The sequence below is a fragment of the Cloacibacillus evryensis DSM 19522 genome (genome assembly GCF_000585335.1).
GTDB classification, from domain to species: domain Bacteria; phylum Synergistota; class Synergistia; order Synergistales; family Synergistaceae; genus Cloacibacillus; species Cloacibacillus evryensis.
Genome location: NZ_KK073872.1, coordinates 1,293,283 through 1,350,953 on the forward strand (window position 1 = coordinate 1,293,283; position 57,671 = coordinate 1,350,953).

Genomic DNA, 57,671 nt, shown 5'->3' on the forward strand with positions numbered 1-57,671 from the left:
CCTCGGAGAGGGAGCCAAAGATCTTTGATAAATCGCTATTTATCTTTTCCCCGCAATCGCGTAAATCGGCGTTTAGACGTGCCGGATGCTAAATAACTTTGGGGTCTGCGCCCGGAGCCGTATATTAATACGGCGAGGACCGCAGACCCCGAAGTTATGACGCAGACGGCGCGTATAAACGCCGATTTACCGATGCACCTGCCCTGTGGCAAAATACTATTGATGTTTGCGTTTTTTCAAAAAAGTGTTACAATTTAAGAGCTAATTCAGGAGAAATGACTGGAAGAGTGGGGCGTGCCCACTCTTCTTTTGTTACGGGAGGTGCCTTTTTTGAATCGGGAAAAATACAGCGAAATACACAATGCCCTCTACCAACGCGCGGAATCGCTTGGATACGAATGCGCCGGCTTTGAAATCGTCTCGGAGGATGGGATGAATATTTTGCGCCTGTATCTCGAAATGCCGGGAGGTATCGATATAGAGGATTGCGAAAGGGTTTCGCGGGAGGTCAGCGACTACCTTGACACGATAGAGGAGGACCTGCCGGAAGGGTACTTCCTGGAGATAAGTTCTCCCGGCCTTGAGCGGCCTCTCTTTGTCGCCGAGGATTACCGGCGTTTTACGGGCAAAGAGGCTCAAATCTATTTGAAGAAGGGCAGCCGCGCGCTGAAGGGCGTGCTGGCGGGAGTGACGCCGGCCGAGGAGATAGTAATAAGGAACTCCGAGGGAGAACGGCAAGTTCCCCTCGATGATATAAAACGGGCGCATCTCATTTACGTTCCGCAGACGGGACAGAAAAAAACATTTAAAAAGATACCAAAGAAGAAAAAATAAATCGTTACCACGAAGGGAGTCGAAGGGAAAAAATGCAACTTGGAAAAGATTTCAAAAGAGTTCTCAGGCAGATAGAGGAGGAAAAGGGGCTCTCGGAAGAGACGATAATCTCGAGCCTTGAGGCCGCGATGATCTCCGCCTATAAAAAGTTCAAGGGCGGCAATCAGCATACCGAGGTCTATATCGATATAGAAAACGGGGAGTTCTCGCTCTACGAGGTCTACGAGATCGTGGAGGACCCGACTAATCCAGACGCGGAGATGACTCTGGAGGAGGCGGAGCGCCGGGGGTACAAGGAGCTGGAAGTCGGCGACATTATCCGCACCGAGGTGCTGCCGGAGGATTTCGGGCGCATCGCGGCGCAGACCGCCCGCCAGGTCATCATACAGAAGCTTAAGGACGCCGAGCGCCAGGTGGTCTACGAGCAGTTCTCGGACAAGATCGGAAATATCGTCACCGGTTCGATATTCAAGGCTGAGGGCGATCAGATACTGGTCCGTCTCAACGACAAGACGGAGGCGATCATGCCGAAGGAGGAGCGTATTCTCGGAGAGAAGTACATTCCCGGCAGCCGGATGAAGTTTTATCTTCTGGATGTTCGGCAGACGACGCGCGGACCGCGCATCATCGTTTCGCGCACACACCCGGGACTCCTGCGCCGACTGCTCGAGCTTGAGGTCCCGGAGATACAGGACGGCGTCGTCGAGATACGCAATATCGTCCGTGAGGCGGGTACCCGCGCGAAGATCGCCGTCGCCAGCCTCGACGTCAATGTCGAGCCTCTCGGCGCCTGCGTCGGAAAACAGGGCAGCCGCATCAAGTCTATAAGCAGCGAACTCAACGGAGAGAGGATCGATATTATAGTCTTCAACAACGACCCGCTCAAGTATATAGTGAACGCACTTTCTCCCGCGAAGGTCGTGAGGATAGAGCCGCTTCTCGATCAGGACCGTTCCGTCCTCGCCTACGTCCGTTCCGACCAGCTCTCGCTTGCCATCGGCAAGGCGGGGCAGAACGTGCGTCTCGCGGCGCGCCTGACGGGCTGGAAGATAGACATAAAGGTCAAGGAAGAGGAGAAGCTGCCGACGATGAAGGACCTCTTCATGGATATCTCCGAGATAATCGACGAAGGAAAGAATTAGGAGCGTCTCGATGGTGAAGCAGAGCTCTCAGCCGGTGCTGAAGAAACAGAGGCCGCGGACCTGCGTCGGCTGCGGGGAGGAGTCCCCGAAGCGTACCCTGCTGCGCGTGATAAAAGCGCCGGACGGCGAGGTACGCTATGATCCGACCGGGAAGGCAAACGGCCGTGGGGCCTATGTCTGCGCCCGCCGCTCATGCGTGGAGGCTGCGAAGAAGAAAAGATCTTTCTCCCGGGCGCTGAAGACCGAGGCTCCGGAAGAGCTTTACGCCGTGCTCCTTGAAAAATGCGGCGAAGAGGAGTGCTAAAATGGGCGTGGGTGAGCAAAAGGCGCTCAATATGCTCAGCCTCGCGCGGCGCGCGGGGGATTTGCTGATCGGTCAGGATAATATATTCGACGCGCTGCGCGGCGGAAAGAGGCTCGCGGTGTTCGCGGCGGAAGACTGTTCCGCTAACGTGCTGCGCAAGCTTCATTCGGCCGGCGAACGCGGGGAATTGGAGATTTTTATATTGAAGAATACGGACAGGGCGCTTATGGGAAAACATCTGGGGATAGGGTCCGCGCAGGCCGCGGCGCTTCCCCGGGAGAGCGGCTTTGCCGAAAAAATAATTTCATTAATGAATGAAGACAGGAGTGATGCCGATGAGTAAAATCAGAGTATATGATCTGGCGAAGATGCTCGAAAAAAGCAATACGGAGATGGTAGAGATACTGACCGGGCTCGGAGTCAAAATCAAATCGCATATGAGTTCAATAGACGAGGAGCTCGTCCCGATGGTCAGGGAGTCTCTCAAAGAGGCTAAGGCGGCCGCCACACAGCAGGCCATAGAGGAGATCTCAACATATCCGACGGTGATCGTGGCAGAGGGGGCCTCCGTCTCCGATGTCGCGGCGCGGATCGGTGAAAAGGCCGGCAGCGCGGTCAAAGCCCTGATGATGGAGGGGCTCATGATGCCGGCGACGACGAAAGCCGATGAAAAGGTGCTGCAGCTTTTAGGCAAAGCCTTCAAGCGGAACTTTGTTTTCGGCAAGGAGCCGGAAAAGGCGGAACCCGAAGCGGCGCCAGCGGCGGCTGCGGAGATATCCGCCCCGCCCGCGGCGCATACGCCCCGCCCGCAGCAGAGCGTTAAAAAAGCCAAGGGCAAGGACAAATCAAAGAAAAAACACGGCGGCGGCGAGGCTGAGACGCGCCCGCCGATCATCACCGTCATGGGCCACGTCGACCACGGAAAGACGACGCTGCTCGACAATATCAGGAAGACGCACGTTACCGAAAAAGAGGCCGGAGGCATCACTCAGCACATCGGAGCCTCCCGCGTCGACTACAACGGCAACACCCTTGTATTCCTGGACACGCCGGGGCACGAGGCGTTTACCTCGATGCGCGCGCGCGGCGCTCAGGTGACGGACATCGCGATCCTAGTGGTGGCCGCCGACGACGGGATCAAACCGCAGACGATAGAGGCGCTCAACCACGCTAAGGCGGCGGGCGTTCCCATCGTCGTCGCCGTCAACAAGATGGACAAGCCGGAGGCGAAGCCGGAGAGGGTGCGCCAGCAGCTTTCCGATTACGGCCTCGTTCCCGAAGAGTGGGGCGGCGATACGATAATGGTCGATGTGGCGGCCAAACAGGGGCTCCACGTCGACGAACTTCTTGAGATGCTGCTTATCGTCGCCGAGATGCAGGAGCTCAAGGCCGATCCCAAGGCCGCGCCGACCGGCACCGTCATCGAGGCTAACCTTGACAAAGGCAAGGGCCCTGTGGCGACGGTCATCGTCCAGGAGGGCACTCTCCATCGCGGCGACATCATCCACACCGGTACGGCGTGGGGCAAGATACGCGCGATGATAGACGACAAGGGGAACAACGTGAATTCAGCCGGCCCCAGTATGCCGGTCGAGATACTCGGCCTTGAGAACGTGCCGCAGCCGGGAGAGAAGTTCACCACGCTCTCTTCGGAGCGGGAGGCGCGCGACCTCATCTCGCAGAGCGAGTTTGAGCGCCGTGAGACGGACCAGAGCAAAACCAAGCGTCTGACGCTCGAAGAGCTGTACGAAAAAATGCAGACGGAAGAGATACCGCAGCTCCGCATAGTCCTCAAGACGGACGTGCAGGGCTCGCTGGAAGCCTTCCACTCTTCGCTGATGAAGATGAGCACCGATGCTGTCTCGGTCAATATCGTGCATGAGGGCGTCGGCCGCATCTCCGAATCCGACGTCATGCTTGCCTCGGCCTCCAACGCCATCGTGATCGGCTTTAACGTCCGCCCCGACAGCAACGCGAAGAAGATCGCCGAAAACGAGGGAGTCCAGATCCGCCTTTACCAGGTAATTTACGATATGCTGGACGATGTCAAGGCGGCTATGGAAGGTATGCTCGCGCCCGAACTGCGCGAACATACGCTCGGCACGGCGGAAATACGCGAGATATTCCGTGTGCCGAAGATCGGCAGTATCGCGGGCTGCCGCGTTACCGAGGGGCTTCTCCGCAGAAGCGCCAAGGTGCGCCTCATCCGCGACGGCGTAGTCTTCTGGAACGGAGAACTCTCAAGCCTCAAGCACTTCAAGGACGACGTGCGCGAGATCAAAGCCGGCAACGAGTGCGGGCTAAGTTTTGAGAAGTTCCAGGACTTCAAGGTCGGCGACGTTATAGAGGCTTACGAGATACTAAAAGAGAAAAAGACTCTGGATTAGTTCGGCACGGCCGGTCGCCGCGTATGCCTGACCGGCACGGGCTCCGCCATGACCCTTACGGTTTATGACCGGGATATACCGGCGGCGGCCGGCGCGATATACGTTTTAGAACCGCCGGAGTCATGCTGTAATTGGAGTGAAGACGATATGTCCTTTTGGATAGCCGCGGCCCGGCTTTCGCTGAGGCTCCCGTTCGCGGGGAGCCTCAAAGACCGCAGACATGTGGTGCGCTCTCTCACAGACGGGGTGCGCAGCCGTTTTGCCATCTCAGTCTCCGATTTGGGGCCGGACGGATGCCATAACGCCGCCGAGCTTGGATTCGCGGCGGCCGGCTCCTCTTCCGCGGAGCTGGATGAGAGAATGGGCAACTTGGAAAAGTATCTGTATCAGAGGGAAGAAGAGGGAGAATTCGAGATAAGCGGATTTTCGCTGGAGGTGTTCAATTATGGCGACCTATCGAATTGACAGGATAAATAAAGAATTTCTGCGTCTCATATCCGAGATGCTGCAGACGCGGATAAAAAGGGCGGAGGCGGCGGAGGCCGTGCTCACCAGGGTCTCCGTATCGCGCGACCTGAGCTACGCGAAGGTCTTTTACACCCTTATAGATCAGGATGGCCGCGAAAAGGTCCAGGCCGTGCTTGATTCGGCGGCCGGCCCGCTCCGTTCGATGCTTGGCAAGGAGATGCACCTGCGCACGATACCGGAACTTCATTTCTGCTACGACGATTCGGAAAACAAAGCGCGGGCGATGGACGAACTGCTTGACAGAGTCGCGGAGCTTGACGCCCGGCAGAAAGCCGAAAGGGACGCGCGGCAGTGACGGGTGTGAACGCCCTCTTCGACGAGGTGCTCGAAAAACTTAAAAAATATGGTTCGTGGGTGATCCTCTGTCACGAAAACCCGGACGGAGACACGCTTGGATGCGCCTTTGCCCTTTATTCCTTCGGCAAAAGAGAGGGCAAACGGGTCTCTATCGTTTCGAAAGATACGCTGCCGGAAGTGTTCTCGTTCTTCCCGTTTGCGGATGAGCTGCTCGTGACGAAGAGGCTCGCTCCCGACGAGGTGAAAGAGGCGCTGCTGATATCGGTCGACATCAGCACGGAGAAGCGCGCCCTCGCGAACATGCCGGAACTGCTATCCGCCTGCGCGGACTCCGTCAATATAGACCATCACGGCGACAACACGAGATTCGCGAAGACGAATCTCATCGTGCCGGAGGCCTCGGCTACCGCCGAGGTGATCACGGCGCTGCTTGAGGCGTATGGGAAAGGTATCTCCGAGAGAGAGGCCTCGGCGCTTTACACGGCGCTGGTGACCGACAACGGCAACTTCCGCTATAACTCGACGTCGATCGAGAGCCATCGGTGCGCCCAGATCCTGCTCAAGTCGGGAGCCAAACCGGCGGAGATAGACGACCGCATCAACGAAAACATGACGGATAAGATATTGCGCCTCTGGGGACTCGCGCTGTCCCGCGCGGAGCTCTTCGCCGGAGGAAGGTGCGCCCTGTTCTGGCTCCGCGGTCACGAGATCGACGGGGCGGACGCGGACTCGAGCGCCCTCGACGGCCTGGTCAACATGCTGATGCGCGTCAAGGGCGTGAAGATCGCGCTTTTCCTCGCGGAGAAAAACGGCGGCTGCAAACTTAGTGTGAGGAGCCGCGCTCCCTACAGCGCCCGCGAACTTGCCGCGGTGTTTGGCGGCGGCGGCCACGTGAACGCTGCCGGCGCAAAAATACCCGGCGACCTCGATGGAACGCTTGCGTCGGTGAAAAAAGAGGCTGAGAAGTATGTCGCTTTCGGGAATCCTTCCGCTCAATAAACCGGCGGGACTCAGAAGTACCTACTGTGTGCAGAAGATACGCGGCATCCTCGGCCGAAGTGTAAAGACCGGGCACGGGGGCACTCTTGATTCTACGGCCTCCGGCCTTTTGCTGGTGCTTGCCGGACAGGCCACGCGCCTCTCCAACTTCGTCATGGAGCTGCCCAAGCGGTACGAGGCCGAGGTCACCTTCGGCGCCGCCACCTCTACGGACGACGCCGAAGGCGAGGTCACGGCGCGCGCGCCCTGGAAGCATATAACCGACGAACTTATCGACACGGAACTCTGCGGTTTCATGGGCTGGCGCATGCAGTCCCCTCCGGCTGTCTCCGCCGTCCATATCGACGGCGAGAGGGCGCACGCCCTGGCGCGCGACGGACGGGCCGTCATCCCGGAGGCGAAGCCGGTCTGTTTTGTGAAGATATCGCGCCTCTCTTCGCTTGACGGGAACGGGCGCGTCACGTTACGCGTGGATTGCCGCAAAGGGACCTATATCCGCAGCTTCGCCCGGGACCTTGGCGAACGGCTCGGTTCGCTGGCTCACGTAAGCCGTCTTACGAGAATATCCAGCGGTCCGTTCTCCGTCGATAGGGCGAGGGGCGCGGAGGAGCTGTTTGCGATGCCGCGCGGAGAGATCGAGGCGGAGATGATCCCGATGAGCGGGTTATGCGGGCTGTTTCCCGGCTATGAGGCGGACGAGGGCTCGTATGAAAGGCTTCGCAACGGGCAGAGGATCATGCTTAAAGGGCTGGGACGCCGTCCCGCCGCGCAGGGAGTATCATTTTCGGGCAAGCTTATAGTCGCCTCGGAAAAGATATTTTCCCTCTGCTCGCCATCGCCCTGCCGCGGGACCTTTGAGCTCGCGCCGGAGGTCAACATCATAATCCGGGGAGGCGGCGCCGAATGATATACGCGCTTGGAGCCTTTGACGGTTTCCATTTAGGCCATCGACGGCTTCTTGAAAGGGCAAGGAAGGAAGCGGAGCATAGGGGGACCGACTGGGGCGTCATCACCTTCGAAGGCCATCCGCGAATGCTTTTAAACCGGGACAAGTTCAAACTGCTCTTCACTCCCCCCGAAAGAGACCTGATCGCCCGCTACCTTGGCATACCGCGCATGGAAAAGATACATTTCACTCATGAATTCGCGGCGCTGGGACCGAGAGAATTTGCGGACTACATCGCTGACAGGTACAGCGTCGAAGGGTTAGTCATAGGCGAGAATTTCCGTTTCGGCAAAGGCCGTTCCGGAGATTTCGAAGTGCTTGCCGGGCTTGCCGGAGAGCGAGGGTGGTCGCTCGACGTCATTCCCTCTTACCGTGTCGACGGCCGCGTCGTCAGCAGCACCGAAACGAGAAAGGCCGTTATGGGGGGAGATATGGAGCTGGCATCGACGCTCCTCGGCTATCCCTTCATCATCAGCGGGACGGTGGTCAGGGGAGAGGCGCGCGGCCGGAGGCTGGGCTATCGCACCGCGAATATATCGGTCAAGGACGGCAAGATATACCCGCCGCACGGCGTTTACGCGGCTGTTTCATATATTGAGGGGGAGTGGCGCGGCGTCGCGCTCAACATCGGCAGCAACCCGACATTTGGCGCGGAGAGGGCTCCTCGCTGCGAGGCGCACGTGATAGGCTTCCGGGATGGGCTTTACGACAAACTTCTCGCACTTTTCATCATCGGGCGCATCCGCGGAGAGAAGAAATTTTCCGGCGCGGACGCGCTTGTCGGTCAGATAGAGGAGGATATCGAGGTCTGCGGCGCCAAATGCGTGAAATATATTGAGGAAAAGAGCGCGGAACTTGGTAATTTTGCCGCAGTTCTTTGACAGTATCAAGCCGCTGTCGTATCATAACTAGGTTATAAATAGAGTGTACGATTTTTGAGGAGGAAGATTTCCCTTGCTGAGAGCTATGCGCAACTACACCAAAATAATAATGATAATAGTAATACTCTTCTTTGTGGCTTCATGCTTCGCGGGATATGGGTTGTATGTACGCGGAAATAAGGGCGGCGCAGGAGACGGCATACGAGACTATCCGGTGGCCGAGGCCAACGGAAAGAACATCATGCGTTCAGATCTTGAGCGCGGCGCGGCGCGCATCTCCGAGCAGTACGGCAGCAGCGTCACCTCCGCGGATTCCCCCCAGATCAGACGGGCCGCTCTTGACGGGCTTGTTATCCAGTCGGAGTTGGAAAAGGAGATCGCCAACAGAAAAATAGACGTATCGGGCGACGAAATAAACGCGGCCTACGCAAAGGCGATGGACAGCTATCCCACGCGCGAGGAGTTCATGGAGTTTTTAAAGCGCAGCGGGATCACCGAGAAGCAGGTAAAGGAAGACATAAAGAAACAGCTTCAGATGCAGAAGCTCATGGAATCGCTTGAAAACGACGTAAAAGTGGACGATAAAGAGGTACGCGCTTTCTATGACACCGCGAAAAACTTCCTCTACAAGCAGCCGGCCGGCGTGATGGTCAATATCGCGACCTTCAAGGATAAGGCGGCAGCCGAGGCGGCGCGGAAGGCGATCGCCGGAGGCGCGAAATGGGACGCCGAGATGGACAAGTACAAGAAAGATATCGAGATGGCCACCTCCTATGACAAACCCATGCTGATGACCGAACAGATGATGCAGCAGAAGGAGCTTGCCGTTCTTAAAGATTACCCGATGGATAAGGTAACTCCCGTCGAGAGCGCCGGAGAGAACTACAGCTACATCGCCGTCAAGCGCAGCAAAGCGGTGGAGCGCGTCCTCCCCTTCAATGAGGTAAGCGGGGACGTCGCCGCGACGATAAAGAACCAGAAGATGCAGGAGGCCCAGCAGAAATTCTACGGAGAGCTGCTCTCCCGCGCCAACGTGAAGATACTCGACGCCTCGATCTTCCCCGAGGAGAAGAAGCCGGAAGCGGCCTCTGCCGACCAGACGGAGCCGGCCGCCTCGGAAGATAAGAAGAACTAGCGCAAATCTCCCAAGAGATATATAAAAAGAAGGACCGGGTGATGATCCCGGTCTTTTTTTATATCCTGCCGGAGGTTTTATGCTTTTGTCCGGCGTCCGTCCGTGCTATAGTTTTACATGCGGGAGCCGGAGGCGTTTATAGATTGCCGCCGGAAAATAGGGACAGGAGAGGGGAAAGATGATGGGGACCGGAAAAATTATCGACCTAAGCGGAAAAACGGCTCTAGTCACCGGAGCGGCGGCCGGGATAGGGAAGGCCTCGGCAAAGATATTGGCGGAGGCCGGAGCCTCCGTAGCGCTGCTTGATATAAATTACGACGCAGCCTCGCGTTCGGCGGTTGATATCTCCGCCTCTTGCGGAGTGCCGGCAAAGGCTTACCGCTGCGACGTCCTGTCCGAATCGGATAGCATGGCCGCCGTTGAAGAGGCGGCAAAAGACTTTGGCACGATAAACATACTTGTCAACAACACCGGCGGCGGGGGCGGCGGCAGGGAACGCTTCGATGGGCTCACGGGCGAATATATAGATAAAATATTCAGCCTCAACGTCTACAGCATATTCAGATTTTCGCGTTTTTGCCTTCCCTACATGAAAAGCTCGGGATATGGCTCCATCGTGAACATCAGCTCAATGGCAAGCGTTATGAGCAGTGTCAACATGTCCGTCTACAGCGCCTCTAAGGCCGCCGTCAACGCGCTGACACGCCAGATGGCGATAGACGTAGCCCCCGTCAGGGTGAACGCCGTCGCGCCCGGCGCTATAAAGACCGACGCGCTTGCCACCGTGCTCACCGATGAGATGGAAGAAAAGATGCTCTCCTCAACGCCGCTCAAAAGGCTTGGCGTCCCGGAAGATATCGCCTCGGCGGTGCTGTTCTTCGCCTCCCCGATGTCCTCCTGGGTCTCCGGCCAAACATTGATCGTATCCGGCGGCGGAACGCAGGTCCTGGAATAATATTTCCGGTGCGGGCGGCGCGTAATATTATGGAAATACGGGATGTCCTGCGGCGGTTTGAAGAGCTGCTGTCCTTGGGCCGCGCGGACGACGCCGGACGGTATCTGGAGGAGACGGCGGCGGAGAGAGAGGGCGCGGGAGACGGCCCGGCGGCAATATCATGTTGCAACGAGTTGACGGGATTCTGGCGTGTCCGCGGCCGGAAGGAAAAAAGTTACGCCGCGGCGGAGAGGGCCCTTGCCCTGCTCTCCGGTAACGGCCTTGAAAACAGCGTTGATTACGCCACAGTATTATTGAATTATGCCACCGCGAAATCCGCCTTTCGAGAGCTGACGGAGGCGCTGTCGCTCTATCGGCGCGCGGAGGCCGTCTACCGCGAACTGCTCCCCGCCTCGGACTATCGTTTCGCAAGCCTTTACAACAACATGGCGCAGGCCATGCTGAAGTCGAACGATGTAAAGGGGGCGGCGGATCATTTCGCGAAGTCGCTGTCTCTGCTGGAAAAGATGACAGATGTGGAGTCGGAGATCGCGACCTGCAATACGAATATGGCGTTCTGCCTGCTCGCGGAAAAAAGGCTTGATGAGGCGCGCGTACGCCTTGAACGCGCGGAAGCGATCTTTCGAGCTCTCCCGGGGGACGATCCCCACTGCGACAGTACGCTCTCCTGCCGTGGGCAGTTGGAATATTTGCTGGGGCGCTATGCCGAGTCCGCCGAAGCATACCGGGAGCTCGCCAGCAATATCGAGAGGCGCTTCGGCCGCAGCCCGAACTACGCCGCGGCCTGCCGGAACTGCGCGAAAGCCTGCGCCGCCGCGGGCCTTGATCCCGAGGCGGCGCGTTACCGCCGGCTGGCCGAATCCGTCAACAAATAACGGGGGTGAGGAAAAATAGAAATGCCGGGATTGGAATTATGCCGCCAATTTTACCTACAGTGCGGCGCGCCGCTGATCGAGCGGACTTTTGGCGAAAACGGCAGACGCTTCGCCGCGGGCCTCGCGGGGGCGGGGTCCGACTGCCTGGGGTTCGACGACGAGCTTTCGCGGGACCATGATTTTGGCCCCGGCTTCTGCCTCTGGCTGACGGACGAAGACGACGAAGCCTTCGGGGGAGAGCTGCGCCGGCTGTATTCCGAATTGCCGCGGCAGTTCGGCGGCTGTGTCCGCAACACGACGCCGCAGGGCGCCGACAGGGTCGGCGTAATGAGGATAGGAGATTTTTACAGACGCTACACCGGCAGCAGGGACATTCCGGAGGGAGACGCCGCTTGGCTGCGTATCCCTGAACACCTGCTGGCAGCCGCTGTCAGCGGAGAGATCTTTCGCGACGGCCTGGGGGAATTCAGCCGCATAAGATCGGGACTGCTCCCATGCTATCCCGAGGATGTGCGCCTGAAGAAGCTGGCCGCCAGGCTGTTCACGATGGCGCAGGCGGGACAGTATAATTACGGACGGATAATGAAGCGGCACGACGCCGCGGCCGCGGCGCTGGCTTTAAGCGAGTTTGCCAGGGCCGCTCTTTCCGCGGTACACCTGCTGAACCGGAGCTATATGCCCTATTATAAATGGGCCTTTCGCAGCGCGCGCCGCCTGCCTCTGCTTTCTGATGTCGTTACTGAGCTGGACGCGCTGTTTTTGCCGGAGACCGACCGCGAGGCGCTGATAGAAACGATCTGTTCCCGTGTGAGCGAGTTCCTGAAAAAAGAGGGGCTTTCGTCGGCGCGGGACACGTTTCTGGTCGCGCACGCCGAAGAGGTGACGCTGTGTATAAAGAGCGCCGCGTTAAGGAACATGGGAATTATGGTGGGATAAGAGATGGATAAACTGATCGACAAGATAATCGAACTCGAATGGATGTTTTTCGGCCTCGTGCGGAACGAGGGCGGACGGGCGTCATGCCAGGATGACTGGGAGACCTTCCGCGTCATGCGCCGCAGTCAGTTTATGGCATGGACGGTTCCCGTGCTCGAAAGCTGGCTGGACGACCTCTTGACGGCACGGGCCGAGGGGCGCAACCCGCTGACCGAGAAATATGGCTACATGATGTGTATCGCCGCCCCGCAGGAAAACCGTGAATTATCGGAACGCCTGCCGGCGGTGCCGGATGAGAAAAAAGTTATCAGCCGGAAGATCATCGACCGGCTTGCGGTCCAGAACGCCGCCTTTGCCGGGCGCTATCCGCTCATCGCCGGACAGGCCCGTCCGCTGCGGACGAAAGACGAGCGCGAAGACCGCATGACCTCGATCGAGACCTACCAGACTGGCGAACTGTGGACCTACTCGCAAAGGACGCTGGAGCTGCTTGACGCACATCTTAAAGACCTGGAAACGGGCGGCGTGAATTATCCCGAACTGGTGATAGGCAACAGCCTGCGTCAAAGAGGTTTTTCCAGCCTTGAAGAGGCGGAAGATTTCCTGGCGTCCAAAAGGAACGGGGGCGAAAGCCGTTAAGAGAGCGGCCGGAGGCTTCCCTGATTCAGAGCCGGCGCTGATGCTGGCGTCGGCAAATCTCCGCCATATACGGGCTCAAAATAAAACGCGGCATAAATCTTGACGCAAGCAATAAACATAAACAGGCGGGAGGGCAGCGTTTAAAATAGAGCTTATTCTTCCCGCGTCCTTAATACATGCTCTTCGCCGTCTGTCATCAGAAAGGCAGCCCAAAGCTCAAACGCCTCTTTTATATTCCTGGGATCGTGCCCCGTCAGCACCCTTATCTTTTTGAGCCGGTACTGAAGGCTGTTGCGGTGAAGGTGCATTTTTCCCGCCGTCTTTGAACAGTTAAAAGGCGATTCGCAGAAATTCATGAAGGTCTCGCGGAGTGTCTCAAAGTCGTTTCTTTCGGTAAGTTCCGCAAGGATATGCGCAGAGTAGTCTTCTTTAAAGGGCTCAGGAAGGCCCTTCAGCATTTCAGCTACTCCGGCCTGTTCCGCGTTTTCGGCATTGCCGATGAAATCCAGGCCGTCTATGTGCGTCAGTCTGTAAGCTTCCAAACTTTTTTCGTTGACTGCGGCGCTTTCCATCTTCAGCATTCTTTCTTCAATTGACGATAAGGCAGGCGTCTTCGTCGGGCACTTCTTCAAGAAGCGCGAGCGCCCTGTCAAATAGCCTTTTGCGCCATTCTGCCTCCTGCTCCGGCGGGATGTCGGGATTCCCGAATACATGGCTTATATTGCTGCCCTTTAGTATCCGGCTGCATCCGACACCTTCCGATATCTGCGTCAGGTTTGTTACATGCACCACTGGGATACCGGCAATTTCGATCTCGCACGCCATATAGGCGCCGCATCTTGTGCTAGTGCCGCAGGTTGAAGTAAGTATGACCCCGTCGACTCCGTTATGCCTGAGTGAACACGCGATGCCCTGCCCCATTTCCCGGCTTTTTTCGACAGACTGCATTACTCCGGCGGTCGAATAGAACGCCTCCAGCAGCGCGCCTATCCTTCCGCCGGCTTCGGCTGTTCGCGCGGCGTCAAGGGGAACGAGCCTGTTGGGGTCCTCAAGTACGAATTTATTGTAATACCCCTGGTGGCTCACTTCGTAATCTTCGGGCGACAGGCGCTTTTTCCCTTTGAACCGGTAGAGACGGAACTTGTCGGCGGCGACTGGGGGCTGGCAGTCGGGATTACCTGCCGGAACAAGCCCGCCGTCCGTAACGAGTGCGATCTTCGCCTCTTTCAGCGCTTTTGAAAGCTTTGCTACCGGTATTGACTGCGGCGGCGCGATACAAACTTCGCTCTTGAATCCCCGGCCGTGATATTTTGCCAGCAGCATATCGATACCTCTGACGGCCGCCGGAGTATTGTAATCTATCTCCGCGCCGGTCACGGCGGGCTTTGGAAGCCGACTGTCACGGCAACGCGGAGTCCATATAATATCGGGATATCGTTTAGGCATGCTTTTACCTCACAATCTTTGTCCGCCGGCGCTGCGCCGTCCGGCTTACTGCTTTTCTATTATTTTGACCTTTGGCGAAGAACCTCTCCGCTAACTGTATTCAACCGTTCAGGCAGCCTCGAGCGGGAATGCAAGGTTCGCCTTTATCTTTTTGAGCTTTTCAAAATAGATCATATAATTTGCCTGCATCCCCCCGCGCACCCATTCCATGATCACGCCGACATATGCGTAGGCTTCAAGGCGGCCCAGTATATAGAGTTCGTCTTCGGCAAGCTTGTATCCGACTTGAGTATATACGGTAAGGATATGTATCTTCATAAGTTCGAAATAAGATTCCACGAGCGAATCCGAAAGCGAATTCTGCCCGACATAATTAAAGACTTCCATATAAAAATCGCGGTTCTGAAGCATGTACTTGCAGAGATTAACAAACCCGTCCAGATATCTTTCAGGGTCTGAGAACGTATTTATGACCGGCAGCGTCTCAGAATAGAATATCCAGTGTACCAGGTCATATTTATCGCGGAAATGGTAGTAAAAAACGTTCCTGCTCACTCCGCACTGAGAGGTTATGTCTTTCACTGTTATCTGTCCGAGCCTTTTCTTCTTCATGAGCTCTTTCAGACATACGCCGAGAGCAGTCTTTGTAATATCAGTTTTCGGCATTTTCCCTTCCCCTCTCAGTATTCTTTTCCTGTTGTGCCGTCCGCCGCATAAGCTGCGGCGGGCGGCGTATTATCTTATTACCGCGCTTTCGGAAGGCTACTCTTTGATTATTGCGCGTTCCCCTTCCGCGGGCGTCTCTTCGAGCATATGGAGCGCCATCTCTACGCGCTTTTCTCTGTATGCCTTTTCACTGGGCAGAGGCAGCGTCGGATCTCCGAAAACATGCAGGACGCTGTTTCCGCGGAGTATCCTGTTCGAGCCGATGCCCTCCGCGATCTTTGTAAGATTTGTCACTTGGATGATGGGGATTCCTGCGCGCTGTATCTCTTTTGTGATCATGGACCCGCCACGACTGCTCGTTCCTCAGGTGGAGGTTTCGATCGCGGCGTCGCAGCGGTCGGCGATCAGCTCCTTGGCGATGCCTTCGCCGAATTCCTTGCATTTTTCCATAGGCGTCATGACGCCTGCCGTTGAGTAGATGACATCGTCGACGCTGCCGATGATCCCCTCATCCGCCAGCTTGCGCAGCGCGTCTACGGGGACGAGTCTGTTTGGATCCTGAAGCACGAAGGCGTTGTTGTACCCCTGATGGCTGACTTCCCAGTCTTTAGCGTTCAGCGCATCCATGTCCTTGATCGAATAGCGTTTGTAGGCTCTTGAGTTTGTCGGCACCTGATTGTCCGGATTGCCCAGCGGCACAAGCCCTCCGTCCGTCACAAGCCCTATCCTGCATTCCGAAAGAGGCTTTTTGAGGACGGGGATCGGTATCTCTTCATGGTTTGGCATAATGACTTCGGTGTGGTAGGCTTTGCCCTCATGTTTTGCCAGAAGCATATCAATGCCTCTCTGCGCTGCGGGGATCGTATAGTCTATTATCACCGCGGGGCCGCTTCCATGATAGCGCTCCGCTTTTCCATCGCGGATCGCGTCGCCTGCGATGAGGCGCTTCGCAAAGGCTGCGATCTCGCCGATGACTTTTACCAGGTTTCTTGCGTTGTTGTCGCTCTGCAGGATATAGCACCGATTCTTAAACAGGTCGGTTCCCGGGTTCTCCGCAAAGAGCGCAGTTACCGCCGGTATCCTCAGCTCTTCCGTAACGGCGGCCGTCGTTGAGCCGCAGCCGAGCCCGTAACGCCCCGCGTTGAACCCTGGGCCCGCTACAAACAGGTCGGCCCCGGCGCCGCGCACGATATCTATTATTTGCGGGATTATCTCCTCGGGATGCTCCGCTATCGTATTGTCGCCGCAGACGATAGTCTTTACGATCTCGTAATCCGGTCCCAGCGCTTTTGCCAGCGCCGCTCCGGGACCGGCCGCGCCCTCTTTTACCGAAAGGCCGACGCTTGCCGTATCTTCGCCGCCCATTCCGGCATAGAACTGGTTAATGTAATGAACTACCTTTTTCTTAGTCATTGTTAGTTCCCTCCCTCGGTATATCGCTGTCCGTCGTAACATAGCAGTCTCCGAGCTGCGACCAGATGCCCTGGTAGCAGAAGTTCGTCGTATGCTTGAACGGCCCCCGCGGGTCCAGTCCCAGCAGGCACGGGACGTTGGCCTTTTCGCCGACGAGCCGATCGACTTTAGGATGATCGAGGTCCCAGTTCCTGCCGCTGTTGATAACCGCGTCAACTTTCGGGTCCGCGATGACGAGCATGTCGCCCGGCTCATAATTGCTGACCGCAGACAAGTTCAGCGCCGCGGTCATGCCTAATTTCTGGCACCAGTTGAAGGCGAGAGCCGAGTCAAGCTGGCAGTGGCCCATCCCTGATTTATTCAGCATTACGCAGTCGGCTCCGAGCGTATCTTTGCAAAGCGTTGCTGAAATCATGCTCATAGTGTCTTTTCCGTCGATCTTCATAACGTTATTGTCAAAGACGACGCCGACAAACTCCAGGTCCTTGCCGTGGCGCTTCATCAGCTCTTTGATATAAACTTCGTTCTGAAGGAAATAATTCGGTTCCCAGTAACGCCATATCATCGCGCCGTCCAGTATCTCCGTAGGCTGGACGACGATGGGGAGGAAATTCAGCGCGCTCTGGCCGTAGTAGAGGAAATTCCACGTATCGTGGGAGGCCATGTGGGTAACGAGATAGGCGACCTTCGGCAGTTTCTTCTCCGCGGGGACAGGCTTGCGCTCGAATACTTCCGTTTCGTCGGGCTCAAGGCCTATTGTCAGCTTCGCAAGAAAAACGTTGACCGACAGCGACGCCCGTTTAAGAGCTTCGGCATAACTTGCGTCTGAAACGCCTTCTCCCGGCGTCGCGTCTATGCATACGTGGAAATGACGCGAGAAATTGCTGTATTTGGCGCATGGGCCGCCCATATCCATATAATATTTAACGTTGCACTTAGCGTAATAAATGTCTGAGACCACGACGCCTTTAAGCGCCACTGTGCGCCCTTCGCCCGCCGGGGCAAGCTTTCCCCAAATACCGGGATATGATTCCTCTGGGTGATCGGCTCTGCAGCGCGGCTGCATGACGTCATGGAGCCCGAGGATGCGGCAGTTTTCACCGGGGCGCACCAACTGTATGTCAAGCGAACCGAAAAGATCGCTTGCGGCCTCTTTGAGCAGGTCTTCCTTGTTTACTGTAAGGACGCCCTTATCAAGCGAAGTTTTTTCTCCGAATTTTACATCGCGGACTTTTATATAGTCTATCTGGAGTCTTTTAGTCATTTTAACACGCTTCCTTCCTTATCCTCTGCACGGAATGCCGTTCTGCTTGTATATCTCTCCGTCTTTCATGACAAAGCTGATATTTTCTGTGCTCAGATCGCCCATATCTTTTAACGGATCTCCGTTGATCGCTGTGATATCGGCAAGCTTTCCCGGTTCAATGGTGCCGAGGCGGTCGTCCCATTTCATAAACTCCGCGCAGTACCGAGTTGCGCCGAGCAGAGTATCTTCGGGCGAGATGCCTGCCTCCGTCATGCATTTGAACTCGCCGTGCTGTTTCCCGTGGACCATCAGCGGCGTGCCGGTATCTGTGCCGAAAAGGCAGCGGACTCCGCGCTCATATATTTTCTTGATATTCTTGGCATGCTGAGGCGAGAGAAACGCCGCCTTCGCAACCGTGGCGTCGCCCACTCCGCGCTCTTTGCCGTGCGTCATAACGCCGCGGAACGTAAGCAGCGTTGGCACCGCGCATACGTTGTTTTCAAGCATGTAGTCGATGCATTCGTCGTCGGCCAGCGTGCAGTGTTCGATCGAAGAGATGCCCGCGCGGGCTGCGTCTTTAATGCCGGAGGTGCCGTGCGCATGGCAGGAGATGACGACGTTGTGCATCTTTGCCACGTCGACGGCCGCTTTTATCTCGTCATAGTCCATATTCTGCCCGCCGATATCTCCGCTGTTGCTGTAGACGCCGCCGGTGACCATGATCTTGAGGAAATCGACGCCGAACTTGAGCATCGTTCTGCAGGCCGTCCGCACTTCGTAAGGCCCGTCGGCCGAATTGACCGGTTTGAAGTTCTGCTGCCCGAAAGAATCCTGGGGATAACTTGTCGACATATGCCCGCCGGTCTGCGTGATATACATTCCGCTTGTAAAGATGCGCGGGCCCCATGTTATTCCTTTGTTGACCGCGTCGCGGATGCACTGGCTGCCGCGGACTGAAGTGAAGCCGAGGTCGCGGACGGTGGTGAATCCGCCCATAAGGTCGTCCTGCACATTTCTAACGGCCTTGACGCAGACCAGCGCCTCCGGTTCGTTGACTTCGCTGATGGAAAGCCCTCCGCCGAACGCGATATGGACATGGCCGTCGATCAGCCCCGGCATTACAAACTTGTCGGACAGGTCGATCAGTTCTTCGCCCGGAAGCGGCTTGTAATCCTCTGCGCTTATCACTTCTGTGATCTTGCTGCCTTCGACGCGGACGACTTTATTCTTTTCCGCATTGCCGTCGCGCGCGCTGAAAAGCTTTCCGCACTTGATTGCTGCTTTCATTGATATTACCTCCTGTTTTGATATTATTTACATTTGAAATCTTTTGTGTATGACTGCATTATATCCGCCTGCTAAATAATGCCTATAGACAGATGGGAGCCGGTGCGCAATAACTGGACGATTCCGGCTGAATGCCCAAAAACATAAACGCGTCACCTGCCGCAGCTGCACACCAGCGATATTTCCAGCAGGCCGCTTTTCGCTTCAAGCGGAGGACGGTATACTGTTTCTTCCAGCGTAGTCATTGCTGTCTGCCTCTCTTCAGCGGCAAGCCGTTGGGACAGAAGCGGCGGCCTGCGCATGCGGCGCGTTTCTCCCCGGGCAGGATGCAGACCAGGATCACGCCGATAAATGAGACGGCGCCTGCGCAGAGGATAGCGGCCGATATGCCTGCATTCCTCAGGACAAGCGACGCTCCCAAAGAGCCGGCGGCAAGGCCCGCCATCGTCAGAGATAGGACGGTCCCGACGTTGTCAGTGCCAAAAGAATCCGCGATCGTCGGGGTAAAGCAGGCCTGTATCCCGCCGTAAGAAAAACTCAGCATACAGAAGCAGAGGATATAAAGCGCGCCGGAAGAGACAGACAGTACGACCGCGGCGGCGGTTGAGATAAGGAATCCGATAGTAAAGGCCGTTTTGCGCCCCGTAACATCGCTCAACGCCGGAAGTATGAAACGGCCTGCGATCTGGCAGAGCGACGCCAGGCTCACGCCTAACGCGGCCGTGGAAAAGGCAAGGCCCTTTTCTGCCCCAAACGTAACGAACAGGGCGCTGAGAAGCAAATATGCGGGCACTGCGCAGAAATAAAGCCCCGTCAATATCCAGAACGTTCTGGAACAAAAAATCTCGTTTATCTTGAGCGCTGCGTTTTTTTGTCCGACATCCTTTAATTTAACTCCGTCTGCGGGCGGATCTTTCAGCATGAGCAGGCCCACCGCGCCGGCAGCCGCATACACCGGGATCTGGGCAAAGTACGTTCCAGAAAATCCATACTTCCTTAACCATATACCCAGTACGGGGCTGAAAATTGCAGCGGACAGCCCCATCATCCCTAAAGTCAGGCCGGAAGCAACCCCTTTTTTATCGGGGAACCATTTCGGCATGAGCGCAAGCACTGCATTGTAAATGATGCCGTCTCCTATGCCGAATATGACGCCGTATGTAAACGGCATTGCCCAAAAGCATTCCGGCGGCAGGAGCGCCGTAAGCGCCAATCCTGCGATCATCAGCCCGTAACCCGCCGCCAGCGTTGCCGGAAGAGAACTTCTGCGCCTTATCATGGCCCCGGTAAAGTTTCCTATACAAAACGCCGCTATCAGAATCGAAAAAGGAAGCCCCGCCGCCGCTGAATCGACTCTGAAGTACTGCATTACGACCGGCTGTATGAGGCTGTAATCATAATAGATCCCCATTACCAGCATACAGGCCATTGCAGAAGCCAACACCGCATATCTGTTCGTATCTCTGCAGAATTTCATTGAACACACCTCGGTTACAATAAGATCAACAGCTTATGTTCAGAGGTTATCCCAGCTAAAACGTTTTATAAACAAACAATAAGGGGCCGGTGTCCTGTTTTATTACATAACTCCAGAGATGCCCATTTTTTAAAACTCAGCAAATATAATGCACACCGGGCTTCCGGTGTTTACGGCGTCTCCCCGTTTTTCAAGCGCTCCGTTTTCTTTGATCTCATATCTTACGATCGTGTCGGAATCCTCGTTGGCCGCGTAAAGAGTGCGGCCGTCCGGGCCCAGCGTTATGAATCTCGGTGTTCTGCCGTACGAAGAGATCCATTCCGAGGCAGAGATCATTCCCGTCGCCGGGTCTATTGCGAAATGCGCGATCGAATCATGTATCCTGTTTGACACATACAGATTCATGCCGTCGCCGGTGATCACTATGCCGCTTGCCTGGCCGTTCCCTGTATATGTATCGGGGAGCACCGGCAGTATCTGTTTTGGCGTAAGCGTGCCTGAGGCGGGATCGTAATGATGGAAGCAGACCGTGTTGTCTTTTTCGTTTACAAGATAGCAGTATCCGCCGTTGGGATGGAACGCCATATGCCTTGCCTCCGCGCGGTCGCGCGTTTTGAGGGTGGTTTTTTCGCGAAAGGACCCGTCTGCAGGGTCGAATTCAAAGACTGTCGTCTTTGATAAACCCGCCTTGCGGCCCTGCGCTGGGACGATAAGAAAATTCTCGCCCCTGTCAAAAACAGTCTGGTGCGGGTGCGATATCTCTCCGGGGCCTATGCCCGAAATAAAGGCCTGCCCGACCATATCCGATAGGGACCCGTCCGCGTCTTTCCTGAAAGAGACGACGCTTCCCGTCTGGAGGTTTGCGGCGATCAGCCAGCGGTCCGTCTTGTCCGGCGTTATGAATACGGGGTTCTCGCCGCCGGTGGAGACGGTATTGAGCTTGAACAGGCCGCCGTCGCTCTTATCTACTTTAAATGCCGTCGCTTCGCTGTAGTCTCCGTGCACCGTATAAAGATGCTCATGGGCCTTATCAAAGCAAAGATAAGAGGGATTGGGAGTTATGGGGAAACCGCCGCATTTTGTCCACTCGCCCGTGATTTCATCAATGGTGAATATTTCTATCCCTTTGCCGCGCGCGTTTCTTTTCTGCGTCGTCCGGCATCCAACATAGGCGTAAACAGTCATCTTATTTTCCTCCTCGGCCTATCCGCAGATAGGTTTGAATATGAACGCCGCAATGACAGCGACAAAAGCTACGAAACAGAATGAGAGTATGAAACATCTTGCAAAAAGCTTCTGCTGTTCCTTAACGTCGCAGCGCGCTTCCTGTGAATATACGGCCAGGATGAGGCTGCCTCCGGTCGAGAGCGGGCTGATCCCCGCAACGGTGGCGGCTCCCACTATGCCCATCGTCATTTCCATTACGCCCGGCATCCCGCTTCCGAGCTGCTGCGCGATCCGCGGCAGCGTCGGGATTAGCGTCGGGAATACGACTCCGTTTGCGGAGCTGAACCATGAGAGGATGCCTCCCGTCAGCGCCATCACCGAGGGCGCCGTCGCCTTGTTCATGACGGAGGCAAGCATGTTTGAAAGAAGCGCGATGCCGCCAAGTTCCTGCGTCACGTTCATCAGTACGGAGACGCCGGAGATGAGGATGAGCACGTTCCACTGGATGAGTTTGAGAGCCTTCTGCTCATTGGCCGCGCCGAAAAGCACGAGCACAAAACCGAGAGTGAAGGAGACGAGCCCTACGTCCCATTTAAGGAGGACTACGGCGCATACCAGAAACAGCAGCGAGGCAAGCCCCATTTTCTGCGAATTATTGAAGGCGGGCAGCGATTCGCTCTTTATAGTGTCATCCGGCGAAAGCCTATAACCTTTGAACCAGATATATGTGACCAGCGCGCAGAGGAAATTTACCGCCGTTATCCCAAAGAGCAGGATCCACTGCGAGTTCGGAACAGATATATTTTGCGCCGCAAACAGGTCGCTTATAATGATGCCCGTCAGCGCGATCGGCGATACGGTGCCGCCGACCGCCCCGAGAAACGCCGGCGTGGCGAGAAGCAGCGGGTCCACCTTCATCTGCACCGCGAGCGTGACCGCGAACAATATGGTGACCGCCTGCGCTGAGATGGCTCCGGGGCCGGCCGCCGAAAGCGCGTAGGCCGTTACGTAGAGAATGATCGGTATCAGAAACGCGTTCTTCCCGACCGCCGCGATTATCTTCTGCGAGAGAAGTTCAAGCGTCTTATTCTCCTGCAGGAGCGCAAAGAAGAACATCGTGCCAAGCAATGTGATGAACAGCTTTGTCGGGAATCCTGCGAATATCACTTTAAGCTTCAGGCCGCCGATAAGCGCAAGCAGGAGCACTAGCCCGAAGGCCGCTATCCCTACGTTTATCTTTTTTATGAATCCTATTGCAATCGCTCCGATAAGGAACCCGAGAGCTATTATCTGCATTGTCATTCAGTCCATCTCCTTTTATGTGTGATCAGAAAAGCCAGAGCGCGCCTTCATCCGAACCGCTGACGCATTCTCTGTACCGCCTGAGCATGCCTTCGGCTTTATGGTCGGGCCGCGCCGCGCTGCGGAGCCTTTCCCGTATCTCTTCGTCGGTCAGCTCGACCTGTATCGTTCCTTCGTCAAGGTCTATGTCAACCATGTCGCCGTTTCTTACCGCCGCGATGGGGCCGCCTTCCCAGGCTTCAGGAGATATGTGCCCGACACACGGGCCGCGCGTGGCGCCGGAAAAACGCCCGTCCGTTATCATGGCTGCCGACTTGTGCAGCCCCATCCCTACGAGCATCGCCGCGGGAATAGACATCTCGCGCATTCCGGGGCCGCCCTTCGGCCCTTCATAACGGATGACCAGCACCGAGCCGGGCTTTACCTGCCCGCCTTCAAGGTGTTTCAGAACGTCCTCTTCAGATTCGAAGACGACGGCGGGGCCGCGGTGTTTGAACATCGACGCCTCGACGCCGCTTTTTTTAACGACGCAGCCCTTGGGGGCAAGATTGCCGTAAAGGACCGCAAACGTCCCGTTTTTCAGCAGCGCATTATCTTCTTCACATATCACGGATGCGTCAAAGGGAGGGCGTATTTCGTCGCGCAGCGTTCCGCCTGTTATTCTTGGCGTGTCGAGGTCGAGATGAGAACGTATTGCCCACATAGTCGCCGGCACTCCGCCTGCGTTATGATAATCGCTCATGTTGAAGTCCGAGGACGGCTTGAACTTTGCGATAACGGGGACCTCTTTCTGTATCCTGTCGAAGTTCTGAAGCGTAAGAGGTATCCCCAGCGTTTTTGCGATAGCGAGCACATGCAGCGCCGCGTTTGTCGAGCCGCCCGTTGCGGAGATGTGCTTTATACCGTTTTCAACCGAGCGCCTGTTCATGAAATACGAAAAGGGCTTGCCTTCATGAACGAGTTCAACTATCCGTTCGCCCATATCACGCGCCTGTTTTGCCTTGGCGGACGAACAGAAGAACTCCGTCGCGGAACCGAAGGGGCAGACGCCCGCCGCCTCTGCGAAGACGGCCATCGTGTTTGCCGTTCCGTACATTGAACAGGTCCCGCACGAATGGCAGATATTAGCTTTGAAATCGCGGAACTCATCTTCCGTGACCGTTCCTTTTGAACGGCTTCCTATCGCCTCTTTAAGGTCGGAGGTGATATAGGTCTTTCCTTTGTTTTCATAAGGAACCATAGCACCAGCTGTCAAAAATACGGACGGGCGGTCAAGCAGCGCGGCCGCCATCAGCATGCCGGGGACGATCTTGTCGCAGGAGCAGAGGAAGACGAGGCCGTCGAAGCCGTGGGCGCGCGCCATCGACTCGATCGAAGCGGCGATAAGGTCGCGCTGCGGCAATACATAATTCATGCCGCGTATCTGCGCCATTCCGTCGCACGGCGCCGGCACGTTGAACTCCGCGGGCGTACCTCCGGCGGCCCATACTCCCTCTTTTACGCGCTCCGCCAGCTCCCGCAGCGGACGGTGTCCGGGGTTTACCTCGTTCCACGAATTGACGATCCCAATGAGCGGTTTTTCAATGTCTTTGTTGCGGAATCCCGCCGCGTTCATAAGGCCGATATAGTAAGCTTCCTGAGAGTTCGTGTCTGCTTTGATCATGACGGTCAGCCCTTTCTGAATTCCGTTCCCAGAAGTTTTTCAAAAACTTTTATCATAGCGCCTTTTCCGAGCTCTCCGTAGCCTGAACGAAGCGCCTGCTGGTAGGTCGCCGTGGCTGCGGCGAGCACCGGCATCGGGATCGACTGCGACGCCGATATCTCAGCGGCGCTGACAAGGTCTTTATATGCGTTCTTCATCGCGTATCCTTCTGAGAAGTTCCCTTCGAGGGCGCGGGGCAGGAAAAATTCCGAGGCGTAACTGCGCCCCGTGCCGCTGTTTATGACGGACGCCGTCTTTTCCGGATCGAGCCCCATCAGAGCGGCCATAGGAACGACCTCCGCGATCGCGGCGGCGTTGATGTCGAAGAGCAGCTGGTTGATAAGCTTCGTAAGCTGCCCGGCTCCGTTCTTTCCCATATAAAGGATATTTGTGCCGATCATTTTCAGCAGTGGCTCTATACGGCGGAAGGTTTCTTCCTTCCCTCCGCACATGACCGTGAGCGTACCGTCTATCGCGCGCGCCTCCATACCGGATATCGGGCAGTCCATGAACTCTATCCCGGTCTCCGCGCAGCCCTCCGCCACATCCATCGCGGCTTTCCAGCTGATAGTGCTGAGGTCAGCAAGCACAGCGCCCTTTTTCATTTTGGATATAAGCCCGTTTTTGCCGAGCGCGGTCTTCTTTACGATATCGCCGTTAGGGAGACAGAGAAAGATAACGCCGGCCTCGCAGATATCGTCGGTATTGCCCGTCGTCTTTACATTTTTCAGCCCGCTGAACTTCGCAAGGTTCGACTCGTTTATATCAAATACCGTCAGTTCATCGCCGCCTTTTGCAAGGTTCATCGCAATCGGCGCTCCCATCTTCCCCAGGCCTGCGAAAGAAATCTTCATAACTCTTACCTCCCCGTTTCTTGTTTGACGTTATTCAGGAAATCGAATGCACGCCGCGCGGCGGTCTCCTGATCCGGTTCCTGTTTTATTTCTGTTGAGTACCACCCGTCGTATCCGCATGCGGCGATAGTCCCGATGATCTCTCTGCACGGCATCGCGCCGTCTCCGGGCGCAAGGCGCTTTTCTCCCGAACAGTGCACGAGGCCGAAATCCACCGCGTTTTTAACTATTGAGGCAAATAGAAGCGGTTCGTTGATTTGCGCGTGAAACATATCGAAGATGAATTTCATATTCTCGATGCCGGCCTCCTTCTTAAAGCGCTGCGCCTGCTCCAGGTCGTTCATATAATTTGAATTTGACGCGCCCTGCGGCTCGACAAGGAAGGGAATGCCGGCGGTTGTACACTGCTCCGAGATATCCCTAAATGCTTTTTCGGCGTTCAGGAGAGAATCAGCCTCTTCTGAGACGCGGCCGCGGAAACTGCCGATACAGAACGGCGCGCCGAGCTCGGAGGCAAATCTTATAACTTCCCCGGCTCTTTCAAGCGCGGCTGCGCGGACCTCCGGGTCGGGCGACGAGATAAAGAGTTTGTCCGCTTTGACCGCCGGAGTGAGGCCCACCGCCGCGATCTTTATTCTGTATTTTCCGCAGAGACGCTTTGTTTCATCCGCAAGTTCCGGCGCAGGACGGCGCACCATAAGCTCGGCACCCTCGTACCCGATCTTCGCAAGCAGCGCGAAACTTTCTTCGTAAGGCCCGTAAAGCCCCATTATCCTGACGCCCGCGTCCGGCGTCGTCAGCGGGTAGCAGAGTCTCATATCAGTCGAACTTGGGGCCGAGAGCAATTTTATAAAGCTCGGCCGTCTGCCTGATATCTTTTACGATATTCTCTGAAAGCGGGATGCCGTTTTCCATGCGCGCCTTCGTCTTTTCCGCCTCCGGTTCGCCCGGCATCATGATCCTTTTGCAGCCGTCCGCTTTCGGCAGGTTTGTCAGCCTGCGGTAGAATTCGTCCATGCGCGCCGCAAGTTCTTCACGCGGGATAAAGAGGTCGGGCTTCATGAAGAAGAAGATATGCCCGACGTTCTGCGGAGCGCTGTGGTCGAAGTAGAGGCTCTTGACGTCGCCGCCGTAATTGGCTCCCGTGAACATGCCGCTCAGCAGATCCATCAGCATGGCAAGCGCCGCGCCTTTTGGGCCGCCGAACGGAAGGCAGACGCCTGCGAATGCCTTCTTTGCGTCGGTCGTCGGCTTGCCGTCGGAATCGAGCGCGAGCCCAAGCGGGATCTCTTCATTATTCGTTGCGGCGACTCTGATCTTGCCGCGCGCGATAATAGTCATCGCCATGTCGAGTATGTAATCCGGAGAATTTTTGCCGCCCGGTATGCCTGCCGCCAGCGGGGCCGCGCCGAGAAAGGCGACCTTTGCGCCGACAGGTGCAAGCGCGGGCGAAGAGTTGGTAAACGCCATGCAGACGTATCCGGCCTCTACCGCCTGCTGGACATAGGACGCTGACATTCCGAAGTGGGTGCTTTTGTGAACGCCGACGACGGCGATGCCCGTCTTTTCCGCAAGGGCGGTCCCCTCTTCAACGGCGCGGTGCGAGGCGAGGAATCCCATTCCGTCGTCCCCGTCCAACAGGATCGCGGCGGGCGCCGTCTGCGTGCTTTTTATCTCAGGCCGCGGGTTGACGACACCTCTTCTTATCCTTTCAAGATACATGGGGATCCTTGACACGCCGTGCGAAGTCAGGCCCCGGAGATCCGCCGATACAAGGTCGCGCGCGACCGTCCCCGCGTCTTCCTTCCTCAGCCCGCCCGCTTCAAAAAGTGAAGCGGCCATGCCGATCAATTCTCTGTGGCTGAACACTCTGTCCATCAGAATTCTCCTTTATTTTTATAATATTTTGTAAAATCTTTATATTGTTATTGTAGCGAGACTAAAAATTCTGTAAAATTGGATTAGTTCATTCTGACTATGCCGTTTTGGAATGGCAAAGGAGCCTATGATGAGAGAGATCGACTGGTACATCCTTGATTCTTTGATGCGGACGAAGAACATAACGAAAAGCGCCGAGGCGCTCTACATGTCTCAGCCTACGATAACAAAACGCATCATGAATATAGAAGAGCATTTCGGAGTCAAGCTCCTGAAGCGCACAAACAAGGGAGTCACGTTCACGCCTGAGGGAGAGTGCCTCGGACAGCGCGCTGCCGGGCTTGCCGCCTCTTTCAAACAAATAAACGAAGAGATGGAGCGTTTTTCATCTGGAAAATTCGGCGAGATACGGCTCGTCATGCCTAATTCGTTTGGAAAGTTCAAATTCCCGCACATTATAAGGAACTACAGCGCGCTCTGCCCCGGAGTATCTTTCAGCGTCCAGACGGCTCTCTCCGATAAAGTTTGCGGCGTCATGGAGGCGGGAGAGGCATCCGTCGGTTTTATCTGCGGTGATTATGCGTTTGCGGGCGAAAAATATGACATTTATGAAGAACAGAGCTTCCTCGCGTACGCGCGGAAGGTAACGCTGGGCGAGATCCCGGCGCTCCCGCGGATAGAATACGTTAAGGGAGTGTTTACCAAAAAGCTGCTGGACGGCTGGATCGCAGAGAATTTCCCTTCAAAGCTGCGTGTCTCGTTCTCTGTCGATAACGGCGACACAGCGCTTGAGATGGTCCGGAGCGGGCTCGGATACAGCTTCTTTTCCGCTGAGAAATTTCTCGAAAACGATAAGGCGCTTTTCAGGCTGCCGCTCTATAATAAGGATGGCTCTCCTCTGGTAAGAAAGACCTGGATGCTATGGTACAAAGACGATTATGAGAGATCGATGATCATAAAAAACTTCGTAGACTTTATGCGTTCAGAACAGTAAGGCGGCGGATCGCTTTTCAGTTCTCCGCCGCCCGTGATCGCTTTATTGCCTGTATTGTTAAAGCTCTTATTCCGCCGGCTTTACGCCTGTTCTTTGGCAGGCGCTAACGTCTGCCGCCGCTTTTGTCTTTTATTATTACCGGCGTTTTACACAACAGCCCGCGCGAATTCTCTTAACGCCTATCCTTTCAGCAGGGCAAGCAGTTCATACGGCCTCATAGCAGGCACCGATAACCCCTTCCTCCCCTGTAACTATTTACATCATAGTGTAAGGACCTTTGATGGCATTTGAGGCAGTCTGCTTTAAAGGCGTCGATTTGGAAAACTTACAAAAGGCTGGTGCGCGAGGCGGCGACACGGTAAAATGGCTGTGCGGCCGTGCTGTCGTCTTAAGCTTTGTTTTGCCGCGGGATATACGGGTATAATAGACATGACAGGCGGGGTTTGTTTGATTGGTTCAGCCGCTGCGGATGGGGATTGGGATGACGAATAGTCCAAAAGAAAATAGATCGAACGAACTGGAACAGATCAAAAACAATCTGTCGCCGGAGATAAACAACAAGCTTATGTTCCTGAAATGGCTCACAGACAGACTGGAGGAAAGACATATCTTGGGATGCCCGATTCTGGTCGGCGAGTCTGCCGTGCAGGTATATACTTTTGGCAACTACGGGTCAGTAGATCTGGATATACTCACCCATGACATAGACGCTACCGTAGATATTCTCCGTAATACAGGCTTTAAACTTTTTGGGAGACAATGGTATAGCTCAGAGCTGGATATTACCGTCGATATAGTGAGCGGAGAATTTCCGGAAAAACTGCAGAAGCTGAATTATCGGGGAACCGATATATTGCTTTCGAGCGTAGAAGATATGATCATCGACAGACTGACCGCCGCCGTATACTGGGGGGCCAGGCAAAACATACAGGCGAAAGATGATTTCCGATGGGCGGAACTGATGCTGGCGCTGTCCATTTCTTCTGAAAGCGCTTACTCGGCCGATATAGAGTATCTTAAAAAGCGGGCCGCGGAAGAAGATGTTTCCCCGTGGCTTGAACTCATGCTGGAAAAGCGCCGACAGAAGCAGGCGGCAGAAAAGAGGGACGACGATGTCGAATTCCACGAAAGATAGCGAAAACATTCTTACCGTCGACGAGCTCAAAAAGTCTCTGGAACAGCGCCGCCGGCTTCCTTCCCGCCGCAGACTGACGCAGCTGCGCGATTGGAGCGACGAGAAGCAGGAGTTCTTTCTCGAGCGTCAGAAACACGTCTGGGAGCTGCTTGAGAAAATCGGCGCGGTCAGAACCGGCGTGATATACTGCCCGAAAGACGGCTCTGCCCCATATTACGTTTCACAAGACGGCAGGACGCGCGCCGCGGCGGACGAATGCTTCCGGCAGCGCGTCAAAAAGAACGCCTGACAGGACGCAGTATCGGGCCCGCATCCTGTGCCTGTCATATGAAGTGTTACGAAAGTGGCCCATGACGGGTCCCTCTTTTTACCTATGCTTGGTATTTCACGCCAATAGGCCCACCGTTCCGCACGGTTATTGGAGGTCTCTGCTATGCCGTCCAATGCAAAAGGTCTCAGTGATCTCCTTGCCGGAACACTCCAACATGACAAGATTCCTCCCGGGTTAACGGATTACAGGGAAGAGTTTTAATGCTGTGGTTGGGGCGGTATAGGTCCTGGCGAGTTGACGCTTACGTTTAATTCGCGCCGCGGAGCCCAAAAGGTACAAAAAATGGGCTTTCGAATTTCTCGAAAACCCAGTGTTTGCAATGGCGCGCCGGACAAGATTTGAACTCGTAACCTTCGGATCCGTAGTCCGATGCTCTATCCAGTTGAGCTACCGGCGCGTTTGGCGTTTTTATGGCGGTGAGGCAGGGATTTGAACCCTGGAGGGAGATTTATGTCCCCCTACCCGCTTAGCAGGCGAGCGCCTTCAGCCTAGCTCGGCCACCTCACCAACGAGAGATATTCTATTACGCATCCCTATATTTGTCAACGCCTTTGCTCTCTCTTTCGTCTTAGAAAGTTATTTACAGTATATTTTAATAATTGAACAATCTCTGTGACCAGGGATCTTTTATAGCTTTTCGCCCTCCGTCTTCGCGATGACGGTCGAGACGCACATGTCTCCCGTGACGTTGACGCAGGTCCTCGCCATGTCGAGCACAGCGTCGATCCCGGCGACGAGCGCCATTCCCTCTATCGGCAGTCCGGCGGAGACCAGGACCATCGAGAGCATTATCAGCCCCGCTCCGGGGACTCCCGCGGTACCTATCGAGGCGAGCGTCGCGGTCATAAGTATACCGGCCTGAGCGCCGAGGCTGAGGTCTATGCCGAACGCCTGGGCGACGAAGAGCGCGCAAATGCCCTCGTATATCGCGGTGCCGTCCATGTTGATCGTCGCTCCGAGGGGCAGGACGAAGGAGGAGACGTCTTCACTGACGCCGAGGTTCTTCTATACGTTGTTCATGGAAATGGGAAGTACTCCCGCGCTAGTCCTTGTGACGAAGGCCGCGAGCATCGCTTCACGCACGCCCTTCAGGAACCAGAGGGGGCTTTTGTGTACGATTCCGGTAATAAGTCCCGAATAGACGATTACGACCTGCAGGAAACAGCCAAGATAGACGGCGAAGATGACTTTGGCAAAGGGGGCGAGGACCGCGGGGCCATATTTGGCCGCCGTGACGGCGATGAGCGCGAAGATACCGAGCGGAGCGGTCTTCATGACGATCGACGTGACTTTGAACATTACCTCGGCGAGTGACGAGTTGAATGCAAGGAACGCCTTGCCTTTTTCGCCGATTAGCGTAGCCGCGACGCCGAGAAACAACGCGAATACGATGACCTGCAGCATCACGCCGTTGACGAGCGCCTGCAGCGGGTTGGCGGGGAAGATGTTGAGGATCACGCTGAAGATGGTTTCAGGTTCTTTGGCCGCCGCCTTGGCTCCCTCGATCGCCATGCCGACTCCGGGCTGGATCACATTGCCGAGGATGAGTCCGATGATGATCGCCACGACGGTGGTCCCCAGGTAAAAAGCGACGGTCTTGACGCCGATGCGCCCCAGCACCTTGGGGTCGCCTATCGACGATGCTCCCATTATCAGGCTGGAGAATACCAGCGGTACGATGAGCATCTTGAGCAGCGCGAGGAAGATGCCGCCGATCAACTGCAGCACCGGAATCACGATATCGGCGATAAATGGAGAGCCCGTTGCCATCGGTCCTATGATGAATCCGAGGACAAGTCCTATTACGAAGCCTACGCCGATTTTTGCAATGAGAGACATTTTTTTCTTCTCCTGCATCATGTTCACTCCTTCAAAGATATAAGTATTATTTTAATAAAACGAAAGAACAAATTGCCGCATGACTATTCTAGCATAATTATTGATGGCGTGTTTATTTATGCGGCGTTAGTTTATTATGACGATATATTTTTTATGAAAAAAAAGTGCTCACTCTTTGATATAATTGCTGTTATGGTTTTTCTTGACCCCCTGCCGCCGCGGCGGGAGGGGGAGACCATATGTTATAAGAAAATTGGTGAGTCTATGAGTTTTCTGCTTCTGTTTAAATCGATGCCGCTGCCGTTTCTCACGCTGTTCCTGCCGCTTGCGGGCTCCGGCTGTTACGGTCTGCTCCTCCTATATAATAAATTTTTCTCGAGGCGGCTGGGTCGTACCTTGGTCCTGCCAAAGGTATGCTATAAGCTTCCTTTTCTCATTCTGCTCGTTGCGGGCACCGTGCTTTCCTGCCTGGTCTGGATGAGCGTGAGCGGCTCCTACAGTCCGCTCTATGTCTTTACCAGCACCGGCTGGTCCAACGTCCTCACGAGCGAGTCGGTGAAGAACGCGCAGGCGGTGCTTCGTATCGACGCCTTCGGGGCTATTTCCGCGGCGCTTATGAGCTTTGTGGCGCTGACGGCCGGTATAAGGGCTCTCGCTGACCGTCAGAATCTGATAACGCCGCGTAAGGTGTTCTTTTTGCTGCTTACCTGCGCGGGTATTCAGGGAATTTTTTACCTGAACAATCTTGTGCCGTTATTTCTGTTCATGCTGCTTACTCAGATCGGAGTGACGGGCCTTTACAGCAATTTCGCTACTAAAAAGAGGGAGGGCGGCGAAAGCGTTTTCTATTATATATCGCGCGTACTGCTGTTGGCGATGTTTTTGGCCGGCGTCATACTGTTGAGATTTAAATACGGCACTGACAACATCAACCTCCTCGCCTCCATGATCGCCCCCGCAAACGAGACCCTGTGGGCGTTTATTTTTCTCGTGGTGCCGCTGCTCTATATTTTTGTAAAGCCTTCGCCCTATCTGCCCGACGCCTCCCGCAACTGTTTTTTCGGGATCAGGACGCAGGCCTCGTTATTCATCGCCTTCCGGGTGATCTTCTCGCTTTACGGCCCGATGCAGGGACTTCAAAAGGTCCCCATGCTGCTCATATTGCTGGGCTTCGCGGCGGTGCTGCTCGCGCTTGTCCTGTCCTGCGGCGCTAAAGATCCCGAGCGGTTTATGAATTCGATGGTCTTCTATATGAAGGGGATGATCCTGATCTCCATCGGTATCGCTATGGACGGCACCTTCAGCGCGGAACGCGCCGCCCTTTACGGTGTGAGCGCCATTGAGGCGATGATCTCGCTCTGGCTGATGTTCCTTCCCGTCTCCGCCGCCCTTTCGATAATAACGGTATTTCTCAAACAGAGCTACGAAGGGCGCGAATTATGGCAGGAGGGGGCGCTGCTGAAACGGATACCTTTCACCGCCGTCGCCCTTTTCATCGTCATCGCGGTACTTGCCGGACTGCCTCCCCTTATCGGATACAGCGGCAAGCAGCTGCTTTTCCGTTCGGCAAACTTTATGAGCCCATTCGTACTTACCTCGCTCTTTCTGTTTACGGTGACGATGCTGCTCACGGGGCTACGTTTCCTCATCACGCTGACGATCGGCAAGGTCTCCCAAAAAAGGGATTTCAATTTCAGCGGCGAAGTGACGATCGCCTTTCCGCTGTTCCTGCTGTTGATGCTCTTTATCACGACGACCGTGCTGCCCGGCGAGCTATTCGAGGAGTCGGTGGCGCCTTCCGTCGAATCGCTGATCAACCGCACGGCCCCGTCCGACCTGACGCCTGTGGAGGTAAGTAAATAATGATGGCCTTCAGAATTTCAACGGGATTCTTCATCTGGGACGTGTACCGGTGGCTGCTGGTTTTTCTCCTCTCCGCGCTTGTCGCCTGGTTAGTCGTCAATATTGCCGTGAGGCGCCGCGGCGGCAGGCTCTTTCCCGAGCCGGCGCACAACATGCAGGAGCACTCCGGCGTCTTGCCGGTGGAGCGCTTCATCGCCGGCTTCAGCCGGATATTTATCGAGCCGTGGGGAGAGCTTCCCTCCTGCGGCCTCTTCGGGATCGCGGCGCTTTTGATACTGTTTGTGACCGCAATATTTTTAGGGTGATTTACAATGATTGATTTTTTTTCGATGATCTTTAAATATTTCAACGCCTGGCTGCTGATGGGATTTGCGCTCGTCACGGCGATCGCGACGGAAAAGTTTTACCTGCTGTTGCTTTCGATCATGCTGAGGAAGCGGCGGTTGGAGGACGGCGCGCCCGCTGTGAGAGGGTTGCGCGCCATCTTTCGCCTGGAGATCGGGCTGCCGGAGAGCGCCTCGGTCAATATCGCCCTCTACGCTCCCGCTTTGGCGGTCGCTTCGCTGATGACGGTCTGCGCGAGCCTGCCGTACTGCACGTTTATTCCCATCATCGACAACGGCTCCGATATTATCCAGCTGGTGCAGTTCATGCTGCTTTCGGAGATATTCGCGCTTATCTCGCTTTACGCTCTCGGGTCGGGGACCGGCAACGAGATCGCCCGCAGCGAGATGCGCGGCATGCTGCGGCTGTTGGTGCCGCTCATGGCCTGCTGCGCCTCGCTGGCCTCGTTCTTCACGAAGAACGGCCTCGACAGCGACCCCTTCAGCCTGAACTCCTTCTCCATGACCGGACACTTCGCCTCTATGTCGCAATGGGGCATATGCGGCGTCATACTCTTTGTATTCGTGATATTGAGCCAGATCCCTCACAGGAGCATCTCCGCGGGAAGCGCCCTCTTTATGCACGGTGAATCGCCTGAGTACGCGGGCGCGCCGCGGGGAATGCTGCAAATATGGTCGGTCTTCCGGGCCTTTATCGTGATCTCTCTTGTAACCTACATACTGTTCCCGTCGGATATGATCGCCACGATAAGCGAAGGGCTCGGCATTTCATGGCGCGGCCAGGCGCTTAACTTCATCATCTTCTGGCTCGCGGTCGCAGCCGCGCGCCTCATTTTGGTGCCTGCCTGCTGGATCACGGTACAGTGCGCGGAAAACAGGCTGCCGAAGCCGATAAGGGGCAGCCTCATCCCCATTTTGACGGTGGCCGCCATGCTGCTGCTCTGGTACGAGGGCATACTTCTCTCACAGGAGGCCGCGTCGTTCTGATGAAAGACGTACTGATAATTTCCACAGGGGGCACAATCGTCTCCCTGGACCACGGCAGCGGAGCCGTTCCTGACGCGGAGGCGGCGCTCGGCGTTCTGCGAAAGGCGGGGGAGTTCCTCCGCGAAAAAGGATATTCTTACAGCGTGGATCTTATTTTCGGAGACGCCGGATGCGACAGCTCAGACATTTCGCCGGCTGAATGGATGCGGCTTACGGAGAAGATAAACGAAGCCGTATCGCGGGGCGTAACGAAAATCCTCGTGATCCACGGGACCGACACCATGGCCTATACCGCCGCCTGGCTCTCACTGACGGCCGACCCGGCCGCCGCCGTGGTGCTTACTGGCAGCCAGCGGACGCCGGAGGCCCCGGACTTTGATGGCGAAGCGAACCTCTGCGGCGCGGCCTCCCTTCTCTGTGAAACGGACTGCGGCGTATATATCCACTTTGACGGTGTAAACTATGAGGGGCCGTTCGTCCATAAAGAGGACGCCGAAGCGCTTGCCGCCTATACGTCGACCGGGCGCGGAGCCGCGCCGCGTAATTACGGCCGCCGGATCTCCATGCCGAAAGATGGCGGCTGGCGCAGAGCCGCCGGAGAGATGGAGCTTGTCGTTCTGCACCCGGCCGCTTTGCCGCATTTTGAACCACGAAAGATAATCATCCTCGCCGGATATGGCGCCGGAAACATGCCGCAGCGGCTGCACCGCCTGATGGCTGAAGTATTTCCGGACGACGGGCGCAGGCCGCTTGTCATCGCCGCGAGTTCCTGCGCGCGCGGCAGGAAGAACCCGTCCTTTTACGGCGGCGTCGGCATCGCGGAGCTCGCGAAAAATAAATTTACCGTTTTTAGCCAGGGAAGCTATTCCCTTGAGTTCCTTATTGCATTATCATATCTCTCATTATTGATATCTCCGGAATCTCCGGAGAATATTTTGCATTTATATCTTGAAAAACTTTAATAGACAATTGGAGGCGGCCTAATGGCTTCAGAAAACAAAAACCAGAATTTTATCGAAGAGATAATAACCAAAGACCTCGAAAACGGCACGGTCAAAGGGGTGATCACGAGATTCCCTCCCGAGCCCAACGGTTATCTCCATATCGGGCACGCGAAATCCATCTGTCTCAACTTTGGCATGGCGGAACAATTTGGCGGAAAATGCAATCTCCGCTTCGACGACACGAATCCCGCGAAGGAGGAGACGGAGTATGTCGAGGCGATCATGGCGGACGTCAAATGGCTCGGCTTTGACTGGGCGGAGCTGCGTTATGCCTCCGACTATTTCGAGCAGTTCTATGAGTGGGCGCTGGAGCTCATCAGGGCCGGAAAAGCTTATGTTGACGATCAGAACGCGGACGAGATCCGCGCGAACCGCGGAACGCTGACGAGGCCCGGCGTCGATTCGCCCTACAGGAACCGCGGCGTCGAGGAGAATCTCGCGCTTTTCGCGAAGATGACCGCGGGGGAATTTGAAGAGGGCAGCCACGTCCTGCGGGCGAAGATCGACATGGCAAGCAGCAACCTCAACCTGCGCGACCCCGTCATCTACCGCATACTCAAGCGCGAACACCACCGTACCGGCGCCAAATGGTGCGTCTACCCGATGTATGATTTCGCGCATGGCTATGAAGACGCCATCGAAGGGGTCACCCATTCGATCTGCACGCTTGAATTTCAAGATCACCGCCCTCTTTACGACTGGTTCATCGCCAACGTGGATGTTCCCCATGTGCCGCATCAGTATGAATTCGCGCGCCTCAACCTTACCTATACGGTGATGAGCAAACGCAAACTGCTGGAGCTTGTATCGCTCGGCATCGTCGACGGATGGGACGATCCCCGTATGCCGACTATATCCGGCTTTCGCCGCCGCGGCTACACCGCTTCCGCCATCCGCCGCTTCTGCCGTGAGATCGGCGTCGCGAAGGCCGACAGCATGGTAGAGGTCGAACTTTTGCAGCATTGCCTCCGCGAAGAGCTCAATAAGACGGCGCGGCGCGGTATGGCCGTGCTCAAGCCGCTTAAAGTGGTGCTCGAAAACTGGCCCGAGGGCTTTGTTGACGAGCTTCCAGCCGAGAACAACCCCGAGGATGCCGGGGCCGGCAGCCGCACTGTGAAGATAGGCAAAGAGCTCTACATCGAACGGGACGACTTCATGGAAGAACCGGTGAAGGGCTTCTTCCGCCTGTCGCCCGGCAAAGAGGTGCGCCTCAAGCACGCCTACATCATCAGGTGCAATGAAGCGGTAAAAGACGCCGCCGGCAACGTCACCGAGCTGCGCTGTTCCGTCGATATGGAAAGCCGCGGCGGAGACGCGCCCGACGGACGCAAGATAAAGGGCACGCTCCACTGGGTCTGGGCCGGGGACGCCGTAAAGGCGAAGGTCAACCTTTATGGGCATCTCTTCACCCTCCGCAATATGAACGACATGGAAGAGGGCAAGGACTACAAAGATTATCTCGACCCCCAGTCGCTTGTGGTCGCGGAGGAGGCCCTCGTCGAGCCGTCGCTCGCGCAGGCCGCGCCGCTAGACAAATTCCAGTTCCTGCGTCACGGCTACTTCTGCGCGGACAACGTCACGACGCCGGAGCGCCCCGTATTCAACCTGACGGTATCGCTGAAAGATTCCTGGGGCAGGGAGCAGAAAAAGCAGTAAGTTTCAGGAAAATACAAGAATAAGGGAATCAAGATGGGAGGCCGCAGGGTAAAGCGGCCTCCCATCTTGATATCGTTATCGTGTGAAGATCATCGGCGTATACCTGAGCCCGCCGGCCGTCTGCTCCGCCGAGGCGGCGGTCAAACCGAGCTTAGGGGATCCATCATCTGTTATGTTTGCCGAAGCCGCGCAGGTCCAGTTTTTCGGAGAGCAGTTCAAGGGCCTTTATCCCCGCGACGGAGTTGCCCTTGGCGTCGAGCGCCGGTGAAAATACGCCGATGCCAATCCTGCCGGGAACGGCGACCAGAATGCCGCCGGAGACGCCGCTTTTGCCGGGAAGGCCGACGCGGACGGCGAATTCCCCCGAACCGTTATATAGTCCGCAGGTACTCATCAGCCCCATGAGGGTAAAGACAGTCTCCTTTTGGATGACGCGTTCCCCCGAATGGACCGCGACGCCTCCCGCGGCGATCATCGCGCCGATCTTAGCGAGGTCGCCGCTCGTACAGCGCAGGCTGCACAGAGCGAAATAGAAATCGAGGATGGATTCGACGTCTCCGTGGAGAAATCCCATGCTCTTCATGAAGAAGGCCAGCGCCCTGTTCCGGTCGGCGCTGCGTTTTTCCGAGGAAAATACCCGTTCGTCAAAGCCGTTTTCCCGGCCGGTTACACTCTCCATAAAGGATAAGAGCCTCTCGACGGATTCCTCTTTGTAGGCTTTGTGGATGAGCGAGCAGACAGCGATCGCCCCCGCGTTCATGAACGGGTTGGAGGGCTTGGATGAAGTCATCTCGATACGCATGAGAGAGTTGAAGGAATCGGCGCTCGCCTCCATGCCGACATGGCGGAAGACGTTTTCCCTGCCGAAATTCTCGATCGCGAAGGAGAGGGCGAGTATTTTTGAGATGGACTGCATGGTGAAGAACTGCTCCCTGTCGCCGGTCTCCATTAGCGAAGAATCGATGCCCTGGCAGCTAAGAGAGAAAAGTTCCGCTGACATTAGCGAGAGTTCCGGGATATAGTCCGCTACTTTTCCGTCGGCGGACATGACCCGGGCGATATTCCCGACGCCGTTCAAAAGCTGTTCATTCAATAAATCGCACCTATTCTCCATGATCTGCTCCTTTAAACGATTTTTCCCGCGCGGTTTTGCCTGTGCGGGCCCCGCCTCGTGCCGGTTGTCCGCGGCCGATGCGAAAACATCCGCAAAAAACCCTGCCCGCACCGATGTCGGGCTTCCATACCCCATACTACGACTTAAAAAGGATCTCCGCGAACATTATAGCAAAGGCAGCCCGTGGGGAATAGCGTTTGGAATTTATTTTATCCGACGCCATCAGCGCATGTCGGTGCGCCGCGCGCTTTGCCCCGGTGGTGAAATAATTTGATATAATAGTAAAAATAGGTATTTTAAGTGAAGCTTTTGTTGACCTGCATTGCGTGTATATTTTCCCGGAGAGGACTTTTGTCATGAAAAAAACGAGCGTTCTTATTGCATTTCTTTTTGCCGTTGTCGTCTGTGCCGCCGCGTACGCCGATATGCCGAGGACGGTGAAGGTGGGGTTCTTTCCTTCGGGGCGTTTCAACGTTTATGACTCAAGCGGGAATATGACCGGTTATAATGTGGATTATCTCGCGCATGTCGCACGCCGGGCCGGATGGAGGGTGGAGTATGTAAGGGCCGACAACTGGAGCGCGGCGCTGAAGATGTTTGAGGCGGGGAAGACCGATATCCTGGCTCCCGTACAGCTTAATCCGGAGCGCGGCAAAAGGTACGCCTTCTCGATCTATCCCAGCGGCAATACATACGGCGCGCTGATCACTCTCAGCGGCAATAAGGACATCGTTTATGAGGATTTTAAAAAATTCGGCGAGATAAAGATCGGTTGTCTGAAAAACTATGTCCTTCGCGAAGAGTTCAAGAGTTACGCGGCCAGGAACGGCTTCGTCCCGCGTTTTGTGGATTTTCGGACCCCGCCCGCGATGTTCGCGGCGCTGGCGTCCCGGGAGGTCGACGCCGTGGCGACGAACCTTACGGCGATGACCGGCAGGCATAAGATGCTGGCGAAATTTTCCCCGGCGCCCTTTTACTATGTCACGCAAAAATACAACTCGGAAGTACTGCGGGAGCTGAATGAGGCTGTGATCGCGCTCAAGCTTGAGGACCCCGATCTCGAAAACAGGCTCAACCGGCATTACTACGGCTTTCAACAAACATATCCCTATTCGCGCGGCGAGCTTGATTTTATTTCCGGCGCGCCGACGCTCAATGTGGCGCTGCCGGCCGACAGCGCGCCGCTCTCCTACAAAAACAAAGAGGGCGATATGTGCGGGATAATCCCGGACATTTACGCGCTCGTCTCGCGCGAGAGCGGCCTGCGCTTCACCTTTACCGCCATGGGGATGCCGGGAGGAGAGACCGCCGCGATAAAGGCTGGCGGCGTTGATCTCATCGGCGCGGCTGTAAATTATAAGGGCAGCGGCGTCGACGGCGAGCTGCGCCAGACCTCTCCCTTCATGACCACTTCGACGATATTCGCCGGCAAACCCGGGCTGCGTTTCACCTCGGATTCTCGTCTTAAAATCGCCGTTGCCGACGATGTATCCCCGGCGAGCGAAAAAAATATCAGAGCCAGATATCCAAACAGCGAGATGATAAAATTCCCCTCCCCGGCGATGTGCATGGACGCCGTGAAGAACGGCGTCGCCGACGTTGCCGCCAATAACGTCTGCGTGATCGGCGCGCTCCTTCAGCGGCCGAAGTACGGCGGCATCGTCACGATCTCCACCACCGCCGCGGAGGAGCAGCTGACGATGGCCGCGGCGGCCGAGAGCGACCCCCGGCTGTTGTCCATCCTCGACAAGACGATCAAAAATTTTAACGGGCAGGCGGTGGAAAATATAATCAACGCCCACACCATCGCCAGGCCGAACGCGATAACGCTTGAAGACCTTTTTTATAAGTATAAGACGACGATCTTTGTAATGCTGTTTTTTCTGGCCGTCTGCCTGGGGCTGCTCTGCGCCGCCTGGGAGGAAAAGAGAAAGAATATGCGCCTTACGGAAGAGAACGCGGCCACGCTGAAGAACATATCCAACAATATCAACGGCGGCGTGATAACGCTCTCCGAAATGGGACGCTTTTGCATAACCTACGCCAATGACGGTTTTCTTGGCCTTGTGGGGTATTCGCGCGGGGAGTTCGATCAAAAGGGGCCGGATAAGTGTGTCGCCTACATTCATCCCGACGACGCGGAAGAATTTTGCCGGCGCTTCGGGAAAGACAAAGAGGAGGGCGAGTGTATCTCGATGGAGCTGCGGATCATGAACGTCAACGGCAGCTTCGTCTATACGCTGTTCAGGGGCACGGCCGCGAAAAACGCGCACGGGGACACGATCCTTTACTGCGTGATGCTGGATATTACGGAAGAGAAGAAGATAAGCGCCAGGCTAAAATCTGAAATGGAGAGATATCAACTCGTCGTTGAGCAGTCGAACGACATTATCTTTGATATCAACGTTGAAGACCGCCGTATGCTCTGTTCGACAAAATACAGGGAGGTCTTCGGCGGCAAAGAGCGGGACGAATACCCCGGAGATACGTTCGCCGACAGTTTTACCATCCATCCGGACGACATGCCGGTCTACGAAGAGATGCTGGAAAAACAGCGGCGCGGAGAGGGAACGCTGATCCGCAGGCTGCGTCTTCTGAACAAGAAAGGCGATTTTATCTGGTGCGACGCGCAGATATATTCTGTGATCAAGAACGGCGTGCCGACGCGGATCGTCGGCAAGATAACCGACGTCTCAACGGAGGTCCGCGAGCACGAGCGTCTGAAAAAACTCTCACAGAGGGACCCGCTGACCGGCCTTTACAATAAGGGCGCTTTCAAGGCGGCGGTGGAGACTGTGCTTGAGAACAGCCGCGACATTGGCGGCGCCGTCTTTTTCATGGATTTGGACAATTTCAAGAGATACAACGACACCTTCGGCCATATGGCGGGCGACGACCTGCTCCGCGAAACCGGGCAAAAGCTCAACTCGCTGTTTCGCAAGGACGACGTGATCGGCAGATTCGGCGGAGACGAATTCTGCGTCTTTATGACCTCGGCGCCTCGGGGCGTTGTGGAAAAGAAGGCTCAGGAGATGCTGGAGGCGCTTGTCGCCGGGCAAGCGGCCCCCGACGGCAGGGAGATAAAGATTACCGTCAGCATAGGGGCGGCCTTAGTTTCGCGCGACGGCAGGGATTACGACCTCCTGATGGAGAAGGCCGACACCGCGCTCTACCGCGCAAAAGAACTGGGTAAGAACAACTACGTGTTGGTCTGACCGGGGCGTTCCGCGGGCGCCGTATGCTGGCGATGATTCAGAGGGGCCTCCAAATTCACGGGAGGCCCCTCTTTAGATCGTTATAGGATCAAACCAGGCCGTAGAACTCAAGTCTCTTTTTTGTCTCTTCTTTTCCGAGCTGGCTTGCCACTTCGAATACTCCGGGGCTGACCTTGCGGCCTGTGAGGGCCCAGCGCATCGGCGTCGCGGATTCCTTCATCGAGCTCTCGTTGGCGGCGAATATCTCCTGCGCCCGCTCGTGGAGGTGTTCCGGCGTGCCGTCGCCCCAGGCGCCGAGAAGCTCGCCGTAAATTTTTCTGAGCTTCGGGCGCAGCTCTTCTTTGATATCGCCGCCGTCGTAACGTTCCCGCACTTTGGCGAAGTCGAGGAAATAGTCGCTGTATTCGGCGACCTGTATCGTCGTCTGGCCGCGTCCGCCCATTGTCTTGAGCGAGGCGGCGAGGTAGCCGTCGCCGAATTTATCGACGGGCAGGCCCATCCGTACCCAGAAGGGACGTATCACCTCAAGCAGCTTTCCCGGCGCCATGCGCTTCATCTGCTCCTGGTTTATGTGGTTGAGCTTGTCGATGTCGAGCACAGCCGGTTTTCTCGTGACGTTTTTGATGTCGAAGAGCTCCACCGCCTCTTCGCGGGAGAAGACCTCCTCGCCGCTTCTCGGCGACCAGCCGAGCAGCGCGAGGAAGTTGAATACGCCGTCGGGAAGGTAGCCCATGTCGTTGTATTCAAAGACGCTTGTCGCCCCCTGGCGTTTAGAGAGTTTTTTCTTGTCTTTGCCGAGGATCATCGGCAGATGCGCGAAGCCCGGGGCCGCAAAGCCGAGGGCGTCGTAGATGAGGAGCTGCTTAGGCGTGTTGATCACATGATCCTCTCCGCGGATGACCATGTTTATCCCCATCGTGTAGTCGTCGATGACGACGGCATAGTTGTAGGTCGGCATGCCGTCGCGTTTCATAATGACGATGTCCTTTATCGTGCCGTCCTGGTTGACGGAGGCGTTCTCGCTTTCTACGTCGATATCTCCGTAGACCTCGTCGTGGAAGTGAATATGCTTGCCGGGCTGTATTTTGAAGAAGACGGCGCCGTCCTGTTCGTAGGCTTTGCCCTCGTCCAGCAGCCGGTCGGCGTATTTTTTATAGAGGTGCATACGTTCTGACTGGCGGTAGGGGCCGTAGTCGCCGCCCCTGTCCGGCCCTTCGTCCCAGTCGAGCCCCATCCAGCGCATACCGTCAAGGATGCTCTGCTCGTATTCCTTCGTCGAGCGCTCCATGTCGGTATCCTCGATACGAAGGACGAAGGTCCCGCCGGTGCGGCGCGCGAGCAGCCAGTTGAAGAGCGCGGTATGCGCTCCGCCGATGTGGAGCGATCCTGTCGGGCTCGGCGCGAATCTTACTCTTACCTTATCGGTCATTTATTTTTCCTCCCCAGAATTTTTACATATTTTATGCGGCGGCAACAAGAACAATTCCTTTAAAATGGTCTTTGGAGTATTATAGACGAACCGCCGGAGCGGCGTACAGACTTATTGCCACAGCTAACTATTATATCCTAAAGACAGCGAGGATGGGCTACATGAAAAAACAGATGTTATTGATAGACGGACACGGGCTTGCGTTCAGGGGGTTCTACGCGCTGCCGGAGAATCTTGCGGCCGCAGACGGCACGCCGACGAACGCCGTTCTCGGGTTTATGAATATGCTGATGAAGGCGCTTGAGGAATGGCCCTCGGAGGGGCTGGGGATATTCTTTGATGTAAAGGGACCCACCAAGCGGCATGAACTTTTTGAGAATTATAAAGAGGGACGCAAGCCGACGCCGGAGTCTTTCAAGGTGCAGCTGCCGCTCATCGTCGAGCTGTGCCGGCTGATGGGGATGCCGGTCTTTATGCGCGAGGGGGTGGAGGCCGACGACTGCATCGTCTCCACCGCGGCCGCCGGCGCGCGCGGCGGCTGGGGAGTGAGGATACTGTCCGCGGACAAGGACCTCTTTCAGGTGATAAACGGCGATATCGAAGTTATCCGCCCCTCGCGCGGCGTCACCGATTTCAGCCTTTACGACGAGGAAAATTTTAAAGAGAAATACGGCTTTGAGCCGCCGCTGATGGCCGACTACCTCGCGCTTGTGGGCGACGCGGTGGACAACATTCCCGGCGTTCCCGGCATCGGCGACAAGACGGCGAAGGAGCTGGTCGGCAGATACGGTTCGCTGGAAAAGATTTATGAAAACCTTGACACGGTCGCCAAAGCGCGCCGCGGCAAGCTTGAAGAGAACCGCGAGCTCGCCTTTCGCAGCCGTGAGCTGATCGTCCCGCAGCCGACCGAGGCGGTCCCCTTTGACGAACTTACGGTGCGGGAGCCGGATCTGGAAGAATTGCTGAAACTCTGCCGCCGGCTCGGGCTCAAAAAACTGACGGAGCGCTTCTCCGGCGATGCAGGGCAGGCCGCGGCCGGCTCGGCCATGGGCGTCCTTGATGGTGAGATAGAGGCGTCCGACGTTTCGCTTGACGAACTGCTCGCCTCGGATGAGCTTGCGGCCGCGCCGGCGGCGCTCATGCTGGGCGGCTTCGCTCTCGCCGACCGGAGGGGCCGGTGCGCGAACCTTGACCTGTCCTCCGCCGAAGAAGTCGAAAAATTCCGCGGCTGGACGGAGCGCGGAACGCTCACTCTGTACGGCTGCCGGACGCTGATGTCGCTTTATCCAGAGCTGCCGCTGCCGCCGTTTGAGAGGATACATGACCTGGAAGTCGCCAATTACCTGCTTCACCCCGACCGCGGCGGCGCGAAAGGCATCGCCCGCGCGATCGGCGGCCCGCTGCCGGAGGATCAGGAGCTGGCGCTGCGCCTTTTCGATCTCTACGCCCTCTTTGAGCCCGACTTAAAAAAATACGGGCTTGAGAAGGTGATGTTGGGGATAGATCTGCCTCTTTCCAAAACCCTCGCGAAGATGTACCGCACGGGGATACACGCGGACGCGGGGATGCTCGCCGCCGTTGAGGGAGAACTGTCCCGGAACATCGCCGCGGCGGAGGCGGATATCGAGAGCTATGTCGGTGAAAAGATAAACCTCTCGTCGCCAAAGCAGGTGAGCCAACTGCTGTTTGAACGGCTGATGCTGCCGCCGATAAAGAAAAACCATAGAGGCTATTCGACGGACGCCTACGTGCTCGAAGAACTCTCAAAACTGCCGGAGCCGCTCTGCGTCGTACCGCGGAAGATAATAAACTACCGCGAAGAGTCAAAGGTACAGACAGGCTTCGTGCAGCCCTTCCTGAAGTTGAGCCGCGAGGGCGGCGGCTTGATCCATTCGACCTTCGACCACCTTTCCACCGGCACCGGACGCCTGGCGAGCAAAGACCCCAACGTGCAGAACATGCCGGTATTCGGCGAGTGGGCGGACCGCTTCCGCGCCTGCTTCACCCCGCGCGGCGTTGATTCCGTCTTTGTCGCGGCGGACTATTCGCAGATAGAGCTGCGCGTCCTCGCTGACCTTACGGGGGAGGAAAAGCTGATACAGGCCTTCCGCGACGGGCAGGACATACACCTTGAGACGGCCTCATGGGTCTTTGGGCTGCCCTCGGAGGATATCACGCCGGAGCAGCGCCGCTTCGCCAAAGTGGTAAATTTCGGCCTCATATACGGTATGAGCGCCTTCGGCCTTGCGCAGCGCCTGGGGATCCCGCGCCCCGAGGCCGCCCGCATGGTGGAGAGGTATTTCAGCGTGCTGCCGAAGGTACAGAAGTATATGAGCGACAGCGTTGCGGAGGCTAAGGAGCGCGGCTATACGATCTCGCACTTCGGGAGGATACGCCCGCTTGCCGAGGTTAGCACCATCGAGGGACGCGGCAACAACCCGCTCAACCGCGTCGCGGTCAACTCCCCGCTGCAGAGCACGGCGGCCGATATCGCAAAGGTCGCCCTCTTCCGTTTCGACGACGCTCTGGAAAAGGAATTCCCCGCCGCGAAGACGGTGCTTCAGATACACGACTCCATCGTCTGCGAATGCCGCGAGGAGGAGGCGGCTGCGGTGGAGAAGCTGCTGGTCAAAACGATGGAGGCGGTGGACGTCCTCAAGGTGCCGCTCAAGGCCGAGCCGAAGCGCGGACGGTCGCTGAAAGAGGTATAGCCGCGGCTGGATTTCAGTGGTTTGCCCTGCCGGCCGGATAGACTACTTTATTGACGAAAGAGGGAATTGAGAGATATGTTTGTACTGGACAGTCAGATCGCGTCGGAGGAACTTGGCAGCGGCGCCATAAGAAAGATCAAGGGGTATATCGACGACCTGATGCTCGTCGAACTTACATGGAAGGCTGGGCAGGAGGGGGTACTGCACCACCACCCGCACCGCCAGTGCGATTATGTGGTGAAAGGGAGCTTCGAGGTTACCCTTGGAGACGAGAAGAAGATACTCGGCCCCGGCGACTGCTTTTATGTGAAGGCCGACGTTCCGCACGGAGTCAAGGCGCTCGAGGACGGCGGCATACTGCTTGATATATTCACGCCGATGCGTGAGGACTTTATAAAGTAAGGATAGAGGTTTTGTCAGATGCAGAATTTTGTCTACTACGCGCCGACGAAAGTCGTATTTGGAAGAGATGCGGAAAAAAAGGCGGGGGCTCTTATCCGCGAACAGGGATGCAAAAAGGCGATGGTCGTTTACGGAGGCGGCAGCGTCAAGCGAAGCGGGCTGCTTGACCGTGTGCTCGCCTCGCTGGACGAAAGCGGCGTCTCCCATATCGAGCTGGGAGGCGTGGTCCCCAATCCGCGCCTTTCAAAGGTCCGCGAAGGGATCGGGCTCGTCCGCCGCGAGAAAGCCGACTTCCTGCTCTCGGTGGGCGGCGGCAGCGTCATCGACACGGCGAAGGCGATCGGTTACGGCGTACCCTACGAGGGGGACGTCTGGGATTTCTACACCGGCAAAGCCACGGCCCAGGCCAGCCTGCCTATGGGCTGCGTGCTGACGATCGCCGCCGCCGGAAGCGAGATGAGCAACTCCAGCGTCATCACGAACGAGGATGGCGGCCTCAAACGCGGATGTAAGAACGACCTCTCGCGCCAGCGTTTCGCGGTGCTGAACCCAGAGCTGACCTACTCGCTGCCGCCCTATCAGACGGCGAACGGCGCCGTCGATATCATGATGCATACGATGGAGCGCTACTTCACCACGGAAAAGGACCTTCTGCTCACAGACGCGCTGGCAGAGGGGCTTATGCGCACGGTCATGGAGTGCGCGCACACGCTGCGCGGCGACCCGGAAAACTACGCCGCCCGCGCCAATATGATGTGGGCCTCCAGCCTTTCGCATAACGGCCTGATGGGCTGCGGCACGGTCGAGGACTGGGCCTCCCATCAGATCGAGCACGAGCTCAGCGGCATGTTCGACTGTTCGCATGGCGCCGGGCTGGCGGCGATCTGGGCCTCCTGGGCACGCTATGTCATGGACGCGGACTGCGCGCGTTTTGCCCGGTTCGCCGTGAATGTGATGGGCGTGCCCCGCGGCGCGGACGACAGGGCGACGGCGGAGAGGGGCATAGCCGCCGCGGAGGATTTCTACCGCTCGATAGAGATGCCGACGAACATCAGGGAGCTCGGCTATGAGCTCAGCGGCGAACAGATCAACGAGCTTGCCGAAAAGTGCACCTACTATGGAACGCGCACGATCGGAAGCTTCAAAAAACTGGGCCGCGAGGACATCGTGAAGATTTACGAGATGGCGCGCGGCTAGAGACGGAAAAAGTTTTGCGCCGGACTTATCGATCGGACGGGAAAAATAAACAACAATAACTTGCGTCAGCCGCCGATCTGGCATATAATACATTGCTGTATGTTAGACGTACTTGAACATCTGGAGGTGCAATAAATGAAGAAGGACATCCACCCGAAATACGAAGTTTGTAAGGTGACCTGCGCCTGTGGCAATACATTTGAGACGAAGTCCACAGTGGGCGACATGAGAGTTTCTGTCTGCAGCGCGTGCCATCCTTTCTACACAGGCAAGAAGGGCCGCGTCATCGAAGCGGGACGCCTTGAAAAGTTCCGTCAGAAGTATGCCGGTGTGAACTACGGACAGAAGAACGTAAGCGAGACCGCCGAATAGCTTTTCGATTTAAGAGGGGTCGCCTGCGCGAACCCCTCTTTTGTTTTCTTGTCTCAAAATACGAACAGCTCCTCTCCCCGTGGGAGGTTGACGATAAAGTAAGATCAGCATTGACAGCTGACGACAGATAGGAGTGATGCCGGAATGAGCGTTTTTGTGAAACTTATCGCCGCGACGCCGGAGGCGGACAGGGTCGTCGCCGCCGCGGCGAAAATATGCTACAGCCCGTCGGGGGCGGCCGAAATACTTGACGGCCTCGACCCGGCAAAGACCGCTTCGTTTTTGAAAATGCTGCGCGAGGCGGGGCATCTCTCCCCTTTTGAACACGCCTCTTTCACCTTTGCCGTCGAGGGCGTGAGCCGCGTTGCGACGCACCAGCTCGTGCGCCACAGGATGGCCAGCTACTCCCAGCAGAGTCAGCGTTATGTAGGAATGACCGGCAACGAGTGTGTCGTGCCGCCCTCGGTAGAGGCTGACGCGCGCGCGCTCGCCGTTTTCAAGGAGCAGATCGAATCCGCGCAGCGCGCCTACGATGAGCTGGTCTCTCTCGGGATTCCGAAGGAAGACGCGCGTTTCATCCTGCCGCACGGAGCGGAGACGCGCATCGTGGTCACGATGAACGCGCGCGAGCTGCATCACTTCTTTGCGCTTCGTCTCTGCCGCCGGGCCCAGTGGGAGATACGCGCGCTGGCGCGCGAAATGCTGCGCGCGGTGCGCGAAGCCGCGCCCGTGCTTTTTGTCACTGCCGGCCCCTCCTGCGTTACCGAGGGAGCCTGTCGTGAGGCGCATTCCTGCGGGCAGCCGTACAAAGATATGGAAGACATGCTCTCATAATGAGGATATCCGCGCTGCTTCATGTGATGTTTTCGGCGGTCATGGACCTGCCTCCTAAAAGGATACCGGTGGGCGGGCAGGCCGTCATTGAAGGTGTGCTCATGAAGGGACCGGAGCATTGGGGGCTTGCCGTCCGGGAGCCGAACGGGACGATCTGCCTGAAATCATGGCTCGGTTCCGAGTGGCTGAAGGGCGGCCTCTGGAAATGGCCCGTCGTCCGCGGCTTCGCCACGATGGTGGAGATGATGAGGATCGGGATGAAGGCGCTCTCCCTCTCCGCCGATATCAGCCTTGGCGAAGAGGAGAAGATATCCCCCTTTGAGATGGTGCTTTCCGTGGGGGCCGCGCTGCTCGGCGTCGTCGGGATATTCCTCGCGCTGCCGATGTTCGTTTCGGAATATCTCACGGGGCATTTCGCCCTCTCTCACTTCGGCAAAAACATCGTCGAGGGAATCCTGCGCGGCGTGATCTTTGTCGGCTACGTGGCGGCCATCTCCATGTGGAAGGATATCGCCCGCGTCTTTGAATATCACGGCGCGGAGCACAAGACGATAAACGCCTACGAGCACGGCGCTCCGTTAACGCCCGAGAGCGTGGCGCATTATTCACGCATCCACCGGCGCTGCGGGACCTCCTTCCTTTTAGTCGTAATAGTCGTGAGCATTATCGTATTTTCCCTGATCGGCGGCGGTTCCGTGCTTTGGCGCGTGGGCAGCCGGGTGGTGCTGCTGCCGCTCGTGATCGGGCTCTCCTACGAATTTATCCGCGGTGCTTCCAATTCCGACACCTGGGGTAAATACTGTATAATGCCCGCGCTTTCGCTTCAATATATAACTACGCGCGAACCCTCCGCCGATCAGCTGGAGGTCGCGATCGCCGCGCTTGACGTGGCGCTTGATCCTGACAAAGAAAATAAAGATACTACATCGGGTGGTGCAGAGGATGGAACTGATAGATAAACTTAAAGAGATAGAGGCCAGTTACCGCGAGCTGGAGCTGAAAATGGCCGATCCCGCGGTGGCGAACGACCCCCAGGAGATGCAGACGCTCGGCAAGAAGCATGTCGACCTTACTCCGATCGTCGACGCGTTCTCCCAGTATGAGGCCGTGCTTCAGGGCATCGCCGACGCGAAAGAGATGATCAACGGCGACGACGAAGAGATGCGCGAGCTTGCCAAGGAAGAGCTCGCCGCGCTCGAGGAGCGCGTGCCGGAGCTTGAAAAGGATATCCGCGTACTGCTGCTGCCGAAGGATATCAACGACGACAAGAGCGTCATCATCGAAATACGCGGCGGCGCAGGCGGCGAGGAGGCGGCGCTCTTCTCCGCGAACCTCTTCCGCATGTACACGCGCTTTGCCGAACGCCAGCGTTGGAAGACGGAGGTCATCTCCGGCAGCGAAACCGGGATCGGCGGATTCAAGGAGATAGTCTTCCGCGTCGACGGTACCGGAGCTTTCAGCATGCTCAAGTTCGAGAGCGGCGTCCACCGTGTCCAGCGCGTCCCCGAGACGGAGGCGAGCGGACGCATCCACACCTCTACGGCGACCGTCGCGGTATTGCCCGAAGCGGCCGACGTCGACGTCGAGATCCGCTCGGAAGACCTTAAGATAGACACCTACCGCTCCAGCGGCGCCGGCGGACAGCACGTCAACATGACGGACTCGGCGGTGCGCATTACCCACCTTCCCTCCGGGATCGTGGTCACCTGCCAGGACGAACGTTCGCAGATAAAAAACCGCGCGAAGGCGATGCAGTTCCTGCGCACGAAGCTCTACGACGCCGAACTTCAGCGGCAGAACGCCGAAATGGCGGCGGAGCGCAAGGGGCAGGTGGGGACCGGCGACCGTGCCGAACGCATCCGTACCTATAATTTCCCGCAGAACCGCCTTTCAGACCACCGTATAAACCTGACGCTCTATAAACTCGACCAGATACTCGACGGGGACCTCTACGAGCTTATCAGTATGCTCTCCGAGGCCGACCAGGCCGAGAAGATGAAATACCTTTCGGTATAGGCATGCGGCTGCGGGAGCTCCGCCGCCGCTGCCGCGAGACGCTGGTTCTCGCGGGGGCGGCCAGACCGGAATATTCGGCGGACCTCATAATATCCCGGCGGCTTGGCATCGGCCGGGCCGAGCTTTTATACAAAGACGACGAGATCCCCGCGCAGAGCTGTGAGGGGATTTTTGCTGCGGCCGCCAGACGCGCGCAGGGAGTCCCTCTCGCCTACGTGCTTCACGAGGCGGAATTCTACGGCTATCGTTTCAAGGTCGGACGCGGCGTCCTTATACCGCGGCCGGAGACCGAGCTGCTCGTGGAGGCGGCCCTTGAATATTTCCCGCGGGGGCGCGGCGCGCGCTTCGCCGACTGGTGCACCGGCAGCGGCTGCATCGCGCTCTCCCTGCTGCTGGAAAACGGGGCGCTTACGGGGTTGGGGATCGACAAGAGCCCGCAGGCGCTCCGCTGGGCCGCGATCAACAGGAAATTCCATCACCTTGAAGACCGCCTCGCCCTGCTTCGCAACGCCGAGCCCTCGGAGGCCGCCATTGACGGTGAAAGCCTCGATTTTATAATCTCCAACCCTCCGTATATCCCGGAGGGGGAGATGGCGGGGCTGATGCCCGAAGTCCGCGACTATGAACCGCACATGGCGCTGAACGGCGGAGCGGGCGGGCTCGCGCTCTATAAGAAATTTTTTCGTTCCTTCCCGGGGTTTCTGAAGCCAGGCGGACTGCTTTTGCTGGAAACGGCCGGCAGCTCCCAGATTTGTGCGCTTGAGGGGCTTGTTTCAAGTGAATTTGTTCTCATGAATAAAATTTTGGATTATAACGGAATAATTCGCCATATTATATGGCGCAAAAGATAAAATTTAATATAATGATAGCTATAAGAAAATTTATCAAGAATAATATTCTTTGAGGAAGGATGTTAATCATGGAAAAGAGAGAACTCGTAATAATCGGAGCCGGCCCGGCCGGACTCGCGGCCGCGGTATACGGACGCCGCGCGGGGCTTGACACGCTTATCCTGGAAAAGGGTATCCCCGGAGGTCAGATCAACATCACAGATGAAATCGAAAACTGGCCCGGTACCATCCATTCAACAGGTTCCGAGCTCGGAGAGACCTTCCGCAAGCACGCCGAACACTTCAAGGCTGAATTCAGAGACTGCACGGTGCAGAAGATAGATCTCAGAGACGGAGGCAAATTCGTCGTCACCGACAAAGGCGAGATCGAGGCCGAGGCGATCATCCTCGCGACCGGCGCGAGCTTCAGGAAGCTCGGCTGCCCCGGCGAAGCCGAATTCACCGGCGCCGGCGTCAGCTACTGCGCGGTCTGCGACGCGGCCTTCTTTGAGGGCGAGACGATCGCCGTCGTCGGCGGCGGCAACGTCGCGGTCGAAGAGGCCGGCTACCTTACGCGCTTTGCCGATAAAGTATACATCATCCACCGCCGTGACGAATGGCGGGCCGACCGTCTGGCGATAGAGCAGGCGCTTGCCAACCCGAAGATCGTCCCCGTCTGGAATTCGGTCGTGGAGTCGATCGAGGGCGAGGGCGTCGTTGAGAAGCTCGTACTTAAAAACGTCAAGACCGGCGAAGTATCCGACCTTCCCGTGGCGGGCTGCTTCGTTTTTGTCGGCACCGAGCCTAACGTAGCCTACCTCCAGCCCGAGAACTCGGTCGTCAAGCAGACCAGAGGCGGCTGGATCGATACCAACGATAAAATGGAGACCTCCGTCGAAGGCGTCTTCGCCGCGGGCGACATCCGCGACAAATACCTGCGTCAGGTCGTGACCGCGGCCGGCGACGGCGCGGTAGCCGCGATGGCCGCCTACGCCTACATCACGGAGCAGCTCCACCTTCGTTCAGTGCTCATCGACCCGGAAGAGGTGGTCGCGCTCTTCACCTCCAGCATAGATCAGGGACAGGTCCAGCTCCAGGTCGCGGCGGAGAAGTTCGCGAAGGAGAGCGGCAAAAAGATCGCCTTCATCGACGGCTACAGGAACGGCAAGATGGTCGAGAAGCTCGGCATCGCGAAGCTCCCGACGATCGTCGAAATGAGGAAGGGCGCGATGGTCCGCTCCGCCGAACCCACAACGATCGAGGAGATCAAAAACTTCCTCGCGTAGAGATCGCGGTAATTTAAGACATAAAGGGCGGGAGGCGTTTTCAGCGTTCTCCCGCCCTCTCTTTTTCGGTATAATAATAGAGAACGCTTTCGCAGCGAAATGTTTGCCGAAAGGGAGGGCTGAGCGATGATGAAAAAGACGGCGCTGTTTGCAGCGGCGCTTATGATGTTCTTTCTGCCCGCGGGCTGCGCATGCGCGGCCGCCTCGCCGGAGCCGAGTGAGAAAACGATCAAGCGCGAGTTAAAGATCGGGCGCAAGGGGGCGGAGGCGATCGAGAAGCAGGTGCCGCGCGTCCTTGACCCGGCGGCGGAGGCCAGGTTGGCGATGATAGCGGCGAAGCTAACGCCGTATCTTCAGCGCGACCTTGAATACAGCGTGCGCATCCTTGATATGAAAGAACCCAACGCCTTCGCGCTGCCGGGGGGAAGGACATATTTTACGACCGGCATGCTCGAATTCTTGAAGAGCGAGGATGAGATCGCGGCGGTCATGTGCCATGAGTTCATCCACGCGGACCGCGCGCACGGCATCGTGCAGGCGAAACGCAACAACCGGCTCACTCTGCTGACTATCGCGGGGCTCGTCGCCGCGACTCAAGCGGGAGGGGACTCGGGCGCGGGGATCGCGGCGATGGCGAACGGCCTTCAGACGGCGCTGATGAACAGTTACAGCATCGAGCTGGAAAAGGAGGCGGACGCCAGAGGTATAGACGTCCTTTATAAGGCGGGTTACAACCCGGCGGCGATGCTGACGATGATGGAGCGCATGAAGGTGGAGAAGCTCAAGCGCGCCCAATACCAGATGGGGATATTCCAGACCCACCCGGAGGAGGAGGAGCGTGTCGACGCGGCGCTTAAATATCTGCGCGACAAGGGTATCGAGATACAGCGCAAGGATGTCGTGCAGTCGCTGAAGATAAAGACCGACACTGTCTCCGGCGACGCGCGTCTCTATGTGGACGACGCCGTATTGCTCTCCGTCCCGGCGACCGAAGCCTCGCGGAAACTCTTCTCCGAGCTTGGCGAGCGCCTTGACAGCACTCTCGAACTGGAGCTGGCCCCATATGACATAAAGATACTCGGAGAGAAGGGGAGCCAGTCCCTCGTGATAAGGCGCAAGACGATATTGACCGAGGAAGAGCTGCTGCCGGGGATGCCGCCGCTTGCCGAGCTGCGCGACCGGATAAACGATGCGCTTAACAGGTCGCGCCGCGGAAATATGCTGACGGATTATTTCGATTAGGAGCAAAGAGCGGGTTTTTCCTGTAGAATGTGTAAGGATTAATCGAGGAGGGGTATGATGTATATTTCACTATACCGCAGATACAGGCCCCAGACATTTTCCGACATGGTCGGGCAGAGCGCGGCTGTCGGCGTGTTGCTGGAATCTCTGCGGGAAGGCTCTCTTGGGCATGCCTATCTTTTTTCGGGGCCGCGCGGATGCGGCAAGACCTCTGCCGCGCGCCTCGTCGCGAAGTCGCTTGACTGCCTTAACCGGAGCGCGGACTGCGAACCGTGCGGCGAATGTGAGAACTGCCGCGCCATCGCCGCCGGCGAACATCTTGACGTTATCGAGATAGACGGGGCCTCCAACCGCGGGATCGGAGAGATCCGCGACCTTAAGAGCCATGTGAGCCTGAAGGCGCTCTCCGCCTCCTATAAGGTTTATATAATAGACGAGGTCCACATGCTGACGGACGCCGCTTTCAACGCGCTGCTGAAGACGCTGGAGGAGCCGCCGGCGAATGTCGTATTCCTGCTGGCGACGACGGAGCCGCACAAGGTCCCCGTGACGATACGCTCGCGCTGTCAGCACATACCATTTCACAGGATAACGATCGCCGATACCGTGAGCCGCCTCCAGCATGTCTGTTCGCGGGAGAATATAGAGGCCGACGAGGAGGCCGTCTGGGAGATCGCCCGCCAGGCGGACGGGGCGCTGCGCGACGCGCTGTCGCTCACGGAACAGGCCGTCGCCCTCGGTCGCGGCAAGCTCTCTCTGGAGAGCGTGCGCGAACTTACGGGGGGCAGCAGCCGCACCGAGCTGGAAAAGTGGGTGACGATGCTGCGCACGGACCCGCAGGGTGCGGCCTGCGCGCTTCATTCGATCATGGCGCGGGGGATATCTTCGGAGCGGCTCTGTGAGGCGCTCTTCGTGCTCTTCCGCGACCTTTGGCTCTACTGCCTGTGGAACGAACGGGCTCTTGAAGCTCTTGAAACGTCGAGCGCGGAACGCGATTACCTGGCCGCGGAGGCGCGGCATTGGGACCGGGATAAGCTGCAGGCGGCCTGTATGCTCTGCAGCCGCCTGCTGCCGCGCACGCATTATGGGATGAAGGGCGACATCTTCAGCGGCCTCGTCTTTATGGAGCTGCAAAACATACTGAACGGAAACGCCCAGCCGCCGCAGCCTTTACAGAAGAGGGAGCCTTCGCCGCCGCCCATCCTCCGGCAGCCTGCGCCGGACGCGCAGCCGCCGCGCGTAGAGCCTGCCGCCGCTCCGGCCCCGGTACGGCAGGAAGCTCCGTCCTTCGAGCAGCTCCCGCCGGCTGAAGATTTCTGGATACCGCCCGAGGAGGAATTCTCCTTGCCGTCTCAAGAACGCCCTTCCCGGAAAAAAACGCCGGAAGCCGCGCCGCCTTTCGCGGGGCAGCCCGACATGCTTTTCGCTAAAGAAGCTCCTGCCTTTGACGTCGCGGGGCTTTGCGCCAAACTCGGAGACAATGAATTTTCACGGCTTATCGGCAATCTCTCCTCCGACTGGCTCGCGATCGCGGCCGCGCTGCTGCGCGCGGAGCTTTCGCGCCGCGACGGCGCGCTTGAGGTGAAGTTTGAGCGGCAGATGCCGGCAAAGAACTTTCTCTCCATACAGCATAACCGCAGGGCGCTCGTCTGCGCCGCCGCGAAGCTGTGGGGCGTCGCGTCCGGCGAGGCTCCTCAGCAGCCGCAGCATACGGCGGAGCCGGACGAACCGGCTCCGGAAAAATCTCCCGCCGAGCCTGAGAGCGAAGAAAACGAACAGGCCGCGGAGCGGTCGCTTACCTCTCATGTGCTGCGACTGGCGGGGGCGGAGGTGCTCTATGTGAAGAGCCTCCACGCAAATGAAGATGAATCTGAGGGAAATGAATAAATATGGATAAACCTTTCGTACACCTCCACGTACATAGCGAATACAGCCTGCTCGACGGGGCCAACAAGTGTTCAGCCCTTGCCGCGACGACGCGCGACATGGGGATGAACGCCGTCGCGCTGACAGACCACGGAGTCATGTTCGGCTGCGTGGAATTTTACAATAAGTGCAACGAGGCCGGAGTTAAGCCGATACTCGGCTGCGAGGTCTACGTGGACCCGAACGGGCATACCTGCCGCGAGGGAAAGAGCCAGAACCACCTGATACTGCTCGCCGAGAACGAAGAGGGGTACTATAACCTCACAAAGCTGGTCTCGATCGCCAACACAGACGGTTTCTATTACAAACCGAGAATAGACCATGAACTGCTCGCGCGTTACAGCAAGGGGCTGATTTGCTCCTCCGCCTGCCTCGGCGGCGAGATACCGCAGTTTATAATACAGAATAACATCGAAGCGGCCTACGACCGCGCGAGGCTCTACAGCGACATAATGGGCAAGGATAATTTCTTCCTGGAAATACAGTCCAACATTATTCCCGAACAGGCCCTTGTGAACAAGACGCTGGTCGAGATGTCCAAGAAGCTTGACCTTCCGTTGATCGCCACCAATGACGCGCATTACTTGAAACGCAGCGACGCCGAGTGGCATGACATCCTGCTCTGCGTGCAGACGGGGAGCATCGTCACCGACGAGAAGCGTTACCGCTTCACGGGCAGCGATTATTACTTCCGTTCGCCGGAGGAGATGTGGAACATCTTCGGCGGCGAACTGCCGGATTCGTTGACCAACACGCAGCTGATCGCCGACCGCTGCGAGGTAAAGCTGAAGACGGGCCATTATTACCTGCCGGAATTTCCGCTGCCGCCCGGCGAGACGCTTTCGACGCACCTGCGCAGGCTGGCCGCCGAGGGGCTTCGCCGCCGGCTCAAGACGGAAGAGCCGCCGCAGGAGTACCTTGACCGCCTCGAATATGAGCTGGGGATAATCGAACAGATGGAGTTCCCCGGCTATTTCTGCATCGTTTCGGACATCATCATGGCGGCCAAGGCCCGCGACATCCCGATCGGCCCCGGACGAGGCTCGGCGGCAGGCTCCCTCGTCGCCTATTCGCTTGGAATAACCGACCTGGACCCGATAAAGTATAACCTGCTCTTCGAGCGCTTTCTCAACCCTGAACGCATAAGCATGCCCGATATCGACACAGACGTATCCGACAAAGGGCGCGAAGAGCTGATTGCCTACATAGTCGAAAAATACGGCACCGATCACGTCTCGCAGATAATAACCTTCGGGCGTATGAAGAGCCGCGGCGCGATCAAGGACGTGGGCCGCGCGCTGAATATACCGATCGCCGAGGTGAACGCGATCGCGAAGCTGATCCCCGCGATGCCGACGCCGGAAATAAAGGACATCAAGGGAGCCCTCGAACATGTGCCGGACCTCAAGGCCGCCTACGACGGCAAACCGGAGATAAAGAAGCTCGTCGATACTGCCATGAATATCGAAGGGCTGGCGCGCCACTGTTCGCAGCATGCGGCCGGCGTCGTCATAACGCCGAAACCGACGAGCGACATGGTGCCGGTGCGTAAATTCGGAGAGAATCAGGTCGCGACGCAGTATTCGATGGAACCGGTCGAAAAGCTGGGACTTGTAAAGATGGACTTCCTCGGCCTGCGCACCCTTTC

General features: G+C 56.9%; 51 protein-coding genes, 2 tRNA genes and 1 pseudogene (1 of these 54 running past the window's edge). 36 read left to right on the forward strand and 18 right to left on the reverse strand.

Annotated features, from left to right (window positions below; translation table 11 throughout):
- The first annotated feature begins 330 nt into the window (after positions 1-330).
- The 15 genes from CLOEV_RS05735 (at position 331) to CLOEV_RS05805 (ending at position 12,858) form a co-directional block, all read left to right on the forward strand.
- On the forward strand, positions 331-834 hold the full coding sequence (locus CLOEV_RS05735) for a ribosome maturation factor RimP (protein ID WP_008709797.1): 504 nt from the start codon (positions 331-333) through the stop codon (positions 832-834).
- 32 nt (positions 835-866) lie between these two features.
- A complete protein-coding gene (gene nusA, locus CLOEV_RS05740; protein ID WP_008709796.1) occupies positions 867-1,976 on the forward strand; it encodes a transcription termination factor NusA in 1,110 nt (369 codons plus the stop codon).
- A gap of 10 nt (positions 1,977-1,986) precedes the next feature.
- Entirely contained in the window at positions 1,987-2,280 is a 294-nt protein-coding gene (gene rnpM, locus CLOEV_RS05745; protein WP_008709795.1) for an RNase P modulator RnpM, read from the forward strand.
- A gap of 1 nt (position 2,281) precedes the next feature.
- Positions 2,282-2,623, forward strand: a complete 342-nt coding sequence (locus CLOEV_RS05750) for a L7Ae/L30e/S12e/Gadd45 family ribosomal protein (RefSeq protein ID WP_008709794.1) — start codon at positions 2,282-2,284, stop codon at positions 2,621-2,623.
- Complete coding sequence (gene infB, locus CLOEV_RS05755) at positions 2,616-4,667, forward strand: translation initiation factor IF-2 (protein ID WP_008709793.1); 2,052 nt, start codon at positions 2,616-2,618, stop codon at positions 4,665-4,667. The genes CLOEV_RS05750 and infB overlap by 8 nt, the downstream gene beginning before the upstream one ends.
- A 147-nt stretch (positions 4,668-4,814) precedes the next feature.
- Entirely contained in the window at positions 4,815-5,132 is a 318-nt protein-coding gene (locus CLOEV_RS05760) for a DUF503 domain-containing protein (protein WP_008709790.1), read from the forward strand.
- Complete coding sequence (gene rbfA, locus CLOEV_RS05765) at positions 5,113-5,490, forward strand: 30S ribosome-binding factor RbfA (RefSeq protein WP_008709788.1); 378 nt, start codon at positions 5,113-5,115, stop codon at positions 5,488-5,490. The genes CLOEV_RS05760 and rbfA overlap by 20 nt, the downstream gene beginning before the upstream one ends.
- The gene (locus CLOEV_RS05770) at positions 5,487-6,491 is read left to right on the forward strand and encodes a DHH family phosphoesterase (RefSeq protein WP_034442468.1); all 1,005 of its coding nucleotides are present in this window, start codon (positions 5,487-5,489) and stop codon (positions 6,489-6,491) included. Before rbfA ends, CLOEV_RS05770 begins: the two co-directional genes overlap by 4 nt.
- Positions 6,460-7,398 (forward strand): tRNA pseudouridine(55) synthase TruB, encoded by a 939-nt coding sequence (gene truB / locus CLOEV_RS05775; RefSeq protein ID WP_008709785.1) that lies wholly within the window; start codon positions 6,460-6,462, stop codon positions 7,396-7,398. The genes CLOEV_RS05770 and truB overlap by 32 nt, the downstream gene beginning before the upstream one ends.
- Positions 7,395-8,318: a riboflavin biosynthesis protein RibF gene (gene ribF / locus CLOEV_RS05780; protein WP_051484921.1), complete on the forward strand. Its 924-nt coding sequence runs from the start codon at positions 7,395-7,397 to the stop codon at positions 8,316-8,318. The genes truB and ribF overlap by 4 nt, the downstream gene beginning before the upstream one ends.
- Positions 8,319-8,391: 73 nt before the next feature.
- The gene (locus CLOEV_RS05785; protein WP_008709783.1) at positions 8,392-9,453 is read left to right on the forward strand and encodes a peptidylprolyl isomerase; all 1,062 of its coding nucleotides are present in this window, start codon (positions 8,392-8,394) and stop codon (positions 9,451-9,453) included.
- Positions 9,454-9,631: 178 nt separating this feature from the next.
- The gene (locus CLOEV_RS05790) at positions 9,632-10,408 is read left to right on the forward strand and encodes a glucose 1-dehydrogenase (RefSeq protein ID WP_008709782.1); all 777 of its coding nucleotides are present in this window, start codon (positions 9,632-9,634) and stop codon (positions 10,406-10,408) included.
- 29 nt (positions 10,409-10,437) lie between these two features.
- Entirely contained in the window at positions 10,438-11,283 is an 846-nt protein-coding gene (locus tag CLOEV_RS05795) for a tetratricopeptide repeat protein (RefSeq protein ID WP_034442474.1), read from the forward strand.
- A gap of 21 nt (positions 11,284-11,304) precedes the next feature.
- Positions 11,305-12,219 (forward strand): DUF4037 domain-containing protein, encoded by a 915-nt coding sequence (locus CLOEV_RS05800; protein WP_034442477.1) that lies wholly within the window; start codon positions 11,305-11,307, stop codon positions 12,217-12,219.
- 3 nt (positions 12,220-12,222) lie between these two features.
- A complete protein-coding gene (locus CLOEV_RS05805; RefSeq protein ID WP_034442480.1) occupies positions 12,223-12,858 on the forward strand; it encodes a DUF4125 family protein in 636 nt (211 codons plus the stop codon).
- 152 nt (positions 12,859-13,010) lie between these two features.
- Here the strand turns inward: CLOEV_RS05805 and CLOEV_RS05810 are convergent, their stop codons facing one another.
- From CLOEV_RS05810 to CLOEV_RS05875, 13 genes are all read right to left on the reverse strand, one after another.
- The gene (locus CLOEV_RS05810; protein ID WP_169732201.1) at positions 13,011-13,430 is read right to left on the reverse strand and encodes a PucR family transcriptional regulator; all 420 of its coding nucleotides are present in this window, start codon (positions 13,428-13,430) and stop codon (positions 13,011-13,013) included.
- Positions 13,431-13,446: 16 nt separating this feature from the next.
- A complete protein-coding gene (locus CLOEV_RS05815) occupies positions 13,447-14,304 on the reverse strand; it encodes a glycine/betaine/sarcosine/D-proline family reductase selenoprotein B (RefSeq protein ID WP_034442487.1) in 858 nt (285 codons plus the stop codon).
- Positions 14,305-14,412: 108 nt separating this feature from the next.
- Complete coding sequence (locus tag CLOEV_RS05820) at positions 14,413-14,970, reverse strand: TetR/AcrR family transcriptional regulator C-terminal domain-containing protein (RefSeq protein ID WP_051484922.1); 558 nt, start codon at positions 14,968-14,970, stop codon at positions 14,413-14,415.
- 96 nt (positions 14,971-15,066) lie between these two features.
- On the reverse strand, positions 15,067-16,383 hold the full coding sequence (gene farB, locus CLOEV_RS05830; protein WP_471696489.1) for a fluoroacetate reductase selenoprotein subunit FarB: 1,317 nt from the start codon (positions 16,381-16,383) through the stop codon (positions 15,067-15,069).
- Positions 16,376-17,647, reverse strand: coding sequence for a fluoroacetate reductase subunit FarE (gene farE / locus CLOEV_RS05835; RefSeq protein WP_034442490.1), 1,272 nt, complete (start codon positions 17,645-17,647; stop codon positions 16,376-16,378). Before farE ends, farB begins: the two co-directional genes overlap by 8 nt.
- Before the next feature lie 18 nt (positions 17,648-17,665).
- A complete protein-coding gene (locus tag CLOEV_RS05840) occupies positions 17,666-18,916 on the reverse strand; it encodes a metal-dependent hydrolase family protein (protein WP_008709769.1) in 1,251 nt (416 codons plus the stop codon).
- Between the two features lie 241 nt (positions 18,917-19,157).
- Positions 19,158-20,393: an MFS transporter gene (locus CLOEV_RS05845; RefSeq protein ID WP_034442493.1), complete on the reverse strand. Its 1,236-nt coding sequence runs from the start codon at positions 20,391-20,393 to the stop codon at positions 19,158-19,160.
- A gap of 129 nt (positions 20,394-20,522) precedes the next feature.
- Complete coding sequence (locus tag CLOEV_RS05850; RefSeq protein WP_034442496.1) at positions 20,523-21,578, reverse strand: lactonase family protein; 1,056 nt, start codon at positions 21,576-21,578, stop codon at positions 20,523-20,525.
- Between the two features lie 18 nt (positions 21,579-21,596).
- A complete protein-coding gene (locus CLOEV_RS05855; RefSeq protein WP_084482201.1) occupies positions 21,597-22,862 on the reverse strand; it encodes an SLC13 family permease in 1,266 nt (421 codons plus the stop codon).
- Positions 22,863-22,887: 25 nt separating this feature from the next.
- The gene (ilvD, locus tag CLOEV_RS05860) at positions 22,888-24,525 is read right to left on the reverse strand and encodes a dihydroxy-acid dehydratase (protein ID WP_034442498.1); all 1,638 of its coding nucleotides are present in this window, start codon (positions 24,523-24,525) and stop codon (positions 22,888-22,890) included.
- Between the two features lie 5 nt (positions 24,526-24,530).
- Positions 24,531-25,418: an NAD(P)-dependent oxidoreductase gene (locus CLOEV_RS05865; protein ID WP_034442501.1), complete on the reverse strand. Its 888-nt coding sequence runs from the start codon at positions 25,416-25,418 to the stop codon at positions 24,531-24,533.
- Positions 25,419-25,423: 5 nt separating this feature from the next.
- Positions 25,424-26,236 carry a sugar phosphate isomerase/epimerase family protein gene (locus CLOEV_RS05870; RefSeq protein WP_034442504.1) on the reverse strand — a complete coding sequence of 271 codons (813 nt, stop codon included), beginning with the start codon at positions 26,234-26,236 and terminating at the stop codon, positions 25,424-25,426.
- 1 nt (position 26,237) lies between these two features.
- On the reverse strand, positions 26,238-27,296 hold the full coding sequence (locus tag CLOEV_RS05875) for an Ldh family oxidoreductase (RefSeq protein ID WP_034442507.1): 1,059 nt from the start codon (positions 27,294-27,296) through the stop codon (positions 26,238-26,240).
- Between the two features lie 127 nt (positions 27,297-27,423).
- Here CLOEV_RS05875 and CLOEV_RS05880 point away from each other — a divergent pair, with 127 nt between their 5' ends.
- The 3 genes from CLOEV_RS05880 (at position 27,424) to CLOEV_RS05890 (ending at position 29,714) form a co-directional block, all read left to right on the forward strand.
- Positions 27,424-28,290: a LysR family transcriptional regulator gene (locus CLOEV_RS05880; protein WP_169732202.1), complete on the forward strand. Its 867-nt coding sequence runs from the start codon at positions 27,424-27,426 to the stop codon at positions 28,288-28,290.
- A gap of 451 nt (positions 28,291-28,741) precedes the next feature.
- Positions 28,742-29,425, forward strand: a complete 684-nt coding sequence (locus CLOEV_RS05885) for a hypothetical protein (RefSeq protein ID WP_008709753.1) — start codon at positions 28,742-28,744, stop codon at positions 29,423-29,425.
- Positions 29,403-29,714: a hypothetical protein gene (locus CLOEV_RS05890; RefSeq protein WP_008709751.1), complete on the forward strand. Its 312-nt coding sequence runs from the start codon at positions 29,403-29,405 to the stop codon at positions 29,712-29,714. Before CLOEV_RS05885 ends, CLOEV_RS05890 begins: the two co-directional genes overlap by 23 nt.
- A 362-nt stretch (positions 29,715-30,076) precedes the next feature.
- Here the strand turns inward: CLOEV_RS05890 and CLOEV_RS05895 are convergent.
- From CLOEV_RS05895 to CLOEV_RS05905, 3 genes and pseudogenes are all read right to left on the reverse strand, one after another.
- Positions 30,077-30,153 (reverse strand) — tRNA-Arg (locus tag CLOEV_RS05895).
- Between the two features lie 14 nt (positions 30,154-30,167).
- Positions 30,168-30,263: transfer RNA gene (locus CLOEV_RS05900), tRNA-Ser, on the reverse strand.
- Between the two features lie 120 nt (positions 30,264-30,383).
- Positions 30,384-31,616 (reverse strand): annotated as a pseudogene (locus tag CLOEV_RS05905) (dicarboxylate/amino acid:cation symporter).
- Between the two features lie 243 nt (positions 31,617-31,859).
- Here CLOEV_RS05905 and CLOEV_RS05910 point away from each other — a divergent pair.
- Genes CLOEV_RS05910 through CLOEV_RS05930 form a run of 5 tightly spaced genes read left to right on the forward strand, consistent with a single transcriptional unit; the run spans position 31,860 to position 37,449 of the window.
- On the forward strand, positions 31,860-33,458 hold the full coding sequence (locus CLOEV_RS05910) for a proton-conducting transporter membrane subunit (RefSeq protein ID WP_034442516.1): 1,599 nt from the start codon (positions 31,860-31,862) through the stop codon (positions 33,456-33,458).
- Positions 33,458-33,763 (forward strand): hypothetical protein, encoded by a 306-nt coding sequence (locus CLOEV_RS05915; protein WP_008709746.1) that lies wholly within the window; start codon positions 33,458-33,460, stop codon positions 33,761-33,763. Before CLOEV_RS05910 ends, CLOEV_RS05915 begins: the two co-directional genes overlap by 1 nt.
- Before the next feature lie 6 nt (positions 33,764-33,769).
- A complete protein-coding gene (locus tag CLOEV_RS05920) occupies positions 33,770-34,789 on the forward strand; it encodes a hypothetical protein (RefSeq protein ID WP_034442519.1) in 1,020 nt (339 codons plus the stop codon).
- Positions 34,789-35,751 carry an asparaginase domain-containing protein gene (locus CLOEV_RS05925; RefSeq protein WP_034442522.1) on the forward strand — a complete coding sequence of 321 codons (963 nt, stop codon included), beginning with the start codon at positions 34,789-34,791 and terminating at the stop codon, positions 35,749-35,751. The genes CLOEV_RS05920 and CLOEV_RS05925 overlap by 1 nt, the downstream gene beginning before the upstream one ends.
- 21 nt (positions 35,752-35,772) lie before the next feature.
- Entirely contained in the window at positions 35,773-37,449 is a 1,677-nt protein-coding gene (locus tag CLOEV_RS05930) for a glutamine--tRNA ligase/YqeY domain fusion protein (RefSeq protein ID WP_008709743.1), read from the forward strand.
- Between the two features lie 163 nt (positions 37,450-37,612).
- Here CLOEV_RS05930 and glsA read toward each other — a convergent pair whose 3' ends face one another.
- Positions 37,613-38,563, reverse strand: a complete 951-nt coding sequence (gene glsA, locus CLOEV_RS05935) for a glutaminase A (RefSeq protein ID WP_245591113.1) — start codon at positions 38,561-38,563, stop codon at positions 37,613-37,615.
- A 356-nt stretch (positions 38,564-38,919) separates the two neighbouring features.
- Between glsA and CLOEV_RS05940 the strand changes: the two genes are divergently transcribed.
- Positions 38,920-41,778 carry a diguanylate cyclase gene (locus CLOEV_RS05940; RefSeq protein ID WP_034442526.1) on the forward strand — a complete coding sequence of 953 codons (2,859 nt, stop codon included), beginning with the start codon at positions 38,920-38,922 and terminating at the stop codon, positions 41,776-41,778.
- A gap of 88 nt (positions 41,779-41,866) precedes the next feature.
- Here CLOEV_RS05940 and CLOEV_RS05945 read toward each other — a convergent pair whose 3' ends face one another.
- The gene (locus tag CLOEV_RS05945) at positions 41,867-43,207 is read right to left on the reverse strand and encodes a glutamate--tRNA ligase (protein ID WP_034442529.1); all 1,341 of its coding nucleotides are present in this window, start codon (positions 43,205-43,207) and stop codon (positions 41,867-41,869) included.
- Positions 43,208-43,368: 161 nt separating this feature from the next.
- On the opposite strand from CLOEV_RS05945, the gene CLOEV_RS05950 reads away from it, so the two are divergent.
- The 12 genes from CLOEV_RS05950 to dnaE form a co-directional block, all read left to right on the forward strand.
- The gene (locus CLOEV_RS05950; protein ID WP_034442532.1) at positions 43,369-45,918 is read left to right on the forward strand and encodes a DNA polymerase; all 2,550 of its coding nucleotides are present in this window, start codon (positions 43,369-43,371) and stop codon (positions 45,916-45,918) included.
- Between the two features lie 75 nt (positions 45,919-45,993).
- Complete coding sequence (locus CLOEV_RS05955; protein WP_034442534.1) at positions 45,994-46,320, forward strand: cupin domain-containing protein; 327 nt, start codon at positions 45,994-45,996, stop codon at positions 46,318-46,320.
- An 18-nt stretch (positions 46,321-46,338) separates the two neighbouring features.
- The gene (locus tag CLOEV_RS05960) at positions 46,339-47,517 is read left to right on the forward strand and encodes an iron-containing alcohol dehydrogenase (protein ID WP_034442536.1); all 1,179 of its coding nucleotides are present in this window, start codon (positions 46,339-46,341) and stop codon (positions 47,515-47,517) included.
- 135 nt (positions 47,518-47,652) lie between these two features.
- Positions 47,653-47,889 carry a 50S ribosomal protein L31 gene (gene rpmE, locus CLOEV_RS05965; RefSeq protein ID WP_008709730.1) on the forward strand — a complete coding sequence of 79 codons (237 nt, stop codon included), beginning with the start codon at positions 47,653-47,655 and terminating at the stop codon, positions 47,887-47,889.
- A gap of 144 nt (positions 47,890-48,033) precedes the next feature.
- On the forward strand, positions 48,034-48,723 hold the full coding sequence (thyX, locus tag CLOEV_RS05970; protein ID WP_034442539.1) for an FAD-dependent thymidylate synthase: 690 nt from the start codon (positions 48,034-48,036) through the stop codon (positions 48,721-48,723).
- Positions 48,723-49,682: a DUF1385 domain-containing protein gene (locus CLOEV_RS05975; protein ID WP_008709726.1), complete on the forward strand. Its 960-nt coding sequence runs from the start codon at positions 48,723-48,725 to the stop codon at positions 49,680-49,682. The genes thyX and CLOEV_RS05975 overlap by 1 nt, the downstream gene beginning before the upstream one ends.
- Positions 49,666-50,739 carry a peptide chain release factor 1 gene (gene prfA / locus CLOEV_RS05980; protein WP_008709725.1) on the forward strand — a complete coding sequence of 358 codons (1,074 nt, stop codon included), beginning with the start codon at positions 49,666-49,668 and terminating at the stop codon, positions 50,737-50,739. The genes CLOEV_RS05975 and prfA overlap by 17 nt, the downstream gene beginning before the upstream one ends.
- Positions 50,740-50,741: 2 nt before the next feature.
- The gene (gene prmC, locus CLOEV_RS05985) at positions 50,742-51,590 is read left to right on the forward strand and encodes a peptide chain release factor N(5)-glutamine methyltransferase (protein WP_034442542.1); all 849 of its coding nucleotides are present in this window, start codon (positions 50,742-50,744) and stop codon (positions 51,588-51,590) included.
- A gap of 68 nt (positions 51,591-51,658) precedes the next feature.
- Positions 51,659-52,855, forward strand: coding sequence for a thioredoxin-disulfide reductase (gene trxB, locus CLOEV_RS05990; protein WP_008709723.1), 1,197 nt, complete (start codon positions 51,659-51,661; stop codon positions 52,853-52,855).
- A 126-nt stretch (positions 52,856-52,981) separates the two neighbouring features.
- Complete coding sequence (locus tag CLOEV_RS05995; RefSeq protein ID WP_051484923.1) at positions 52,982-54,097, forward strand: M48 family metalloprotease; 1,116 nt, start codon at positions 52,982-52,984, stop codon at positions 54,095-54,097.
- Positions 54,098-54,151: 54 nt separating this feature from the next.
- Positions 54,152-55,984, forward strand: a complete 1,833-nt coding sequence (gene dnaX, locus CLOEV_RS15885; RefSeq protein WP_083829573.1) for a DNA polymerase III subunit gamma/tau — start codon at positions 54,152-54,154, stop codon at positions 55,982-55,984.
- Positions 55,985-55,986: 2 nt separating this feature from the next.
- Positions 55,987-57,671 carry the 5' end (the start) of a DNA polymerase III subunit alpha gene (gene dnaE, locus CLOEV_RS06005; protein ID WP_008709720.1) on the forward strand. Its footprint extends 1,732 nt past the window's final position, so 1,685 of the gene's 3,417 nt are visible here — the first part of the coding sequence; the start codon lies at positions 55,987-55,989; its stop codon lies off the right edge, out of view.

Coding starts and splice junctions, on each gene's coding strand:
- CLOEV_RS05950 (WP_034442532.1), top strand. CDS start 43,369: ATGAAAAAACAGATGTTATTGATAGACGGACACGGGCTTGCGTTCAGG.
- CLOEV_RS05975 (WP_008709726.1), top strand. CDS start 48,723: ATGAGGATATCCGCGCTGCTTCATGTGATGTTTTCGGCGGTCATGGAC.
- CLOEV_RS05880 (WP_169732202.1), top strand. CDS start 27,424: ATGATGAGAGAGATCGACTGGTACATCCTTGATTCTTTGATGCGGACG.
- CLOEV_RS05865 (WP_034442501.1), bottom strand. CDS start 25,418: ATGAAGATTTCTTTCGCAGGCCTGGGGAAGATGGGAGCGCCGATTGCG.
- CLOEV_RS05760 (WP_008709790.1), top strand. CDS start 4,815: ATGTCCTTTTGGATAGCCGCGGCCCGGCTTTCGCTGAGGCTCCCGTTC.
- truB (WP_008709785.1), top strand. CDS start 6,460: ATGTCGCTTTCGGGAATCCTTCCGCTCAATAAACCGGCGGGACTCAGA.
- CLOEV_RS05840 (WP_008709769.1), bottom strand. CDS start 18,916: ATGAAAGCAGCAATCAAGTGCGGAAAGCTTTTCAGCGCGCGCGACGGC.
- CLOEV_RS05820 (WP_051484922.1), bottom strand. CDS start 14,970: ATGCCGAAAACTGATATTACAAAGACTGCTCTCGGCGTATGTCTGAAA.
- infB (WP_008709793.1), top strand. CDS start 2,616: ATGAGTAAAATCAGAGTATATGATCTGGCGAAGATGCTCGAAAAAAGC.
- CLOEV_RS05795 (WP_034442474.1), top strand. CDS start 10,438: ATGGAAATACGGGATGTCCTGCGGCGGTTTGAAGAGCTGCTGTCCTTG.
- nusA (WP_008709796.1), top strand. CDS start 867: ATGCAACTTGGAAAAGATTTCAAAAGAGTTCTCAGGCAGATAGAGGAG.
- CLOEV_RS05855 (WP_084482201.1), bottom strand. CDS start 22,862: ATGACAATGCAGATAATAGCTCTCGGGTTCCTTATCGGAGCGATTGCA.
- CLOEV_RS05915 (WP_008709746.1), top strand. CDS start 33,458: ATGATGGCCTTCAGAATTTCAACGGGATTCTTCATCTGGGACGTGTAC.
- prfA (WP_008709725.1), top strand. CDS start 49,666: ATGGAACTGATAGATAAACTTAAAGAGATAGAGGCCAGTTACCGCGAG.
- CLOEV_RS05890 (WP_008709751.1), top strand. CDS start 29,403: ATGTCGAATTCCACGAAAGATAGCGAAAACATTCTTACCGTCGACGAG.
- rpmE (WP_008709730.1), top strand. CDS start 47,653: ATGAAGAAGGACATCCACCCGAAATACGAAGTTTGTAAGGTGACCTGC.
- rbfA (WP_008709788.1), top strand. CDS start 5,113: ATGGCGACCTATCGAATTGACAGGATAAATAAAGAATTTCTGCGTCTC.
- CLOEV_RS05940 (WP_034442526.1), top strand. CDS start 38,920: ATGAAAAAAACGAGCGTTCTTATTGCATTTCTTTTTGCCGTTGTCGTC.
- ilvD (WP_034442498.1), bottom strand. CDS start 24,525: ATGATCAAAGCAGACACGAACTCTCAGGAAGCTTACTATATCGGCCTT.
- CLOEV_RS05875 (WP_034442507.1), bottom strand. CDS start 27,296: ATGGACAGAGTGTTCAGCCACAGAGAATTGATCGGCATGGCCGCTTCA.
- farE (WP_034442490.1), bottom strand. CDS start 17,647: ATGACTAAAAGACTCCAGATAGACTATATAAAAGTCCGCGATGTAAAA.
- CLOEV_RS05945 (WP_034442529.1), bottom strand. CDS start 43,207: ATGACCGATAAGGTAAGAGTAAGATTCGCGCCGAGCCCGACAGGATCG.
- trxB (WP_008709723.1), top strand. CDS start 51,659: ATGGAAAAGAGAGAACTCGTAATAATCGGAGCCGGCCCGGCCGGACTC.
- CLOEV_RS05850 (WP_034442496.1), bottom strand. CDS start 21,578: ATGACTGTTTACGCCTATGTTGGATGCCGGACGACGCAGAAAAGAAAC.
- CLOEV_RS05930 (WP_008709743.1), top strand. CDS start 35,773: ATGGCTTCAGAAAACAAAAACCAGAATTTTATCGAAGAGATAATAACC.
- CLOEV_RS05810 (WP_169732201.1), bottom strand. CDS start 13,430: ATGGAAAGCGCCGCAGTCAACGAAAAAAGTTTGGAAGCTTACAGACTG.
- rnpM (WP_008709795.1), top strand. CDS start 1,987: ATGGTGAAGCAGAGCTCTCAGCCGGTGCTGAAGAAACAGAGGCCGCGG.
- CLOEV_RS05910 (WP_034442516.1), top strand. CDS start 31,860: ATGAGTTTTCTGCTTCTGTTTAAATCGATGCCGCTGCCGTTTCTCACG.
- CLOEV_RS05800 (WP_034442477.1), top strand. CDS start 11,305: ATGCCGGGATTGGAATTATGCCGCCAATTTTACCTACAGTGCGGCGCG.
- CLOEV_RS05955 (WP_034442534.1), top strand. CDS start 45,994: ATGTTTGTACTGGACAGTCAGATCGCGTCGGAGGAACTTGGCAGCGGC.
- CLOEV_RS05750 (WP_008709794.1), top strand. CDS start 2,282: ATGGGCGTGGGTGAGCAAAAGGCGCTCAATATGCTCAGCCTCGCGCGG.
- CLOEV_RS05805 (WP_034442480.1), top strand. CDS start 12,223: ATGGATAAACTGATCGACAAGATAATCGAACTCGAATGGATGTTTTTC.
- glsA (WP_245591113.1), bottom strand. CDS start 38,563: ATGGAGAATAGGTGCGATTTATTGAATGAACAGCTTTTGAACGGCGTC.
- CLOEV_RS05995 (WP_051484923.1), top strand. CDS start 52,982: ATGATGAAAAAGACGGCGCTGTTTGCAGCGGCGCTTATGATGTTCTTT.
- CLOEV_RS05960 (WP_034442536.1), top strand. CDS start 46,339: ATGCAGAATTTTGTCTACTACGCGCCGACGAAAGTCGTATTTGGAAGA.
- CLOEV_RS05920 (WP_034442519.1), top strand. CDS start 33,770: ATGATTGATTTTTTTTCGATGATCTTTAAATATTTCAACGCCTGGCTG.
- prmC (WP_034442542.1), top strand. CDS start 50,742: ATGCGGCTGCGGGAGCTCCGCCGCCGCTGCCGCGAGACGCTGGTTCTC.
- thyX (WP_034442539.1), top strand. CDS start 48,034: ATGAGCGTTTTTGTGAAACTTATCGCCGCGACGCCGGAGGCGGACAGG.
- CLOEV_RS05925 (WP_034442522.1), top strand. CDS start 34,789: ATGAAAGACGTACTGATAATTTCCACAGGGGGCACAATCGTCTCCCTG.
- ribF (WP_051484921.1), top strand. CDS start 7,395: ATGATATACGCGCTTGGAGCCTTTGACGGTTTCCATTTAGGCCATCGA.
- dnaX (WP_083829573.1), top strand. CDS start 54,152: ATGATGTATATTTCACTATACCGCAGATACAGGCCCCAGACATTTTCC.
- CLOEV_RS05870 (WP_034442504.1), bottom strand. CDS start 26,236: ATGAGACTCTGCTACCCGCTGACGACGCCGGACGCGGGCGTCAGGATA.
- CLOEV_RS05815 (WP_034442487.1), bottom strand. CDS start 14,304: ATGCCTAAACGATATCCCGATATTATATGGACTCCGCGTTGCCGTGAC.
- CLOEV_RS05790 (WP_008709782.1), top strand. CDS start 9,632: ATGATGGGGACCGGAAAAATTATCGACCTAAGCGGAAAAACGGCTCTA.
- CLOEV_RS05845 (WP_034442493.1), bottom strand. CDS start 20,393: ATGAAATTCTGCAGAGATACGAACAGATATGCGGTGTTGGCTTCTGCA.